Here is a 55,342-nt window from a genome sequence, read left to right as displayed (position 1 = left end):
CGGGCTTGGTGAGACCTTTTCCGTCATCATCCAGGCTCTGTTGCTCGCGCTCGTCATCCGCACGCTGCTCTTCCAGCCTTTCTCCATTCCGTCCGGCTCTATGCGGCCGACGCTGCTCGAAGGCGACTATCTCTTCGTCACCAAATGGGCCTATGGCTATTCGCGTTACTCGTTGCCCTTCGGTCCCGATCTCTTCTCGGGTCGCATCTGGGGTTCCGAGCCCAAGCGCGGCGACGTGGTGGTGTTCAAGTTCCCGCCGGATCCGTCGGTCGACTACATCAAGCGCGTCGTCGGTCTGCCCGGCGACAAGATCCAGGTGAAGGACGGCCAGCTTTTCATCAATGACGTCGGCGTGCCGCGCGTGAAGACCGGCCAGATCGACAACCCCGATGTCACCGAGGAAAACCGGCCGATCGATGTCTACCGCGAAACGCTGCCGAACGGCGTCAGTTACGACACGCTCGACATCAATTCCGATTCGATCGGCGACAACACGCGCGAATTCGTCGTGCCGGCCGGGCACTATTTCATGATGGGCGACAATCGCGACAATTCCTCCGACAGCCGCTTCGCCGTCGGCTTTGTGCCGGCCGAGAACCTTGTCGGCCGCGCCAACCTCATCTTCTTCTCGATCGCCGGCAAGGCGAGCCCGCTCGAGATCTGGAAGTGGCCGTCGCTGATGCGCGCCGGGCGCCTGTTCCATTTCGTCCACTAGAGCGATGGCGGCCAGCAAGCGTTTGACCGCCGATGCCCTCGCCGAAGCGCTTGTCGAGCGCACCGGCCATGTCTTCGCCGACCGCCAGCGCCTGCAGCGGGCGCTGACCCATGCCAGCGCCCGGTCGACCCATGCCGGCGTCGACTATGAGCGTTTCGAATTCCTGGGCGACCGCGTTCTTGGCCTTGTCGTGGCCGACATGCTGCTCGCCTCCTTTCCCGATGCCGCCGAAGGCGAGCTTTCGCTGCGTCTCAACGCGCTGGTCAATGCCGAGGCGCTCTCGGAAATCTCCGAACAGATCGGCCTGCCGGAACTGGTGCGCGCCGGTTCCGATGTGCGTAATCTCGAGGGACGCAAGCGCACCAATCTGCGCGCCGATGCGCTGGAATCGCTGATCGCCGTGCTCTATCTCGACGGCGGGATGGACGCGGCGCGCGCGTTCATCCACCGCTACTGGCAGCCCCGCTCGCAGGCGATGGGCGCCGCCCGCCGTGACGCCAAGACCGAATTGCAGGAATGGGCGCATCAGGCGGCGGCCGGCGCCGTGCCGGCCTACCATATCGACGGCCGTGACGGACCGGACCACGACCCGGTGTTCACGGTCAGCGTAAAAGTCGGCTCTTTCGCGCCCGCCGTCGGCAGCGGCCGCTCCAAGCGCGAGGCCGAGCAGGCCGCGGCGGCTACTCTTTTGCTGCGCGAAGGGGTATGGAGCGCCGCATGACAGAAACGGAAACCACTCACGACCCCGCGACCCGCTCCGGTTTCGTAGCGCTGATCGGCGCGCCCAATGCCGGCAAGTCGACGCTGGTCAACCAGCTTGTCGGCGCCAAGGTGTCGATCGTCACCCACAAGGTGCAGACCACCCGCGCCATCGTGCGCGGCATCGCCACGCATGACAACGCGCAGATCGTCTTCGTCGACACGCCGGGCATCTTCAAGCCGAAGCGGCGGCTGGACACGGCGATGGTGACCACCGCCTGGGGCGGCGCCAAGGATGCCGATATCGTGGTGCTGCTGATCGACGCCGAGCGCGGCATCAGGGGCGATGCCGATGCCATCCTCGACCGGCTGAAGGACGTCAGGCAGCCGATGCTTCTGGTTCTCAACAAGGTCGACCGCGTCAAGCCGGAAACGCTTCTTGCGCTGGCCGCGACCGCGAACGAACGCGTGCCGTTCAAGCGCACCTTCATGGTCTCCGCGCTGACCGGCTCCGGCTGCAAGGACCTGCTCGACTATCTCGCCGAGACGCTTCCCTTGGGCCCCTGGTACTATCCGGAAGACCAGATCTCGGACCTGCCGATGCGCCAGCTCGCGGCCGAGATTACGCGCGAGAAGCTTTATCTCAGGCTCCATCAGGAGCTTCCCTATTCCTCGCATATCGAAACCGAGAAATGGGAAGAGAAGAAGGACGGCTCGGTGCGCATCGAGCAGGTCATCTATGTCGAACGCGACAGCCAGAAGAAGATCGTGCTCGGCCACAAGGGCGAGACGATCCGCGCCATTGGCCAGGCCGCGCGGATGGAAATCGCCGGCATCCTCGAGCAGAAGGTGCATCTCTTCCTGTTCGTGAAGGTGCGCGAGAATTGGGGCGATGACCCCGAGCGCTACCGCGAGATGGGGCTGGAGTTTCCCCATTAATGCTTGTCGCCCAAAAGCGCGAAGCGGCTTTGGGACGACGACATGATGATCCGCAACCGACCATCGATATCGATCTCGTGCGCCGGCTGGTCGATGCGCAGTTTCCGCAATGGCGGAATCTGCCGGTCAGCCCGGTCGCTTTCGGCGGCTGGGACAATCGCACCTTCCATCTCGGCGACGAGATGACGGTCAGGCTGCCGAGCGCGGCACCCTATTCGCTGCAGGTCGAGAAGGAGCATCGCTGGCTGCCGAGGCTCGCGCAGCTCCTGCCGTTGCCCATTCCAACGCCGCTCGCCATGGGCGAGCCGGCGGCGGGATATCCCTGGCATTGGTCCGTCTATCGCTGGATCGAGGGGGAGACGGCGAAGAATGCACGCATAGGCGATCTCGGTGCGTTTGCCGTGGCGCTCGCCGATTTCCTTGTCGCATTGAGGGGCATCGACCCGACGGACGGGCCCGCGCCCGGCCAGCACAATTTCCACCGCGGCGGGCCACTGAGCGTCTATGACGACGAGGCGAGGCAAGCCACCGCTGCGCTCGAAGGCCGGATCGACACCCAAGCCGCAACCGCCGTGTGGGACGCGGCACTCGCCGCCGCCTGGCAGGATCCCCCGGTCTGGTTCCATGGCGACGTCGCCTCGGGCAATCTTCTGGTCCAGGACGGCAGCTTGAGCGCCGTCATCGATTTCGGCACCTCCGGCGTCGGCGACCCGTCCTGCGACTTGGCGATCGCCTGGACGTTCTTCGAAGGCGAAAGCCGCCAGGCGTTCCGCACCCGCATCGACGTCGACGACGCCACTTGGGCGCGCGGCTGCGGCTGGACGCTGTGGAAGGCGCTGATCACCGTTGCTGGCCACGACGCCAACCAGGCCGAGGCCGAAAAATCTTGGCGGGTGATAGACGAAGTGCTCGCCGACCACCGGAAACGGCTCTAGGAACCCTCGGCTTGGCCGGGCGCGTCGTGCCCCTCATCAGGCGGACCGTCCTGGGTAACCCTGGTCTTGCGCCGGCGTTTGGCCGACTTGGTTGACGCGGCGCCGGCCGCCGCGGCGCGCCCGGCTTTCCCTCGGCCAGTTTTTCCCGTTGTCGGCCTTGGTCCGGGACGGCGCGGCTGGGCGCGCGGCGGCGGCGACTTGCCGGGCTTGTCTTCGCCGCCCATGTAGAACTGGACATGAGGGAAGGGGATCTCGATGCCGCGCTCGTCGAAAATCTCCTTGATGACCTCATTGTAGGCGCGACCCAGCGCGAAATGTTTCCCGGGCCTGGTCTTGATGCGGGCCCGAACCACGACGGCGGAGTCGGCGAATTCGGTCACGCCATGCATCTCGAGATTGCCAATGATGTCGCCCGCGAACCCGGCCTCCTTCAATTTCTCGAAGGCGTCCTGCATTGCCTGCTTCACCTCGGGTATGCTCGCGCCATAGTCCACGCCGATCGACGCGACATGATAGCTGAAGTTCTTCACGAAGTTCGTCACCGCCTCGACGGACGAGAACGGAATGAGATGGTAAGCGCCGTCGAGCGAGCGTAGCGACACAGAGCGGATCGTCAGCCGCTCAACGGTGCCGGTGACCCCTCCTGCCGTTACCACATCGCCCTCATTCATCGCGTTCTCGAACTGTATGAAGGCGCCGGTGATGATGTCCTGCACGAGTTTTTGCGCCCCGAAGCCGACAGCAAGGCCGACGACGCCGGCGCCGGCAAGCAATGGACCGATGTTTACGCCGAATTCGGACAGGACCAGCATGACAATGAGGACGCCAAGCGCAACCACGAAGGCGTTGCGGAACAGGGACAGAAGAGTCCGTTCTCGCGGCGACGGGACATGGCCGTAATTCGGATTGAGGCGATATTCCACCCACGACTGGACGGCGAGATAGATCAGGCCGCCAGCCACCAGTATGAGGATCGCGGAAACGATCGACACGGCGAAGCGCTGGCCGACTTCGCTCGACAGCCACCCGACAACGTTTGCCGCCCGCCAGAATTGGGCGATGACCAGCAACACAATCGCGGCAACCAGGACGCGAACCATCCTGAGCACATTGGGAACGAAGGCATTGAGGCGCCGCTCGAGCAACGGAAGCCGCTCGCTGACCTCGGTGGGTAGGCTTATCCCGGCTCCGGCGACCCGCGCGACGAGGGCTGTCAGCAACATACCTATGGCTATAGCGATGAGCGACTGGACGGTGGCCGTGAGGACGAACGGCATCGCCGTTGCAGGAGCCGCGAGCCACAAAACAAAGACGAGGACCAGGTAACCGATCGCCACCACATGCCAGATCCTGGCGAGACCGGCCAGGAACCTGCCCAGAATATCGGTTCGACGGGTCTCGCTGCGGCGCAGCAGCCATCGCCGCGCCGGCTCACGATTCTGCAGGATGACGATCAGTGCCAGCACGAGCGCCGCAAACATCACAACCACGCGGACCGCTTGCGCGGCGTCGTCCGAGACGTTGGCCGCAACGATCGGCGCGAGGAAGAACATCGTATAGCCGACCACGCTGACGAAGCGGCTCAGCCAGAAAAACCAGTATGCCGCCGTTGTATCGCTCAATGTCCAGATGCGCAGCGCCGACCATCTCGGGGCAAACAGCGTACGCCCAACGACCTTGATGAGCTCGATGGCCAGAAAGGCGTTCAGGAACAGCGCACGATTCATCTCCGCCTGGCCTGCCTGGTCGATAACGAATGCGGAGAGCGAGGACACCGAACCGATCGCCCAGGCCGCGAGCACGGTGAGCGCGTCGACCAGCGCGGACAATCCTATGAAGCCGAGCCGCTCGAACCGGCCCCTGCGTGTCGCTGCATTGGCGATAGTGCGCTGGAAGCGTCGAAAGGCAAGCCGTAACGCGAAGTAGACGGCGAAGGTAAGGACCACGACAAGGGCGCTGTTGCGTACAGCGTTCCAAAGGCTCTGCACATCCACCGAGACGCCCCCGGAAAAGACGCCGGCAATTCTCTCGACGAGGGAAGCGGTCGTCTTGATCAGGCCGGAAGCGCTCTCGGCCGCGTCCTTCGTATATGCAGCGACCTCCTGTGCAATCGTCGTCTCAGGCGCGGCCTCGGCGGACGCCTGGTGGTCTTCCGTTGCTGTGGCGCGCAGCTTGTCGATCAGGCGCTGCCGCGCCTGGTCATTTTCCAGGATGGTGATGAGCGCTTGGACATCCGCGCTCGGCTCGCCGGGCTTGGGACTCCCCTGCGCTGCCGGCTGGGCGAAACCTGGTGCCCCGCAGAGCAGCACAAACAGCAATAGACAAATTAGGGTTCGCATTGCTGGCCTTGGCGGATTTCTATCGATCAGGGCGCATGTTGTCGGCGCCGGCTCGGAAATTCTCGCAAAATCGCAGCTAGCCGCGTCTTCGCATCGATGCAGTTCATCTAGCGCGAACCTGCCGATGTGGAAGTCCATACCTTCGGTGTGGCGGAGCTTTCATCTCCTGTAGGGAATGACCCGTCCTCGGTGTCAGCTACGGCACACGCAAATCTTGATTTCGCCGCGCAACGGGTGAATAGCTCCCGCCATGGAATGGCGCGACGAGGGAATTGTTCTCGGCACCCGCAAGCATGGCGAAACCAGCGCCATCCTCGAGGTGATGACGCGTGCCCATGGCCGCCATCTCGGCCTGGTGCGGGGAGGGCGCTCGCGCAAGCAGCAGCCGGTGCTGCAGCCAGGCAACCGCGTCGACCTTCTGTGGCGGGCGCGGCTCGACGAGCATCTGGGCATCTTCCAGGCCGAGGCGATCGAGATGAACGCCGCGCGTTTGATGGACAGTGCGGTCGCCGTTTACGGCCTGCTGACCATGGCCGCGCATCTCAGGCTCCTGCCGGAACGGGACGCCCATGGCGGCCTCTACGAGGCGCTTGCCGTGATGATCTCGCATCTGGGCGATGCCGACGCGGCGGGCGAGCTGGTGGCGCGCTTCGAGCTGCTCATCCTCGATGAATTGGGCTTCGGCCTCGACCTCAGCCAATGCGCGGCGACCGGCACCAGGCAGGATCTCGCCTATGTCTCGCCGAAATCCGGACGCGCCGTGTCGCGCGAGGCCGGCGCGCCTTGGCACGACAAGATGCTGGCGCTGCCGGCCTTCCTGCAGCGCGGCTCCGGCCTGCGTGCCGATGCGGCGGCGCTTGAGGATGCGTTCCGGCTGAGCGGCTTCTTCTTCACCCGTCACGTCTACGAGCCGCGCGGCCTCGAGCCGCCCGACGCTCGCGCCGGCTTCCTGGCCGCGCTGCGCCGGCATCATGCGGCGGTGAAGGCGATTGCGGGCGAAGCAGGATAGCAAGGCACTTAGTCCGCGCCGCGTTTCTCAAAGAAATCGTCGAGCATGGCGCGCTGGCCTTTCAGGATCTTGAGCCCGGCTTCCGGCAATGAAAACCAGCCAGCCCGATCCACTTCCGGGAATTCCTTCATGCGTCCCGATTTTGGCGGCCATTCCATGGTGAACATGTTGCTCCTGACGGCATCCGCATCGATGTCGGCCTCGACGCTCCACGCGATGACGATCTTGCCGCCCGGCTGCTTGTAGCCGCCGAGCGGCTGGAAATCGCCGTCGACGGCGATGCCGAGCTCTTCTTCGGCTTCGCGTTTGGCGGCCTCCAGCTCATCCTCATTGTCGCCGATCAGTCCCTTCGGGATGGACCACGCGCCTTCGTCCTTTCGCGTCCAGAACGGCCCGCCCGGGTGGACGAGCAGGAATTCGAACACGCCGGCAATGCGCCTGTGGATCAGCAGGCCCGCGCTTTTCTGCGGCATCGGTCACCTCGTGGCATCTTCTTCGCCCGCGCGAGAATAGCACGAGTATTTCGCGGCCGAGGTCACCCAACCTCATCGGCAGAAGCGGCGGTGCCGGCGGTCTGACATTGGATAAACCGGCAAGTTGCTGGCAATCGGCGACGAAACATGCTCGATCTTGCCAGTCGGCAAGACGCTGATTTCGACCAGCCGTCTCATTGCCGCATTTGTTGGCCACGACTGGTCTGGTTTTGAGGGAAACCGCCATGTTTTTCAGCCTGATCGCCATTGCAGCCGTCATAGCTCTTTTCGTCATCGTTTCACGCCAGCAGAACCGCATCGCGCTGGTCGAGCGCGAACTCGGCGTCCTGCGCGGCCTGATGCAGTCGGGCGCTTCGCTGTCCGCGCCCAAGGCGGCGGACGCCACGCAGGAGGGTCTTCCCGAGGAGGCCAAGGCAGCCGTGGCGCCTGCCGCGCGGTCGGCGGACGGCGCGGCCGAAGAGATCGCCGCGAAGCCCGAGGCGGCCGAAGAGGAGGCAGCGGCAGGACCCTGGACGAAGGCCCAGGCGGCCGCGGCGCAATCCGCCGGGCCGTCCGAGCCGGCGCAACCTGTCTCCGCCACCGAGGCGCCCGGAGCAGAACCGCCCGCGCCCGCGAAGGCGGCGCGCCAAAGCGATGTCGAGACGGCGCTTGGCACGCGCTGGGCGGTCTGGGTCGGCGGCATCGCGCTGGCGCTGGGCGGCCTGTTCCTGATCCGCTACACCATCGAGGCCGGCATTTTCGGCCCCGGCGTGCGCCTGACCATGGCCGGCGTCCTCGGCCTGGTGCTGATTGGCGGCGCCGAATTCATCCGCCGCACCGGCTTCAAGGTGCCGGTGCAAGGCGCCGCCGGCGCCTATATCCCCGCGATCCTGACCGGGGCGGGCGCCTTCATCCTGTTCGGCACGGTCTACGCCGCGCACGGCATCTATGGCTTCATCGGTCCGGCGACGGCCTTCGTGCTGCTTGGCGCCATCGGCGTCGCGACCATTGGCGCATCGCTCCTGCATGGTCTGGCGCTGGCCGGCATCGGCCTCATCGGCGCCATGGTCACGCCCGCGTTGGTCGCCTCGGAAGCACCCAATCCCTGGGCGCTGTTCGTCTATCTGGCGATCGTGCTCGCCGCCACGGCGGCAATTGCCCGCATCCGCGACTGGAGGGTATTGGTTGCCGCCGCTTTCGCCGGCACCGGCATCTGGACTATTCTTTACATGGTCGACGCGCCGGACGTGAATCTTGCCGCCGTCCTGTTCATCAGCCTAGCTACGCTCGCCGTGCTGGCTTTCGTCTGGCTCGGCCTTTTCTTGGTTACTGGCCCCGACGATGCGGCGCGCGGCTTCGACTGGCCGTCGATCGTGCCCGGCTTCTTCATCGCCTTGAGCGCGCTTGGCCTGTCCGTCGATCCGGCCTTCGCCAGCGCTGGCGATGCCTTGCACGGGGCGATCCTGTTGGCCGCGCTGGTCGCGGTGGCGCTCTACCGGCCGCGCGCGCTGCCGCTGGTCTTCGCCGCCGGCATCGCCACAGTGCTGATTTATCTCGGCATCATCCCGCCCGCCACGATCGGCGCCAATGCGCTCGATGTCGGGCTGGACGCTCAGCCCTTGGCGTCGTCCGACACGCTGACTTTCCGCATCGGCATCGCGCTTGGCCTGATCTTCCTCGCGGCCGGTTTCTGGGCGGCACGCCGCTTTGCCGCCACCGCTTCGCTGCGCGCGGCCTGCTGGGCCGCCTGGGGCGTCATTGCTCCGCTGACGGTGCTCACCGCGCTGTGGCTTACCTTCGGCGATATCGACCGCGACCTCGGCTACGCGTTGCCGGCGTTGTTGCTGATGCTCGCCTTCGCCGCCGGCGGCGAATGGATCGCGCGGGCCGAGGAGCCGCCGTTGGCCGGCGGCCCGGCTGTGTCCTTCGCGCTTGGCGGCGCCGGCGTTGCCGGCCTGCTGATGCTGCACATGGCCTTCGGTTCGGGCTGGACGACGGTGCTGCTCGGCGCCGCCGCTGTCGTGCCGGCGCTGGCCACGCGCCGGCGCTCCTACCCCGTGCTGGGCTGGATCGCGGTCGGCGCGGCGGTCGCCGTCCTCGCCCGTGTCGCCTTCGACCCGACCATCGTCGGCGCGGCGTTTCTGTCCAGGACGCCGGTCTTCAACTGGCTGCTGCCTGGCTATGGCGTGCCGGCGCTCGCCTTCGGCTTCGCCGCCTGGCAGCTGGCCCGCACCACCAACGGCCGGCCGCGCCTTGCCATGGAGGCGGCCTCGGCGCTGTTCGCGCTGCTCACCATCGCCATGCTGGTGCGCCACGCCATGCATGGCGGCGTCATCGACACCGGCACCGTGACCCTTGCCGAACAGGCGATCTACACGCTGATCGCGCTCGGCGCCGGCGCCATGCTGGTCGCCATCGACATGCGCTCGCCAAGCTCGGTCCTGCGCTATGGCTCGATGGCCGCCGGCGTGATCTCGGCAGGCCTGATCGCCGTCCAGCATTTCGTGATGCTGAACCCGCTGCTGACGGACGAGTCGACCGGCACGATTCCGGTCTTCAATCTTCTGTTCCTCGCCTATCTGCTGCCGGCGATCGCTGCCGGCGCGCTGGCGCTCTATGTCCGCGACAAGCGCCCGCGATGGTATGCCGCGATGCTGGCGCTGATCGCCGCGCTGCTTGCCTTCGCCTATGCGACGCTCTCGGTACGCCGCCTGTTCAAGGGCGAGTTCATCGCCTTGTGGAGCGGGCTCGGCCAGCTCGAGACCTACACTTACTCGGCGCTCTGGCTGGTCATTGGCGTTGCGTTGCTCACCGCCGGCGTCTGGCTGAAATCGCAGGTGCTGCGCATCGCGTCGGCGGTGCTGATCGCGGTGGCGGTGGTGAAGGTCTTCCTCTTCGACATGTCGGAGCTGGAAGGCGTGCTGCGCGCGCTGTCCTTCATCGGCCTCGGCGCCGTGCTGATCGGGATAGGGCTGTTCTACCAGCGGCTGTTGACCAGGGCGAGGGACGCGTAGGGCTTCGACTTGTCTGGATATTCAAAATGGAATATATGAATATCCAATAGGAGATATTCATGCCGCTCTACATTCGCGATGACGAGGTCGATGCGCTGGCCGTAAAATTGCAGCGCGAGACCAATGCGACCAGCAAAACCGAGGCCGTGCGGACGGCGCTTTTGCACGAACTGGAACGCCATCGCGCCAGGGTGCCGCTGCGCGATCGAATCGTTAAGCTTCAGGCGGAGGCGAAGAAGATCGGTCTGCCCAATCCCGATTTCGACATGAAGAAATTCACCGATGAGATGTGGGAAGATTGATGTTTGTCGACGCTTCGGTGATCGTCGCCATTCTCAACCAGGAACCGGGCTGGGAAGAATTGTCCAAACAACTTTCCGGAGCTGTCGACTTCTACGTCTCCGCGATGGTCCGTTTTGAAGCGACGCAGGCACTGGCGCGAGCCGGTGCGGGGTCCCGCAAGCCGACCGCTGAAGCCCTCCTGAAGGCCCGCGATCTGGTAGACCAGCTGATTTTGGAAATTGGTGGAGAAAATGTGCCGATCGGCGACGAAATCGGCTCGCGCGCTATCGATGCAAGCGCGCGCTACGGCAAAGCCGTCGGTCATCAGGCCGATCTGAACCTGGGCGACTGTTTTGCCTATGCCTGTGCGAAAACTCTCGGTGTTTCGCTGCTCTATAAGGGTGGCGATTTCCTGCTGACGGATTTGGCATAATCTTAGCTTCGACAATCGGATGGCCGGCGCGTCGCTGTTACCTGCGGACAGTGCCTTGCAGACGGTGTTGTTCTGCTGCTTGCTTGCTTTTCGGCCGGATTCCTCGCCGGCCTTCGCCTGCCGCGTCCAAAGATAATAATATCGGAGCAGGTCGCCCGGCTTGCAGCGGGAATAAACCAGCCTCCGCCATCGTTATTCTCCTGCTTGGGTAACCGCAGCGGTTGGGCCGCTTCGCGCTGACTGCTTGCACCGCGCCGCGAAGGCGCGTTCTATCCGGATGGAAAGCGACCTCGAAACAAGCGGTCATGGACGACAAAAAGGCAGCGATCCTAAGCGAAATACCGCGGTTGCGGCGCTATGCGCGCTCGCTGCTGCGCGACCGCGATTCCGCCGACGACCTCGTCCAGGATTGCCTGGAACGGGCGCTTGTGCGGCTGGACAACTGGCAGACGGGAGAAAGCCCCCGGAGGTGGCTGTTTACGATCATGCATCACTTGTTCATCGACCAGATGCGCAAGGTCAACCGGCGCGGCGAGACGGCGATGCTGCCTCTCGAAGCCGGTGAAGCCCAAGCCGCACCCGCCGATCAGGTCGAGACCATCGCCTCGCGCGAGATCATGGATGCCTTGCAGGCGATCAGCCCCGATCGACGCGCGGCCCTGGTGATGGTCGCCATCGAGGGCTTTTCCTATGCCGAGGCCGCCAACATCCTCGGCGTGCCGGCCGGCACGCTGATGTCGCGCATTGCGCGCGGCCGCGAGGAATTGCGAGGATTGCTCGAGGACACATCGCGCCGCCGCTCGATAAGGATCGTTGAGAAATGACCCGCCACGATTTCTCCGAACGCGATATCCATATGGCCCTCGACGGCGAGCTGCCGGGCGAGGAGCGCATGGCTTATGACGCCTGGCTCGAAGCCAATCCCGAGATGAAGGCGAGGTCCGCACGCTACGTTGCCGACCGCGCCGCCATGCGCGCCGCCTTCGCGGGCGTGATCGACGAGCCGGTCCCGGCAAGGCTGCGGCAGGCATTGCTCGGCCAGGCGCCTGCAAAGGCATCGGCCTGGCGCTCGCGCTGGTGGCTCTCGGCCGCGGCTGCCGTTGTGCTCGCCGTCGGCGGCCTCGGCGGCTATGTCGCCGGCATCGACAGCGTCAGCCGTGGCGGAGACGGCGACGACCAGCTCGCCGAGCAGGCGATCGCCGCCCATGTCCTCTACGCCGCCGAGAAGCGCCATGCCGTCGAGGTCCCGGCGAGCGACAAGGACCATCTCCAGGCCTGGCTGTCGAACCGTGTCGGCCTGAAGCTGGTTGCGCCCGACTTGGCGGCAGAGGGCTTCGAGCTGGTCGGCGGCCGGCTGCTGCCTGCCGGTGGCCAAGGCAAGGCGGCGATGCTGCTCTACGAGGACGCCAAGGGCGAGCGCATCTCGCTCTTCGTCACCGCCGAATCGGCCGAGACGTCGAAGGGCACCTATACGGCCGAGGGGGGCGGACCGGAGGCGGTCTACTGGCTGGACAAGGGCTACGCCTGCGCCGTGGTCGGCTCGTTGCCGCCGGAGCGTTTGTCGGATGTCGCAAAGAGCGCCTACGGCCAGCTTCTGGCCGGCATATCGAGCTGAGCCGGCTGCGTTTTTCGGCGGCCGGCAGCCCTTTGAACGGCAATCCTGTTCAACGCTTTGCCCTTTCCTGCCGGGGCGGAAACTGTCACAATTCGGCCCTAATCAAGGAGCGATAGCGCATTGATCAATGCTGGCGCTTCGGCCAGTGTTCGCGACGCATCCACCGGGGCCGTTTTCTTAAACCCAATCGAGGTTCTCCCAAGCCCGCATGCCTGCCGAGATCCGCAAGGCCCGCGCGTCAGACGTCGATGACCTCGCCGCCATCGAGAAGGCCGTTTTTCCGGGCGACAGGCTCTCGCGCCGCTCTTTCCGCCAGTTCATCGAACGTGAAACCGCCGAGATGCTGGTGGCCGAGAACGAGGGCCGTGTCGCCGGCTATGCCGTGGTGCTGTTTCGCAAGGGCAGCGGCGTGGCGCGGCTCTATTCCATCGCCGTCGGCCCCTTCTTCGGCCGGCTCGGCATCGGTCGCCTTCTGTTGGCGGCCGCCGAGGAAGCGGCCTTCGAGCACGACCGGCTGCTGCTGCGCCTCGAAGTGCGCGAGGACAACGACCGCGCCATCCGTATCTACGAGCAGGCCGGCTATCGAAGACTGGGCCGCGAGCCCGACTATTACGAGGATGGCGCGACCGCGCTGCGCTACGAAAAGACGCTGCGCGGCGACACCCCGACCGCGACCAAGGTGCCGTTCTACCAGCAGACCTGCGAGTTCACCTGCGGCCCGTGCTGTCTGATGATGGCGATGGCCAATTTCGACCGTGGCTTCGTGCCCGACCCGGTCATGGAAATCCGCTTGTGGCGCGAGGCGACCACGGTCTTCATGATGTCAGGCCCTGGCGGCTGCGAGCCTTTCGGCCTGGCGGTCGCCGGCTACGAGAGTGGGCTCGCGGCCGAGATATTCGTCTCCTTCTACGGCGCGTTGTTCCTGCAGTCGGTGAGGAGCGAGGACAAGCGCCGGGTGATGGAGCTTGCCCAGGTCGATTTCCGCCGCCACGCCGAACTCTACGGTATTCCCGTCAATTACCGTCCGTTCGGCATCGGCGACATCCGTGACGCCCTTGCCGAGGGCAAGCTGGTTGTGGTCCTGATCAGCGGCTTCCTGATGTTCGGCAAGAAGGTGCCGCATTGGGTGCTGGCCATCGGCGACGATGGCGACCATATCCTGATCCACGACCCCTGGGTCGAGGATGAAAGGCAGGAAACGATCCTCGATGCCGCGAACATTCCGGTGCCCTACGACATTTTCATGAATATGGCGCAGTTCGGCCGCGACGGCTTGCGCGCAGCCATCACTCTGGGAAAACGCTGAAACAATGACCTGGGTTATCCTCACAGGCAGGCAGAACGACATCGATCAGGTGGCCACACCCCACAAGATCATCACCAACCGCGACTATCTCGCGCATCCGGCGCTGTTCCGCGGCCAGCGGCCGAAGGTGATCAACCTGTCGAACAACTACGGCTACCAGAGCCGCGGCTACTATGCCTCGCTGCTGGCCGGCTCGCGCGGTCACAGGGTGATCCCGACCGTCGAGACCATGATCGACCTCTCGGAGCGCAAGCTCTACGAGCACGCGCTGCCGGAACTCGAGCTTGCCCTGAACAAATGCCGCAAGGATCTCGGCGGGATTTTTCCGGCCAAGGTCGCGATCTTCTTCGGCATCGGTCCGTCGAAAGTGTGGGACCGGTTCGCCAAGCTGTTGTTCGACTGGTTCCGCGCGCCGGCGCTCGAGGTCCACATCAAGGACAGCGCCGAATGGGCCTCGATCCGCAAGATCGGCTTCCTGCCGCTTGCCCGCATGTCCGAGGATGAGGAAGAGTTCTTCCTGCAATGTCTGGACACCTATACCAACCGCGAATGGCGCGACACCAAGGGCCGCACGCCGGCGCGCTACACGTTCGCGACGCTGGTCGACCCGCATGAGGAACTGCCGCCGTCGGAGATTTCCTCGCTGCGCTATTGGGCGAGGATAGCCGAGAAGATGGGCGTCGAGGTCGAGCCGATCACCAGGAAGGATCTCGCCAAGCTCGCCAACTACGACGCGCTGTTCATCCGCGAGACCACGGCGATCTCCAACCACACCTACCGTTTCGCGCGCCGCGCCCAGCAGGAAGGCATGCCGGTGATCGACGATCCGCTGTCGATGATCCGCTGCACCAACAAGGTCTATCTCAACGAGCTGATGACCTACAACAAGGTGCCGGTGCCGCCGACGGTGATGATCGCCGGCACGTCCGATTTCGAGGTGGCGGCGCAGACGCTTGGGTTCCCCCTGGTGCTGAAGATACCGGATTCGTCTTTCTCGCGCGGCGTCAAGAAATGCGAGAACATGGCGGAGCTCACCAAGCTCGCGACGGAATGGCTGGACGATTCCGATCTCTTGATCGCGCAGAAATTCATCCCGACAGAATATGACTGGCGCGTCGGCGTGCTCGGCGGCCAGCCGCTGTTTGCCGTGCATTATCTGATGGCGAAGAAGCACTGGCAGATCGTCAACCACAAGGCCAGCGGCAAGCCCGACCAGGGCGGGATCAAGACGTTCACGCTGAAGCAGACGCCGCCGCATGTCGTCGAGACGGCGGTCAAGGCCGCAAAATGCATCGGCGATGGGCTCTACGGCGTCGACCTCAAGGAGACCAAGGACGGCGTCTTCGTCATAGAGGTCAACGACAATCCCAATCTCGACCATGGTTGGGAGGATTCGGGCGAGAAGGACGAGCTATGGGTGCGGCTGACGCAGTGGTTTCTGGAGCGCCTGGAGAGGCCGGACAAGTAGCGGCCGGAAAGGCGGAATTGGGGAATTGGGGAATTGGGGAATTGGGGAATTGAGGAAATGGGGAATTGAAGAACTGAAGAACTGAAGAATTGAGGAACTGGTAAACTGACGAGCCAGGCTGATGGCTTCTCTAATTTAAATGCTCCAGTTCTTCAGTTCTTCAATTCCCAGTTCCCCAATTCCTCTTCATTCAAACTGAGGGAACAAAATGCTGTTTTTCGTGATCGAGGATTTCCACGGCGCGGACCGCAAGGAGATCTACCGCCGCTTCCGCGACAAGGGCCGGCTGAAGCCTGACGAGCTCGTCGTGCATCACAGCTGGATCGCCGGCGACATGAGCCGCTGCTTCATGCTGGTGGAAGCCGAAGACGTCACGATCCTGCAGCGCTGGGCCATCGAGTGGAACGATCTCGTCGAGTTCGAGATCGTTCCGGTGGCCAGCAGCAAGGACATGGTAGCGGCATTGGCCGAGCATCTCTGAAGGCTGTCATATGCCTGCTTGTAAAAAGTGCACTGTCAACGAATTTGGGCCGCCATCCGAACACCTAGCAGCAAAGACATCCGTTCGATCGTCATTCTAGGGCGGAGCAAGGAGCGCAGCGACGCAGCGCAGACCCTAGAATCCATGCCGTTACGCTAAGGCATTGCTGCGGTTACAGAATTCTGCACCGTTGCGCCCGCGGCAGAGGTCACGGCATGGATACTCGGGTCAAGCCCGAGTATGACGAAGGGATGGGCGATACCGCTAACCTCGTAGGTTGGCGCTAACTCCGCGCCGCCGCTTCCGCGCAAGGAAGGAAGGGTGGCCATGGCAATCCGAAAAGATAAGTCTACCTTATCTATTTGGCAGAAATCCTCGTTTTTCGAAAGGTTTCTTTCTAGGTATCCTGGCCTCATGAACGCAATCGACCACGACGCAGCCATCGACCATCGCTCCGTGATAGCCTCGCTGACGAATGAGGAGCGCAGCCGGCTGACCGGCAAATCGGATGGGCCGGGCCTTGCCCAGTTCGCGCTCCATCTCGGCGCGATCATCCTCCTCGGCGCGCTGATTGCGGCCAAGGTGCCGTTCTGGCCGGTCCTGATGCTGCCGCAGGGCGTCCTGATCGTGTTCCTGTTCACGCTGCTGCATGAAACGGTGCACAGGACGGCGTTCGAAACGCAGTGGCTGAACGATATGGTAGCGCGCTTCTGCAGCCTGGCGATCGCGCTGCCGGCCGACTGGTTCCGCTATTTCCACTTCGCCCATCACCGCTTCACCCAGGACCCCGAGAACGATCCGGAACTGGCCTTTCCGAAGCCCGAGACGATGCGGCAATACATCGTCCACGTCTCCGGCCTTCCGGTATGGTGGGGCCATTTCAAGACGCTCTACACCAATGCGATGGGGCGCTGCCGCGACAGCTACGTGCCGCCAAAGGGCTTGCCGAAGGTGAAGGCCGAGGCGCGGGCGATGATCGCCTTCTATGTCGTCCTGCTGGCGCTTGCGGTCTGGTTCAAGGCATCGGTGCTGCTTTATGTCTGGATCGTGCCGGCGCTGCTCGGACAGCCGTTCCTCAGGCTCTATCTGCTGGCCGAGCACGGCCGCTGTCCCTTCGTCGCCAACATGCTTCAAAACACCCGCACGACGCTGACCAACTGGTTCGTGCGCAAGCTCGCCTGGAACATGCCTTACCATGCCGAGCACCACGCCTATCCCGGCGTGCCGTTCCACCAGCTGCCGCAATTCCACCGGCTGATCGAGCGGCACCTCAAGGTGGTCGAGCCCGGCTATCTGAGCTTCCACGAGAAATACATCGAGACGCTGCGCTAATGCATGTCGCCCAGAAGTGTGCAGCGGTTCTGGGACAACGACATGCAGCAAAACAATGACTTTAAAGCGCGTCGCCTGAGTCCGGTGCAGCGCGACGCGCTTTAGCGAGCGTTGATGTTCAGGTGATGCCGGCCCGACCTGGATCTGAGCTCGCGTCGAAGAAAGGCAGAAATCAGCCCGATTGGCGAAGCAGCGCCTGCGCACGCAGCAGCCGGTTCACCTCGGCGGCCTTGGCCGGCACGCCGATCAGATAGCCTTGCGCCTCGCCGCAGCCGGCCTTGCGAAGCATGTCCAGCTGCGCCTCGGTCTCCACACCTTCGGCGGTGACGGTGATGCCGAGCTCGGCGCCGAGCCCGATCACCGTGCGCACGATAGCCGCCGTGTCACGCTTGTCGAGATCGCTGGTGAAGGAGCGGTCGATCTTGATCTTGTCGACGGGGAAACGCCGGAGGTAGCCGAGCGAGGAATAGCCGGTGCCGAAATCGTCGAGCGCGATGCGCACGCCGAGACCGCGCAACTGGCTTAGCGTCTTCAGCACGGCGTCGCTCTCGTCCATCATCACCGTTTCGGTGATTTCAAGCTCCAGTCGGTTGGCCGGCAGGCCGGAGAAGGCAAGCGCCGCGATCACGCTGCGGGCGAAGCCGCCGCTCTTGATCTGCGCGGCCGAGACGTTGACGGCCATGCGCATGTCCGGCGGCCAGTTCGCCGCCACGTTGCAGGCCTTGCGCAGCGCCCAGTCGCCGAGTTGCACGATCAATCCGGTTTCCTCGGCGACGGCGATGAAGTTCTCCGGCGACACCAGGCCGCGCGACGGTGAGCGCCAGCGCATCAGGGCTTCCGCGCCGACAATCCTGCCGGAGCCGATGTCGAGGATCGGCTGGAAATCAAGCTCGAATTCGCGCCTGGAGAGCGCCGCCTCGAGATCGGCCTCAAGCGCCCGGCGCTCGCGCATCAGGGCATCCATGCCCGGCTCGAAGAAGCGATAGACATTGCGTCCTTCGCTCTTGCCCCGGTAGAGCGCCATGTCGGCGTTGGTGAGCAGCGTGTCGGCGTCGTGCCCGTCGCCGGGATAGAGCGCGATGCCGAGGCTCACGCCCACATGCATTTCGCGCCCCTTGTCGCGATAAGGCTTGCCGACGATTTCGACGATGCGCTTGGCGAGCTGTTCGGCGTCGGCGGCATTCTTGATGCCCGACTGGATGATGGCGAATTCGTCGCCGCCGAAGCGCGCCACCACGTCCTTGCTGCTGCGCACGGCGTGCTGCAGCCGCTTGGCGACGCATTTCAACAGCCAGTCTCCAGCCGGGTGGCCGAACGTGTCGTTGACGGCCTTGAAGCGGTCGAGGTCGAGCGAGAGGATCGCCAGCGGCTTTGCCTCGCCAAGCGCCTGGTCCAGCTTTTCGCGAAACATCGAACGGTTGGGCAGACTGGTCAGCGTGTCGTGATGCGCAAGATGCGTCATGCGTTCTTCGGTGCGCCGGCGCTCGGTGACGTCTTCGAAAGTCGCAACCCAGCCGCCGCCGGCCAGCGGTCGCCGCTGGACGAAGAGCGTTCGGCCGTCGACCAACTCGCGATAGCTGGAGCGCGACTGGCCGGCATCCAGGCTGGCCATCGTCTTCCCGACCTCGACGTCGATTTCGAGCGGCGCGAAGATGCCGAGGCGAATGAGCTTGTCCAGCATCTGGCGATGCGTCATGCCCAGCGTGAAATCCGACGCCTTGGCGTTGCACAGGTCCAGAAAGCGCTGGTTGCGCACGATGAGCCGGCCCGCGGCACTGTACATCAGCAGGCCTTGCGACATGTTGGCCAACGCGGCGTCGAAGCGGCGGTGCTGCTCCCTCAACTCCGCCTCGGCGCGCCGCTCCTCGGTCACATCCTCGTAGATCGACACCCAGCCGCCGACGGCGATCGGCTGGTGCGAAATGACGATGATGCGCCCGTCCGACAAGACTTCCTCATAGGTCGAGGCCTTGGCGCCGTCGATGTAAGGCTTGCGGATGGCATAAAGCTCGCTCGCGCTCTGCGAGGCGATGCCGATGTCGACGCTGTGCTGCAGAATGTCGAAGAAAGGAATGCCGGGCTTCACCACTTTGGCGTCCAGGCTGAAGATGTCGAGGTAGTTGTGGTTGCAGATGATCATCCGCTCGTCGGCGTCGAACATGCACAGGCCATGCGACATGTTCTCGACAGCCGCCGCGAAGCGCTCGTTCTGAGCCCGCAATTCTTCCGCGATCCGCCGTGCCGGACCAATGCCGGCCGTTCTTCGCTTGCCGGCGGTGGAAGCAGTCTTGACATGTGCGCCGGGCATGAGCACGCCTTCGGATCGTGACCGAACGCAATACTGTCGCGGTAGCGGGTTAATTTAGCGTTCTTTTATGGGGTTGTATTCACGGCAAGCGGAGACTGGCGCTTGGCTTCCAGCGTCTTGAAACGCTTGAGAAAAGCAGCTTGCGCCCAGGGCACGGATTTTGGCGTGAAGTCGAAGCGATCGGCGGAGAAGCCGCGCGGCCGGCCGAAATACTCGGTCGCCTCAGCGGTCGAAAAACCGGCCAGCAGCGTCGCTTCGTAATAGGCGGCGATCTGGTCGGCGCGTTTGATGTCGTTGCGCAAGGAGGCGGTGAGCTCCGCCGGCAGCGAGAAACGCAGATGGATGGCGCGCTGCAGGCGCAATTCGCAATCCTTGTAGGAACCACCCATCACCGATTTGAACGGCGAGATCATGTCGCCGATGACGTATTCGGGCGCGTCATGCAGCAGCGCGGCGAGCCGCGCCTCGGCCGTCGCCTTCGGCGCCAACTCGCCATACAGCGCCTCGACCAGCAGCGAATGCTGCGCCACCGAGAAAGCATGGTTGCCACTGGTCTGGCCGTTCCAGCGGGCGACCCGGGCAAGGCCGTGCGCGATGTCGGCGATCTCGATGTCGAGCGGTGAGGGGTCGAGCAGGTCGAGGCGCCGGCCGGATAGCATACGTTGCCAGGCGCGCGGCGGCGCCCCGGCCCGGTCGGCCGCCATCAGGCCTCCTCCGCGCTGACCGCACCTTCAGGGAAGGAGAATTTCGCCCAGGCGGGAATCGCGAGCTTTACCGGAACCTCGCCCGCCATGATCGCCTCGCCGGCGTCGACCGCCGCCTTGACGCGGTCTATGCGGGCAACGGCAAGACCGGTCGGGCCGTCGACAGACCCGAGCGTGCCCACCGGCCGCCCGGCGACCGTGAGCTCGGTCCCGGCAGCGGGCAGGGGACCATCGGCCGACGCGATCAGCACACGGCGCCGCGCGGTGCCGCGATGCTGCATGCGCGAGACCACTTCCTGGCCGACATAGCAGCCCTTCTTGAAACCGACGCCGCCCGTCTCGTCGAGCAGAACGTCATGCGGAAAGGCATCGCCAAGCTGGTAGTCGGTGCCGCTCTCCGCGATGCCGTTGCCGATGCGCAGCATCAGCCAGGCATTTGGGTCGCCGCAGTCCTTTGTCTCGCCTCCGTAAGCGCGCCTCACCGGCACATCGCAGAAGCGCGTGTCGGCAAGCGCCGTTGAATCGGCCCCGATTGAATCAGAAACTGAGGTGGTTGAATCATCGCCCCACGCGACCGTGACAAGCGCCTGATCCTGTTTGGCAATATCGGCCTTCGCCCTTAGCCGGTAAAGCATCAGCCGCCGCACGAAGTCGTCGGCGATGTCGGCCCGGCATTCCAGTTGAAAGCCGTCGTCGCCGGCGCGCGAGATCAGAAAATCGAACAGGATCTTGCCCTGCGGCGAAAGCAGCGCGCCTGGCTTTGCCTGGTCCGGACCGAGTGCGTCGAGATCGGTGGTGAGGATGTTCTGCAGGAAATGCTCGGCATCGGGGCCGGTAACGGAAATGAGCGCGCGGTCTTTGAGCTGGGCAAAGGGCATGAGCGTGAAATCGGCCTGATCTTGCAAAACGTCCGGCCATTACGTAAGCCGGCCACACTCCCCCCGCAAGAGATTGGACCTGCCATGGCAACCACCTTCGACCTCATCCTGACAGGCGGCACGGTGGTCAACCATGACGGCGAGGGCTTGCGCGACATCGGCGTGAAGGCCGGACGCATCGCGCGGATCGGCGATCTCGGCCAGGCTTCGGCCGGCGAAACCATCGACTGCGCGGGCCTGCACATCCTGCCGGGCGTGATCGACAGCCAGGTGCATTTCCGCGAACCGGGGTTGGAGCACAAGGAAGATCTGGAGACCGGCTCCCGCGCCGCGGTGCTGGGCGGCGTCACCGCCGTTTTCGAGATGCCTAACACCAATCCGCTCACCACCAGCGAGGCCGCACTTGCCGATAAGGTGCGCCGCGCCACCGGGCGCATGCATTGCGACTTCGCCTTCTGGGTCGGCGGCACGCGCGACAATGCCGGCGATGTCGGCGAACTGGAACGGCTGCCGGGAGCGGCCGGCATAAAAGTGTTCATGGGTTCGTCCACCGGCGATCTTCTGGTCGAGGACGATGAAGGCGTCGCCTCGATCCTGCGCAACACCCGCCGCCGCTCCGCCTTCCATTCCGAGGACGAGTTCCGCCTGCGCGAGCGGCTCGGCGAGCGCGTCGAGGGCGATCCGTCGTCGCATCCCGTCTGGCGCGACGGGATCGCCGCGCTGCGCTGCACGGAGCGGCTGGTGCGCATCGCCAGGCAGACGCGCGCGCGCATCCATGTGCTTCACATCTCGACGGCCGAGGAGATCATCTTCCTCGAGCAGCACAAGGATGTCGCGACCTGCGAGGCCACGCCCCACCATCTGACGCTGAGCGCCGACGACTATGCCAGGCTTGGCACGCTGATCCAGATGAATCCGCCGGTGCGGGCGGCTCGCCACCGCGACGGCGTCTGGCATGGCATTTCGCAAGGCATCGTCGATGTGCTTGGCTCCGACCACGCGCCGCACACGCTGGCAGAAAAGGCAAAACCCTATCCGGCCTCGCCGTCGGGCATGACCGGCGTGCAGACGCTGGTGCCGATCATGCTCGACCATGTGAATGCCGGCCGGCTCACCTTGCAGCGTTTCGTCGACCTTTCCAGCCACGGCCCGCAGCGCATTTTCGGCATGGCCAGGAAAGGCCGCATCGCCGCCGGCTACGATGCCGATTTCACGGTCGTCGACCTGAAGCGGCGCGAGACCATCACCAACGCGCAAGCTGGCTCCAAGGCCGGCTGGACGCCCTATGACGGCAGAGAAGTCACTGGATGGCCTGTCGGCACGGTCGTGCGCGGCAGGCGCGTCATGTGGGAAGGCGAGATCGCCACGCCCGGCCAGGGCAGGGCGGTGGAGTTTTCCGAGGCGCTGCCGGCCTAATCCCCGGCGACGAAGAACAGCCACTGTCCGGTCGGCGTGATGCCGACGCGGTAGAAGATGTAGGCGCCGAACTGCTTCATGTCGTCATAGTCGCTTGCGGTGACCAGCTTGAACAACTCGACACGCTGCCTGGGATCGAGCTTGTCGAGCGGCAGCGCGAAGAAATACGGCCAGACATAGAGTTCCTGCGGCGTGCCGGTGTCGACATGGACGTAGCCGGCCGAAAGCACCTCTTCGAGGATGGCGAGGATTTCCTGGCCGTCGCCGTCGCCCGAGAGGCTCTTGAGGAAGGTGATCGGGTCGCCGTCGATGTCGCCCAGCGACAATTGCGTCATGGAATCGCCCTTGCCGATCAGCGATCTCAGCTTCTCGATGTCACCGGTCCGGCAGGCTTCGATGATCAGCCCATGCATGCGCTTGACCGGTTCGGGAAGCGTGTTGAGGTCGTAGACGACCGCGGGCGGCGGTGCGTCCGGATCGGCGCGCGGGCTGGTGATGCCGCCGTTGGCGGGCGGCGTCTCCGGCTCCGACTTGTCGGTATCGTCGGCAGGTTGATCCGAGGGCTTGGTGCCGGGCGCCTGCGGTGTCGGCACGATGGCGCCGGGCGCGGCGCTGTCGCCAGTGGCGGGCGGGGTGACCGGGGAAGGCAGGTCCTCGCGCTGGATCTCGCTCAGCGCGTAGGAGGGCGTGCTGGTGAGGCACAGGGGCAGCGCCAGCAGGCAGGAAGCGGCGATCAGGATGCTGAGGGCCAGCCCGCGCGGGCGGCCTGACATCGAAAATCTCACCGCGTGCCTCTCCATGGTTCCCGGGTTCGGCCCCGGCCGGCGCTCTGAGCGTCCAGGCGCATGGGCATGATGCCCAAATGGCGTGTCGCCGTCAAAAACTCGTGGTCAAAAAGTCGCCGTCAAAACAGGTGGCTAGTGCTTCAGCCGTTCCGGCTCGAAGGCGCCGGCGATCACCTTTTCCCGCATGCGGTCGAGGAGCGCGAGCGCAGAGGTCTCGCCATTGGCGCGCAACATCTCGCCGAAAGCGGTCTCCAGCGCTGCCTCGGCGATGATTTCCGGCTCGATGCCGGCCGATAGGCCTTCGGCCCACGCTTCGCTGTGACTCTCCACGGCGGTCAGCCGCTTTTCTTCCCTGACCAACGCGTCGATGTCGCTGACGCCATGTTCCATTGCGATGTCCACCTTCTGCAAGCGTCGATCCGAGGAGGGATCTGCTTGGTCTGTCAGTTCGCAGTCTCAATTAAGTCTTTGTAAATACGACATTTTTACGGTCGAAATCCACATTCCGGGCGAGACTGCCCTCAATCGATGCCAAGCTTAGCCGATTAGACCGGCTTGGGGGATCGAAACCTTCAGTTTGAGTTAATTCCACAATCGCGCGCTAACGTTTCATTAACGCTGTTGCGCAAGTGCAACACATGATTGCACCAGAGCGGGACAGGACACAATAAGGCACGTCACATTGACGCCGATTGCCCGCAAAAATCTGCGCAAGATGAGCGGCGGCCGAGCCGGCCTCAATTCCCGTAGCGGGAAGCGATATCGCGCGACAACGTCTCGCCTTCCTTCATGTAGCGGGCGATGGCCTCGGTCGCCGAAGGCGTGCATTGCGTATAGGTGCCGCTGAAGGAGCGGTAGCCGTGGTTGAACGATGCGATGAAGCGGGCGCGCCGGTCGGGATCGGGATTTTCCGACTCGAGCAGCTTTTCCATCTCGGCCCGCCACTGGTCGCCCTTCTCGCCGCATAGGTTGCGCAGGAAATGCAGCGATCCGAGCACTTCCGCCAGCCGCATCAGGCCGGGCTCGAACGGCGACTCGGTCGCGAGCGCCGAGGGTGCCGCTACAGCGACGCTGACGGCGAGGCACGCGGCGAGAAAAGCGGTAGCGCGGGTCATCAAAGCCTTGCGATGAAAGGGCAGGGCTTTGTGGCGAAACATTCTGTCGCGTGCAAGGCCATTCTGGATGCTCACCGCTTGGCGTCTTGCGCGGGCCCAAGCAATTCCTCGGCGACCGAGAACACGTCGCCCGCCAGCGGCATCGCGGCCATTTCCGCCAGCGTGTAGAACGCCGCCGTCTCGGCATCGTCGCTGGCGACGGGTTCGCCGCCAGCATAGGCCGCGCCAAACACCGTCAGCAGATAGTCGACAGCGTGGTTTTCGCTGCTGCCGTCGATATGGATGTCGCGCAGCGGCCGGTAGCCTGTCGCCTCGAGCCCGGTCTCTTCCTGCAACTCGCGCGCCGCGGCTTGCGCCAGCGTTTCGCCCGGCTCGACCTTGCCGCCGGGATAGGCATAGAGCCCTTGCGACGGCGCCCGCGCGCGCTTGACCAGAAGCACGGTGCCGCCGCGCACGACGGCGACGGAGACGGCCGGTATGATCTTGCGCTCTTCCATCCGTGTCGATCTTTCCGCAGCCTTTTGTGGACCGATTGGGCGAATCCAGCTTTAGCCGTTGCGGCGCGGCGGTTCCATCGCCACTTTCATCGCACGTCAATCGAAGAGCCCAGATCCCATGTGCGGACGCTTTGCCCTGACCGCCACGCCGGACCAGACCGCCGCCTTGCTCGGCCTTGCCGAGCTGGAGGAATTTCCGGCGCGCTACAACATCGCGCCGACGCAGCCGGTGCTTATGGCGCTTGCCGGGCCGCAACGGGAGCCTGGCTCGAACCTGCCGGACCGCCAGGCGATGCTGGTGCGCTGGGGCCTGATTCCTACCTGGGTCGAGGACACCAAGGCGTTTCCGCTGCTGATCAACGCCCGCTCCGAGGGCGTGCTGCAAAAGGCCTCGTTCAAAACCGCCATGCGCCACCGCCGTGCTCTTGTGCCGGCATCGGGGTTCTACGAGTGGCAGCAGTCGGGCAGCGGCAAGGGGCAACCTTACTGGATCCGCCCGCGACGCGGCGGCATGGTCGCCTTTGCCGGCCTGATCGAGACCTATGCCGAGCCAGGCGGCTCGGAGATGGATACCGGCGCTATACTGACGACTGAGGCCAATGCCGGTATTGCCCATATCCACGACCGCATGCCGGTGGTGATCGAGGAACGCGACTTCGCCCGCTGGCTCGATTGCCGCACGCGGGAGCCGCGCGACGTGCTCGATCTGCTGAAGCCCGCGGAACCCGATTTCTTCGAAGCGATTCCGGTTTCAGACCTGGTCAACAAGGTCGCCAACACCGGGCCGGAGATTCAGGAGCGGGGCGTCGTCGGGCCACAGCCCGAGAAGGTCAGGCGCCAGAAGCCCGGCGCGGACGAAAACCAGATGAGCTTGTTTTAAAGCAATTCCAGGAAAAGTGTGGAACGGTTTTCCGTCCGGAATTGCGTCCAACCATTTAGCGAAGGTTATCAGCCTTGCGAGGCTGCTTCCGGAGGCCTTCATCTCCAAGGCGCTCTCTGGCGCCCTCATCGCCGGCGTCCCCATCGTTGGGGACCGTGCCGGTCGTGCCCTTTCAGGCAGCGCGCGGCGAAACGATCTTCTGCGCGGGCTTCTTCTTCTTTGCGGTGTGGAGGAGGGCCGCGACGATTGCCGCCGGGCCGATCGCGCGGTAGTGGCTGGCCAGTGCGGGCTGCGTTTGTCGGTTCTGTTCCTGCTTGTTGCGAGCCATGATTCTCTTCCCTGATAACGGTTTCGTGTTCAGCGTTTGGCGGCCGATTCCGACCAAATCGTGACATCTGGCGGTCTAGCCGGCGAATGTTTCATCACTGTGCCGACATGTTTAATAAAATGTTTCATCCTGTCTTTACCTGTGATCCAACGACATCTTTCCTCAGCGGAGCGACTTGACGGCAACACCCGCCGGCGCGATAAAGCCGCCCATGAAAACGTCTTTCGCCATTTGTGGCATTTGCATTATTGGCTAGCCTCGCGCTGGTCCGGACGTTTTCGCCTCATCTTTCCCCAGATCGGAAAAACGCCCCGGCCAGCAGGCTGGAGCCCGATTTGCGCCTTCGGCGCGAAGCTGGTTCCGGCAAACACAAATTAAGGACCGGGACCGCATGTCTGACGCATCGAAGGGCCTCAGCCTCTACAACACGCTAACGCGGACCAAGGGACCTTTCGTCCCGATCGATCCGCACAATGTGCGCATGTATGTGTGCGGCCCGACCGTCTACGACTTTGCCCATATCGGCAATGCGCGTCCCGCGATCGTCTTCGACGTGCTTTTCCGTCTGTTGCGCCAAGTCTATGGCGAAACGCATGTCACGTATGTGCGCAACATCACGGATGTCGACGATAAGATAAACGCTCGCGCGCTGCGCGACTTCGGCGACGACATCGCGGCCGGAAAGCTCTCGCTGAACGATGCGATCCGCAAGGTCACCGAAAAGACCGCCGACCAGTATCACAAGGATGTCGCCGCACTCGGCTGCCTGCAGCCGACCTACGAGCCGCGAGCGACCGAATTCGTCGCGCCCCGGGCCGACGGCAAGGCCGACATGCTGTCGCTGATCCGGCAGCTGATCGAGCGCGGCCACGCCTATGTCGCCGGCGGCGAGGTGCTGTTCGACACCGCCTCGATGCCGGACTATGGCGAGTTGTCGAAGCGCAATCTCGACGAGCAGCAGGCGGGCGCGCGCATCGCCGTCGACGCGCACAAGAAGAACCCCGGCGATTTCGTGCTGTGGAAGCTGTCTTCGCCTGAGGAACCCGGCTGGGAGAGCCCATGGGGCAGGGGCCGGCCCGGCTGGCACATCGAATGCTCGGCGATGTCGGCCGCCTATCTCGGCGAGGTCTTCGACATCCATGGCGGCGGGCTGGACCTGATCTTCCCGCATCACGAGAACGAGATCGCCCAGTCGCGCTGCGCTCACGGAACCAAGGTCATGGCGAATGTCTGGATGCATAACGGCTTCCTGCAGGTCGAAGGCCAGAAGATGTCGAAGAGCCTCGGCAATTTCTTCTCGATCCATGAGCTGCTGGAGACCGACACTTTCGGCGGCCGCGCCTGGCCTGGCGAGGTGCTCAGGCTGGCGATGCTGATGACGCATTATCGCGAGCCGATCGATTTCTCCGTGCGCAAGCTTGAGGAGGCGGAAAACACGCTGCGCAAATGGAAGCGCGCCGCCGATCTCGCGCCGGCGGCGGCAAAGGACCTGCCGGCCGAGGTGGTGGAAGCGCTGTGCGACGACCTCGCCACCTATACGGCCTTCCAGCGGCTGACGCAGCTCGCCGGCGAGGCGGGCGAGTACACCGGTGCCGATGAGAATGCTGCCGCCGCTTCGTTGAAGACTGCGCTGGCCTTCCTCGGCTTCGATGTCGGCTCGGCCGAGGTGGACGAGGAAGCGATCGCCAAGGCAATTGCCGATCGGCTGAAGTTCATCGCTGCCAAGAACTGGGCCGAGGGTGATCGCATCCGCGACGAGCTCCTGGCGCAGGGCGTGCAATTGAAAGACGGCAAGGACCCCGCCACCGGCGAGCGCGTGACGACGTGGGAGATCAAGCGGTGAGGGTGGATGCTCTCATAGTGGAGAGGTTTGAGCGAGGCCCCCCTCTCTGTCCTGCCGGACATCTCCCCCTCAAGGGGGGAGATTGGACGTCGGCTTGGCTTTCGCCAATCGCCGACGTGGCAAATGAGATGCCGTCGGCGAAGCTGCTGATCTCCCCCCTTGAGGGGGAGATGCCCGGCAGGGCAGAGAGGGGGGCCTCGCGATGACCCATCATCGGGCATCTCCCGCCGATCGCGGCAATGCGCGCAAGATGCGCAAGGCGATGACCGATGCCGAGCTGAAGCTTTGGAATGAGGTGCGTGCTGATAGGCTGATGGGAATGGCGTTCAGGCGTCAGATGCCGATAGCTGGCTACATCGTTGATTTTGCCTGCCCCAACAAGAAGCTGATCGTCGAGCTGGACGGATCGCAACATGCTTCGCCGGAGATATCTGCTTCCGACGCCGCGCGAACCGCGAAGCTTGAAGCCCTGGGCTGGACCATCCTGCGCTTCTGGAACGACGACGTGATCCGCGATATCGACAATGTCTGCCAGCACATCGTCATTGTGGCCGGCCTGGCCGTCGCGCCCGCGCCACCAACGGAGGAGCTCGTCCTGTGATCGACCATCTTGGCATCAACGTATCCGATTTCGACGCATCCAAGACCTTCTACGACAAGGCGATGGCGCCGCTGGGGGCGTCGCTGCTCTACATGGTGCCGCAGGAATATACCGGCGGCGCCAAGGTTGGCGGTTATGGCCGCGACCGGCCGGTGTTCTGGTTGAGCGACAGCACGGACAAGCCCGGATCCACCCAGCATGTCGCCTTCACCGCGCGCAGCCGCGCCGAGGTTGACGCCTTCCATGCGGCAGCGCTTGGTGCAGGCGGCAAGGACAATGGCGGGCCGGGTCTGCGGCCGCACTACCACCCCAATTATTACGGCGCCTTCGTCTTCGATCCCGACGGCAATAATGTCGAGGCGGTCTGCCATGACGCGGAGTGAGCCCCTAAAGGAGCCCATGACCAGGAGTGAGCGATGAGCCTCGACAACCGGCCGGTCTATACAGGCGGCTGCCAGTGCGGGGCGGTGCGCTTCCGCGTCGAGGGCGCCCTGGGCGACGCCTCGGTCTGCCACTGCCGCATGTGCCAGAAGGCGAGCGGCAATTTCTATCTGCCGCTGGTCTCGGTGCGCGGCGCCACGCTCGACTGGACGCGCGGCGAGCCGAAACGCTTCCGCTCGTCCGACGCCGCCCGGCGCGGCTTCTGCGCCGAATGTGGCACGCCGCTGACCTTCGAGGCCCCCGACGGCGTGGCGCTTGCGATCGCTGCCTTCGACGACCCGACCGGCATCGCGCCAACCATCCAGTGGGGCGTCGAAGCAAAGCTTCCCTATGTCGACGGCATCCCGAAGCTGCCGTCCGAGGAGACGATGGGCGATGTCACGTCGGCGCCTTACCTCGCCGAGCTCGTCTCCTACCAGCATCCCGATCACGACACCGACCAATGGCCGCCGGAGGAAAAACCATGACCGACCAAGTTCGAACCGGAGGCTGCCAGTGCGGCGCCGTGCGCTTCCGCATCAAGGGCAAGCTCGGGCGCCCGTCCATCTGCCATTGCCGCATGTGCCAGAAACAATTCGGCAATTTCTTCGGCGCGCTGGTGACGGTGCCGAAGGACGGCGTCGAATGGACCCATGAGGAGCCGAGCTATTTCCAGTCCTCGGTCAACATCGATCGCGGTTTCTGCGCCCGCTGCGGCACGCCGCTGACCTACCGCCAGCCTGGCGCGCTGGAGATCGCCATCGGCGCCTTCGACGACCGCTCCGATCTCGCGCCGCAGATCCAGGTCAACTACGCGGTTCGGCTGCCCTGGGTGGAGAAGATCTTCGAGGCGCCGATCCTCGACGACCCCGACTTCTATCGGCGGCAGGAGCAGATCATCTCCTTCCAGCATCCCGACCACGAGACGGCCAACTGGCCGCAGCAGGGCTTGAAACTATGACGATCCACGGCAGTTCGTTGCGTACGCTCTATCCGGAGATCGAGCCGTTCGAGTCAGGCATGCTCGATGTCGGCGATGGCCACACAGTCTATTGGGAGCGGTGCGGCACCAAGGGCGCCAAGCCCGCCGTGTTCCTGCATGGTGGCCCGGGCGGCACGATTTCGCCAAAGCACCGGCGCCTGTTCGACCCGAAGCTCTACGACGTTATCCTGTTCGACCAGCGCGGCTGCGGCAAGTCGACGCCCAACGCCTCGCTGGAGGCCAACACCACCTGGCATCTCGTCGCTGATATCGAGCGCCTGCGCGAGATGGCTGGCTTCGACAAATGGCTTGTCTTCGGCGGCTCCTGGGGCTCGACGCTGGCGCTCGCTTACGCCGAGGCGCGTCCGCAGCGCGTCAGCGAATTGGTCGTACGCGGCATCTATACCCTGACCCGCGCCGAGCTCGAATGGTATTATCAGTTCGGCGTCTCGCAAATGTTCCCCGACAAATGGGAGCGTTTTCTGGCGCCGATCCCCGAGGCCGAGCGCGGTGACATGATGGCCGCCTATCGCAAGCGGCTGATCGGATCCGACCGCGAGGCTCAAGTTCAGGCAGCCCTTGCCTGGAGCCTCTGGGAAGGCGAGACGATCACGCTGCTGCCAGAGCCGGAAACCAGCACGCCGTTCGGCCAGGACGACTACGCGGTGGCCTTCGCCCGTATCGAAAACCACTATTTTGTCCATGCCGGCTGGCTGGAGGAGGGGCAGCTGCTGCGCGACGCCTGGAAGCTTAAGGACATCCCCGGCACCATCGTCCACGGCCGCTACGACATGCCGTGTCCGGCAAAATATGCCTGGGCGCTGCACAAGGCCTGGCCGAAGGCGGATTTCCACCTCATCGAAGGGGCGGGGCACGCTTATTCGGAGCCCGGGATTCTGGATCGGCTGATCCGGGCGACTGATAAGTTCGCAGGGAAATAACCATGCAGGTTCGTGCTCTACGGCGCCCCCCTCTGTCCTGCCGGACATCTCCCCCACAAGGAGGGAGATTGGCAGCTTCGGCCCTGCCGCTCCTCCAGCAACGCTGGAAATTGGCGAAAGCGGAAGCGCGGTCTGATCTCCCCCCTTGTGGGGGAGATGTCCGGCAGGACAGAGGGGGGCGCGAAGGATCGCAGCCTTTCGAGCTACTGCCATGACAAAGCAACGCCTTTATCTCTTCGACACCACCCTCCGCGACGGCCAGCAGACGCCGGGCATCGACTTTTCCGTCGAGGACAAGATCGCCATCGCCAAACTGCTGGACGATTTCGGCATCGACTATGTCGAGGGCGGCTATCCGGGCGCCAACCCGACCGATACCGCCTTCTTCCAGAAGAAGCGGACTGAGAGCGCGAAATTCGTCGCCTTCGGCATGACCAAGCGGGCAGGGGTCTCGGCTTCCAACGACCCTGGGCTGGCGGCGCTGGTGCAGTCGAAGTCCGACGCCATCTGCTTCGTCGCCAAGAGCTGGGACTATCACGTGCGCGTCGCGCTCGGCTGCACCAACCAGGAGAATCTGGACTCGATCAAGACCTCGGTGGAAACGGCGGTCGCGGCCGGCAAGGAAGCGATGGTCGACTGCGAGCATTTCTTCGACGGCTTCAAGGCCAATCCGGATTACGCGCTGGCCTGCGCCAGGACTGCCTATGATGCCGGCGCGCGCTGGGTTGTGCTGTGCGACACCAATGGCGGCACACAGCCTTCCGAAGTGCGCGAAATCGTCGGCAAGGTGATCGCGCACGGCATCCCGGGCGATCGTCTCGGCATCCACGCCCATGACGACACTGGACAGGCGGTAGCGAATTCCCTTGCCGCGGTCGAGGCCGGCGTGCGCCAGATCCAGGGCACGCTGAACGGCATCGGCGAGCGCTGCGGCAACGCCAACCTCATCTCCATCATCCCGACGCTTTCGCTGAAGCCCGCCTTCGCCGATCGTTTCGAGACCGGCATTTCGGCCGAGGCGCTGACCGGAATATCGAGGCTCTCCCGCGCCTTCGACGAATTGCTCAACCGCGCGCCGGAAGCGCAGGCGCCCTATGTCGGTTCGTCCGCCTTCGCCACCAAGGCCGGCATCCATGCCTCGGCTCTGGCCAAGGAGCCGGCGACCTATGAGCATGTCCCGCCGGAAGCCGTCGGCAACCGCCGCCGCGTCATGGTCTCCGACCAGGGCGGCAAGGCGAATTTCCTCGCCGAGTTGAAGCGGCGCGGCATCGACGTGCCCAAGGACGATCACCAGCTCGATGCGCTGATCGCCGTGGTCAAGGAGCGCGAGGCCGAAGGCTATGCCTATGAAGGCGCCGACGCCTCGTTCGAGCTGCTCGCGCGAAAAATGCTGCATGGCCTGCCGGAGTTCTTCAACGTCACCTCCTTCCGATGCATGGTCGAGCGCCGCTTCGATGCCAACGGCCAGTTGAAGACGGTCTCGGAAGCGATCGTGAAAGTGCTGGTCGACGGCGAGGAGAAGATGTCGGTGGCGGAGGGCCACGGCCCGGTCAACGCGCTCGACATCGCGCTGCGCAAGGATTTAGGCAAATACCAGAGCGAGATCGTCGACCTCGAGCTTGCCGACTTCAAGGTGCGTATCCTCAACGGCGGCACCGAGGCCATCACCCGCGTTCTGATCGAATCGCACGATTCCACCGGAGCCCGCTGGTGGACGGTCGGCGTGTCGGAAAACATCATCGACGCCTCCTTCCAGGCGCTGATGGATTCGATCGTCTACAAGCTGATGAAGAACCGCGAGATGGCCGGGCTGGTGGCGGCGGAGTAGGTTGAACCATCAGCAAAAGTCCATTGATCCATCATAAATTTATGATGGTCTTGGGCGATCCGCTGGGCCATAGCGTTAGGCCATGGTCACCGCTACAGCCGATCTCGATCAGGATGCCAAGGCCCGCCGCGGCTTCCTCTTGGCGCTCGGCGCCTATTTCCTCTGGGGGCTCTTACCCTTCTACATGAAGGCGGTGGCGCATCTGCCGCTTGCCGAGGTGATCGCCAACCGCGTCGTCTGGTCGGTGCCGATCGCCGCCGCCGTGCTGATCTGGGCCGGGCGCACCGCCGACTTCAGGGCGGCGATCCGATCGCCGAAAAGCCTTGCCATGGCGGCGCTGACGGCGGTGCTGATCTCGATCAATTGGGGCATCTATGTCTGGGCGATAGCGGTCGACCGCACCGTCGAGACCGCGCTCGGCTATTACATCAACCCGCTGGTCAGCGTCGTCGTCGGCGCCGTGCTGCTCGGCGAGCGGCTCGACCGGCTGCAGATCGCCGCTGTCGCGCTGGCCGCCATCGCGGTAACGGTGCTCACAATCGAGGCCGGCAAATTGCCCTGGGTGTCGCTGGCGCTCGCCTTTTCCTTCGCTGCCTACGGCTTCTTCCGCAAGACGCTGCCGATCGGCCCGAGCCAGGGTTTCCTGCTCGAAGTGCTGCTGCTGTCGGTGCCGGCGCTCTGCTACATCGTCTTCCTGATCGCCACCGGCCAGGATCATCTGATTTCCAGCACCGGTTCCGACACCGCATTGCTGATCGGCTGCGGTCCGGTCATCGCGGTGCCGTTGCTGCTGTTTGCCTTCGGCGCTAGGCTGCTGCGCCTGTCCACCATCGGCATCATGCAATATATCGCGCCGACCATGGTGTTCCTGATCGCCGTGTTGATCTTCGACGAGCCGTTCGGCGGCACCCAGGCTGTCGCCTTTGCGCTGATCTGGGCAGCTCTGGCCATGTATAGCTGGTCGATGTTCAGGGGGCGCGAGGTCCGCCAGGCGACGCCCGCGACGAGGTAGGGGCATTCGCCTCAGACGCGCCCCAGTCGCCGCACGATCATATAGATGATGCCGGCGATGACGACCGAGATCGCCGTCACCACCCAGAAACCCAGCGGCGTGTCGACCAGCGGCAGCCCGCCGACATTCATGCCGAACAGGCCGGAGATGATGGTCATCGGCAAGAGCACCGCCGTCATGACGGACAGGACATAGAGCAGCTGGTTCGACTGCTCGGTCAGCTTGGCCATCAGCTCGTCCTGCAACAGGCGCGTGCGCGCCTGCAATTGCTCGCCGTCGTGATGCAGCGTGTGCGCCCGGTGCGATAGCCGCGTCGCCATGTCGTTGATCGGGTCCGGCAGCTCGTTGCGATGTGAGTGGTCGAGGTGGCGGAAGAGATTGGTGAGCGTCGCCATCTGCCGGTGGATCAGCACCAGCTGCCGGCGCGCATCGACCAGCGCCTGGCGCTCGCTGTGCCATGCATCGACGACGATCCGGTCCTCGATGCCGTCCAGCGTATCGCCCATCTTGTCGAGCTCGGCCGCCATGCCGTCGAGCGACTGGCCCATCACCGCCTCGATCAGCTCGGCCGGCGTGCGGAATTTTCGCGTGCCGCTCTCCACCAGCTTGCGGACCTTGTCGACCGATTCCAGCGGCTGCTTGCGGGCGCCGACCAGCATCCTGTCATTGAAGGCGAAGCGGAAATGGGTGAGCCCGCGCGCCTCGGCAAAATCGTGCCTGAGGTCGGGCAGGTCGCCATAGAGGAAATCGCCCTCGAAATCGATCTGGCAGCCATGGCTGGGCGACAGGAAGGCATCGCGCACCGGCGCCGGCAGGGCCTGCTCGGCGCCTATCTCCTGGCGGGCGCGTATGTCCGTGATCTGGTAGCTGCGCCAGCTCCAATGCGCCTCGGCGGGATCCTTGGCGCGGGAACCGTCGGCCTTGAAATGATAGACGAAGAACAGCCCGTGCTCATCCGGCAGGTAGGGCGAGAGGTCGGTGCCTTCGGCGGGGAGGGCGACGTTCATGGCGGCTTCGCCGGCTCTTGATGCGGTCGGGGTCGCGGGGGGCGGCCAGGCAGCGTTTCTAGCATGCACCACCCGTTTGGGTGTGACAGTTCGATGACGGCCGGCGCTCAGGCGGCATCGTCCTGATTCCGCGCTTTTCCAAAAAATTCTTCCGTGCCCCGGGAATAAAGCCCGGGCCTTCCGGGTCTTGGCTGTAGCGAGGCCATCCTCCCCAGGCACGCATCAACCAACCCGGAAGGAATACGCAAATGAACAGAACCGTCTTCACCGCAGTCGCCATCCTGGTTGCCACCGGCAGCGCCTTTGCCGGCAGCGACCGCTTCCCCTGGACGAATGGCGGCCAGCAGGCCGCCGCCGTCGACATCATCACCACCGCTTCCATCGCGAAGCCCGACATGGACCGCCACGACATGAAGCCGGCGGCCAGGATTGCTGCGGAAGAGCCCGGCCAGGGCATTTGGGGTCGCTGAGCCGGCGGGATCGAAAGGATCCTCGCCCCGGAGTCAGAACCGCAGGTTCTGATCCCCGGCGGGACCGAGAGGTCCTCGCCCAGGAGCTCGGGGCGAAGGGTTCTGATAGCGGCGGGAAGGCACGCCTTGCCGGGTCGGAAACCAGACGTCCCGATCTCCCCGGCGCCGGCCGGTCTTCAGTCGGACCGGCCGGCTCCGGTTTCCACAGCCGGCGGAGGGTCGCACCGGGCCCTCCGCCATTCCCTGCATGTCGCCCAAAAGTGCACAGCGGTTTTGGGACAACGACAAGCGGCAAAACAATGGACTACCGCCTGAAACCTGAAGCAAACGCCCAAGCCACAAGAGGAGATTTCTGATGTTCAACATGACACGCCGCATGGTGCTCGGTTCCGCCGCCGCCGCGGCCGCCTTCGGCATTGCCGGCAAGCTGGAATTCGCGCCCGCGGCTTACGCCGAAACCCCGGTCGAGCCGCTGGTCGGCTTCTACAAATACAAGGTCGGCTCGCTCGAGGTCACCGCCGTCTATGATGGCATCTGGCGCAAGCCGCACGACCCGGCCTTCATCAAGGACGTGTCGGTCGACGACACCAAGGCGGCACTCGCCAAGGCCGGACTGACCACCGAATTCATGCCGATCCCGCTCACCGTCGTGGTGCTTCAGATGAACGGCCGCATCATCATGATGGACGCCGGCTCCGGCGTCGGCCAGTGGCAGGCCAACGCCACGCATCTGCCGGCCAACATGAAGGCCGCCGGCATCGACTACAAGGCGATCGACACCATTCTGATCTCCCATTTCCATCCCGACCATGTCTGGGGCCTGATGGAGAAAGGCACCAACAATCCGGTGTTCCCGAATGCCGAGCTGATCGTCAACGCCACCGAATACAATTGGTGGACGGATCCGAGCCGCCTCGCCAAGCTGCCCGAGGGTCGCAAGCCGGCGGGCAAGCGCATCGCCGAGAACTTTCCGAAATGGAAGAACTGGAAGCTGGTCGACGACGGCACGGAAGTGGTGCCCGGCATCCGCCTCATGGCGGCGCCCGGCCACACGCCCGGCCATTCCGTCCATCATGTCGATGCCGGCTCCGAGCAGTTCCTCGTCTCGGCCGACACCATGTACGTGCCGGCGCTGCTTGCCCCGCATCCCGAATGGCAGGGCGCTTATGACCAGGACGGGCCGATGGCGATCACCACGCGCCACCGGATTATCGACCAGGTGATCGCCGACAATGTCCGCATCTGCGGTTCGCACTTCCCGTTCCCCGGCACAGGCAGCTTCGTCAAGGACGGCAACGCCTACGCCTTCACCCCAACCCAGATCTGATCTCAAATCGAATCCTGAACAGAAAGCGACAACTCAAATGAAACACGCACTTTTCGCGGTGCTCGGCGCCATTGCGGTCTTGACCGCGGCCCCGATCGCCATCGCCGTTCCGGCCTATGCCGTGGACGACATCGAAGGCGCCGACGCGCCGGACCTGACGGCCGTGAAGGCCAAGATCGAGGCCAAGGATTACAAGGGCGCGCTGGCCGACCTGCGCGACCTCGCGCAGGACAACCAGCAGGCCGACGTCTACAATCTGCTCGGCTTCACGCTGCGCAAGACCGGCGACTACCAGACCTCGCTCACCTACTACACCAAGGCGCTGGAGCTTAAGCCCGATCACAAGGCCGCGCATGAATATCTGGGCGAACTCTATGTCGAGACCGGCGACATGGCCAAGGCCAACGAGCAGCTCGCCTCGCTGCAAAAACTCTGCCCGGCCGGCTGCGAGGAGCTTGCCGACCTCAAGCAGGCCATCGACACGAAGGTGACGAAGTAAGGCGTCTATTTCCTCGCCCCGCAAAGCGGGGAGAGGTGGCCGCGAAGCGGCCGGAGAGGGGCCAGACCTTGGCTCGATCAATACCACTTTTTGGGCGCCACGGCGGTAGCGCCCGAAAACCGGAGCCGGCGTTCCTCTCCCTCGCGCCGGCTCCGACCTTTCAACCTCGGGCGCGCCTTCACGTGGACGCGGGCGACCGCCCATTTTCCAAGATGCCTATTTCCAAAGATTGGAGCCGACCATGACACCGATCGAACTTACCGAAAAACTTTACGCCAGGGACGTGGTCCTGCTTGCCGGCCGACTGCTGCTGTCGCTGATCTTCGTGCATGAGGGCCTGGGGCTGGCGACGCATTTCGAAGGCGCTGAGAAGGCGATGGCCGCGCTCGGCGTCGGCACGCCGCTGCTTGTCGCCACCATCGCGCTGCAGCTCGGCGCGGGCCTGTCGGTGGCGCTCGGCATCCTGGCGCGGCTGGGCGCGATCGGGCTCGGCCTGTTTTGCCTGATGACGGCCGGCCTCTTCCACACCAACTTCGCCAGCCAGAACGAATTGCTGCATTTCGAGAAGGACCTGGCAATCGCCGGCGGCATGTTCATCCTGGCGCTCAGTGGCGCGGGTAGGCTGTCGGTGGACAGGGTGCTGATCGCGACGATGAACGGCAAGGTGAGCTCGAAGGTGAAAGCCGAAACGGCGCCGAGCGAACCGCATCTGTCGGCGGGCGCGACCAGCCTGCCGGTGTGACGCGACCTACTGCTGTACCGGCCCTTTAGCCTTGGCCGGCCAGCGCCGAGAGGCTGCCCAGCAGCTTCGTCCGGTCCTTGCCGATCATCAGCACGCTGCTGTCGGGCGCAAGCAATGCGGAGAAAGGCAGCATCGCCGCGCCGATCGGCGAGGCCTCGGGACCGAACTTTCCGGCCACGATTTCCGGCGCGACGATGCCGATGGCGCTGACCCTGTTGAACTGGTTCTGCACCCTCGCCAGCAGCTCGAGATGGATCGAGCGCGGCAGGATCGAGTCCAGCACGACCGCCTCGATGTCGATGACCGATGTGATGGCGATGATCGCTTCGACCAGCGCGCTGGCGCAGTCCTCGATCCATTCGAACAGCGGCTCGCGCGCGCCGGGCGGCATGGGATCGAGCTCGCGCACCCGGACGATCTCGACGCCGCGCGATTTCAGGTGATTGACGAGCACATAGATCGAGGCGCGGTGCAGCAGGCTCTGGTAGCGCGCTGGCTTCGCCGCGACCGAATCGAGACTTGACGGCGAGACCGGCAGCGGGCCGAGCGCGGCGCTGTTGCCATGCGGGCCGGTATGCACCTTGCCGCTCTGCACCAGGCCGCCGCCGACGAAGGTGTCGATGGAGATATGCATGAAGTCGTGGAAGCGCGCGCCGGCGCCTTGCACGAGCTCGGCCAAGGCCGCCGAGGTGGCGTCGTTCTCGATGAACACCGGCGCCTTCGGCGGGGTTGCGAAGAAGGTCATGAGGTCGATTGCTTCCCAGCGATCGCCAAGGTCGTCGGGAAAACCCAGCTCCTCGCTCCAGCCGCCGAGGAAATAGGGGGAGGCGATGCCGACGCCGACGATCGAGGCATCGTCGAGGCCATCGACCAGCGCCTCGAAATTGGCGAGCGAGGTGTTGCCGGCCTTGCGCACCGGATCCGGGTCCGGATAGCGGTATTCGTGCGACGCGCGCGCCCGCACCTCGCCGGCGAAATCGACAAGCACCGCTTCCAGTGCGCGCCGGCCGATCTTGATGCCGACGCTGTAGATGCGCTCCGGCGCCAGTCGGTAGAGGATGGAGGGCGATCCGCGCTGCCCGAACCTTTTTCCCACTTGCTTTACGAAACCGGCCGACTCCAGCCCGTCGACGATATCGGCGACGGCGGCAGGGGTGAGGTGGGCGGCACGCGCCAGATCGGACTTGGACGCCTCCTTCAGGCGGCGGATGGCGTCGAGCACGAAACGTTCGTTGTAGTGCCGAACCTTGACCGAATTGCTGCCTTTTCCGGACAAAACGCCATCTCCCAGGTCTTGCCGCCGATGCGGCCGGCTCTATTTGCAATCGCGGCCGTGAAGCCGCCGGATCACGGCTGAGCGCGACGCGACACTGCGCGTTGCACATCAGGAAGTCAATTTTCGGTTGCGGGTTCCGCATATTTAATATAGCAAATTGAAAAAATAACTACGACCCAGGGAGGAAACGTGCTGCAGCAAGGCGCGCTTGGCGAAGCCGTAGCGACGGTGGCAGGGGCAATTGCTCCTGTGGCGCTGGTCGGCGCCACCAAGGCCTTTGGCGGCACCGTCGCGCTGAATGACGTTTCCTTCGAATTGCGTTCAGGCGAGGTGCTCGCGCTGCTTGGCGAGAACGGCGCCGGCAAGAGCACCTGCGTCAAGCTGCTTGCCGGCGTGCATGCGCCGACGGACGGCCATGTCGAGGTCGATGGCAAGCCCGCCGCTTTCCGTTCCCCGCACGATGCTCAGGCCGCCGGCATCGCGGTCATGCACCAGCATCCGGGCCTCTTTCCCGACCTGTCGGTGGCCGAGAACATCTATCTCGGACATATGCCGCGCGGCTTCGGCGGCATCGACAACGCCGCCATGCTTGCCGGCGCCAAGAAGGTGCTGGGGACCGTCGGCCTTGCCGTGCCGGCCGACACCCGGCTCGGCGCCCTGCGCACCTCCGAGCAGCAACTGGTCGAGATCGCCCGCGCGCTTTCGCTCGATGCGCGCGTGCTGATCATGGACGAGCCGACCGCCGCGCTCTCGCAGCGCGAGGTCGAGCGGCTTTTCGCCGTCGTCGCCGATCTCAAGTCGCATGGCGTGGCGATGATGTTCGTGGGTCATCGCATGGACGAGATCTTCCGCATCGCCGACCGCATCGCCGTGCTGCGCGACGGCCGCCTGGTCGGCGTCAAGCCGAAGGCCGAGCTCGGCCGCACTGCTGCGATCTCCATGATGGTCGGCCGCGAGGTCAGCGATCTCTATCCGGACCGCCGCGAAAAACCCGGTGCGCTGGTGCTGGAGGCAAGCGGACTGTCGCGTGCCGGCGCCTTCGCCGATATCGACCTTAAGCTCCATGCCGGCGAAGTGGTGGGCTTAGGCGGCCTAGTCGGCAGCGGCCGCACCGAGATCGCGCGCGTGCTGTTCGGCATCGACCAGCCTGACGGCGGCGAGATCGTCATCGACGGCAAGCCGGTGCGCTTCACGTCCGCGCGCGACGCCATGGACGCGCGCATCGCCTATGTCTCGGAAGACCGCATGGGCCAGAGCCTGGTGATGGATTTCGGCGTTCTCGACAACGCCGTGCTGCCGGTGCTCGACAAGGCATCTCGCTTCGGCCTCTACGGCACCGACCGCGCCATCGGCCTCGTCGCCGACTGGCTGAAGCGCATGAAGCTGCGCTTCGCCGGCTACGGTCAACCGGTGAAGGAGCTTTCCGGCGGCAACCAGCAGAAGGTGGTGCTGGCCAAATGGCTGCGCACCGAGCCGCGGGTCTTGATCCTCGACGAGCCGACGCAAGGCATCGACGTCGGCACGAAGGCCGAGGTGCATGCCATGATCGCCGACCTTGCCGCCCAGGGCATGGCGATCCTGCTGATCTCGTCCGAAATGCCAGAGCTCATCGGCATGTGCGACCGCATCGTCGTGCTGCGCGAGGGCCATCGCACGGCCGAGTTCGCGAGCGGCGAAGCCACGCAGGAAAAGGTGCTCGAGGCCGCGACCCGCGCCTTCGAGAAACCCGGTGCGGTGACCGAGGCCGCGCAAGCCGCTCTGGAAGAAGCAAGCAAGGGTCCGGCAAATCTCCTCAAGCGCCGCGAATTCGGCCTGCTTGCCGCCATGCTGGCGGTCGCCATTCCGGTCACCATCATCAATCCGCGCATGGTCAGCGCCGCCAATCTGACGGCGGTCTCGATGGACGCGGCGCTGCTGGTGGTAGCGGCCCTTGCCCAGATGCTGATGCTGATCACCCGCAATATCGATCTCTCCATCGCTTCGGTGATCGGCTTGTCGGCCTATATGGCGGCCAGCATGGTGCAGGCCTATCCCGGCCTCGATATCGCCATTGGCCTGGCGACCGCCTGCGCCGTCGGCACCGTCTGCGGGCTCATCAACGGCCTCGTCGTCACCCGGGGAAAAATCCCGGCGATCGTCGTCACCCTTGCCTCGATGTCGATCTTCCGCGGCTTCAACTCGATCTGGGCCGCCGGCAACCAGGTCAGCGCCGACGAGGTGACGCAGAGATGGCTCGACATGACCGGGCTGAAACTTGCCGGCGTGCCGCTGATCGTCGCCATCGCGATCCTCATCCTCAGCGCCGGCTATGTGCTGCTCTACCGCACGGCGATCGGCCGCGAGCTGTTCGCCACCGGCTCCAATCCCGACGGCGCGCGGCTCATCGGCATTCCCGTCGACCGGCGCATCCTGATGGCCTTCGGACTGGCGGGACTGCTCGGCGGCTTGTGCGGCGCGCTGTGGGCCTCGCGCTACGCCACCATCGACGCCCGCGTCGCGCTCGGTTTCGAGCTGACGGTCATTGCGTCCGCCGTGGTCGGCGGCGTCGCCATCCGCGGCGGCTCCGGTACGCTGCTCGGCATCGTGCTCGGGTCGCTGACGCTCTTGGTCATCAAGAACGGGCTGACGCTGGTGCGGGTCGATCCGCTGTGGCTGCAGGGCGTCTACGGCCTGGTGATCCTCGTCGCCATCGGCATCGACACCTTCATCATGCGCCGCGCCGAGCAGGCAAGACAGGCGAGGATGAGATGACCAAGCTCCTCCGCTCGATCGACTTCTGGGACCTGCTGCTGGCAGCCGCCTGCCTGGCCGTCTTCCTCTACGCCGCGGTTTTCGTGCCGAACTTCGTCTCCGGCTTCAACCTCTCGCAGCTTGCCGCCAGCGCTTCGGAAAAGGCGCTGCTGATCCTGCCGATGACGCTGCTGATCATCGCCCGCGAGATCGACCTCTCGATCGCCTCGGTGCTGGCGCTGGCCTCGGTGATCTTCGGCCTAATGGTCCAGGCCGGCATGCCGACATTCGCCGCGATCCCGCTGACGCTGCTCTTTGGCGCGCTGCTTGGCGCCTTCAACGGCTTTCTGGTTTCCGCGCTCGGCCTGCAGTCGCTGGTGGTGACTCTGGGCACCATGGCGCTCTATAGGGGCATCGGCTACATCCTGCTCGGCACCGGCTCGGTCAACATCCTGCCACCTGAGATCGTCGATTTCGGCATCGACAACCTGCCGGGCACGCAGATCCCCTGGACCATCGTGCCCTTCCTGGCGCTGGCGCCGGCCTTCGCGGTCGTGCTGCAGAAGACAGCGACCGGCAAGCGGCTCTACGCGCTCGGCGGCAGTCCGGAAGTCGCCCGCTACTCCGGCATCGGCACGCACCGCATGGTGCTTTCGCTCTTCGTCGTGTCGGGCGTCGTCGCGGCGATCGCCGGCATCGTCTACACCGCGCGCCTTTCCAACGCGCGCGCCAACAACGCGCTCGGCATGGAGCTCGACGTCATCACCATCGTGCTGCTCGGCGGCGTCAGCGTCTTCGGCGGCAAGGGCCGCCTGACCGGGGTGATGCTGGCGCTGGTGCTGATAGCCATCATCCGCAACGTGCTCGCCCTCAACCAGATCGGCGGCGACGCTCAAGGGATGATCATCGGCCTGCTTCTGATCGGCTCGCTGCTCATCGGCAACTACTGGCGCTCCCTGGAGGAGCGCCTCTCAAGATCGCGCGCCTTGCGCGAAACCAAGGGGTGATCTCGGGCCCCTTTCCTGCAAGCCCGAATTCTTAACGGAGGAGTGTACAATGAAAGCGTTTCGACTAGCCCTGCTTGCAACCTCGGTCCTGCTTGCGCCTGCTTCGCTGGCCTTCGCCGACGAATGCGCCAAGGAGCCGGTGACCGTCGGCTTCCTGCCCAAGCTCGACACCGATCCCTATTTCAAGGTCGCCCAGCAGGGCGCGGAAGAGGCCGCCAAGGAGATCGGCGGCAAGGCGATCCAGGTCGCGCCCTCGCAGGCGACTGCCGAGGCGCAGATCGATTTCATCAACAGCCTGGTCACGCAGAAGGTCGGCGTCATCGCCATCTCGGCCAACGATGCCAACGCCGTCGCGCCGGCGCTGAAGCGCGCCGCGCAGCAGGGCGTGAAGGTCGTGTCCTACGACTCCGACGTCGCCGGCGAGGCCCGCGCGGTCTTCGCCAACCAGGCCAAGGGCGACAGCCTTGCCGAGATGATGCTGGAAAGCGCCTACAATCTGATGGGCGGCGAGGGCGACTTCGCCATCCTGTCGTCGACGCCGACGGCCACCAACCAGAACGCCTGGATCGACTTCATGAAGAAGAAGATGGCGGCCGAGCCGAAATTCGCCAAGATGAAGCTGGTGCAGGTCGCCTATGGCGAAGAGAGCGAGCAGGTCAACCAGCAGCAGGCGCTGGCGCTGGTCCAGGCATTCCCCGATCTGAAGGCGATCATCGTGCCGGCCGGCATCGGCCTGCCTGCTGCCGCGCGCGCCCTCGAGGAAGCCGGCCTGATGGGCAAGGTGAAGCTGACGGGCCTGGCGCCGGCGACGTTGATCTCGAAATACATCAAGGACGGCTCCGCCCAGGACATCTGGTGGAACGTCTCCGATCTCGGCTACTTGACCTATCAGGCCGCACAGGCCCTGGCGCAGTGCAAGATCACCGGCAAGGAAGGCGAAAAATTCAAGGCCGGCCGCCTGGGCGAATACACGATCGGCGCCGGCGGCGAGCTGGTGCTCGGCCCGGCCAAGATCGTGACGCCGGAGAACCTGGCCGAGTTCAAGTTCTGATTCTTTCGAACCCGGCGGGCGTCAGCGCGCCCGCCGCTTCTTTCCCGAGCGACCGGACGGTTAGGCCATGAAGATCCTGCTTGCGGGCGAAACCTTTTCGGCCACGACATCGGTGGCATCCGGCACCGAGGTGCTGACCAGCGCTGCCTATATCAACGGCGCCGCCGCCTTCAACGCCGCTCTGGCCGCCGAAGGCATCTCGGTCACCCAGATCGGCGGCGAACGCTGCCCGGCCGAGTTCCCTTACGATCTCGCAGCGCTTGCTCCCTATGGCGCGGTGGTGATCTCCGATGTCGGCGCGCTGAGCCTGCTGGTGACGCCCGAAGCCCGCGCCGGCCGCGTCGGCGTCAACCGCCTCGATGTGCTGAAAGCCTATGTCGAGGGCGGCGGCGGCCTGATGCTGGCCGGCGGCTATATGGGCTTCCAGGGCATGTTCGGCACCGCGCGCTTCCACGACACGCCGGTGGAGGATGTGCTGCCGGTACGCTGCCTGCCGTTCAGCGACGGGCTGGAAGTGCCGCAGGGGCTGCAGCCCTCCATCCTTCAGGCGTCGCATCCGATCCTTGCCGGCATCGAGGGGCCGCTGCCTCCGGTCCTCGGCATGAACAAGACCGATTTCCGCCGCGACGGCACTTCCCGGCTACTCGCCTCCTGCCACTATCGCGGCGCGGACTGGCCGTTGCTTTCGGTGCGTGAGCTTGGCAAGGGCCGGACCGCCGCCTGGACGACAGACATCGGGCCGCACTGGCTGTCGCAGGATTTCCTGGCATGGCCGCTCTACGGCCGGCTGATGGCCAACATCATCCGCTGGATATCGGGCGCCTGACCCTTTGACCAGTGCCGCCGCCCGGCACTCCCTCCGGGCCTCGCCAAGTTGACCGCCTTGATCTTGTGCTGGAGTACGGCATGCCCGTGGATGTGACGTGGGTGTCGGGGTTAGGGCGGCCTCTACAACACGCTCGTGATCCCGCCATCCACCAGCAGCGTCTGTCCCGTCACGAAGCTTGCTGCGTCCGACGCCAGGAACACCGCCGCGCCCGCCAGTTCCTCTACATCGCCCCAGCGCCGCATCGGCGTGCGCCCGGTGAGCCAGCTGGAGAATTTCTCGTCGGCGACCAAAGCTGCGTTCAGCTCGGTCTTGAAATAGCCCGGCGCGATGGCGTTGACGCGCACGCCGTGCTGGCCCCATTCGCCAGCCATCGACTTGGTCAGCATGGTGATCGCCCCCTTGCTTGCCGCGTAAGGCGCGATCGAGGGGCGGGCGAGCGCGCTCTGCACCGACGACACGTTGATGATCACGCCCTTGCGGCGCGCAATCATCCCTTTGACCGTCGCCCGGCTCACCTTGAAGACGCCGTCGAGGTTGGTCGCCATCAGCGCGTCCCAGTCGGCATCGGAAAAGGTCTCGAGCGGCGCCCGGCGCTGGATGCCGGCATTGTTGACCAGGATGTCGATCGGGCCGGTGCCGGCCTCCGAAGCCGCGATTGTCGCGTCGACCGACTGCGTGTCGGTCACGTCGATCACCGCCTCAGCCACCACGTAGCCCTCGGCGCGCAAACGGTCGCCGGCGGCCTTCAACTCGTCGGCCTTGCGGCCGCCTATGGTGACGCGTGCGCCCGCGCCGGCCAACGCCTCGGCGAAGGCGAGGCCCAGCCCGCGGCTGGCGCCGGTGATGAAGGCATGCCTGCCTTCGAGGCCGAAGAGACGGCCGAGATAATCAGTCGAGCGCAATTTGCACCTTTTTCGATTGCGATTTGTCGCTGGCCAGGTTGAAAGCCTTGCGGGCCTTGGCCAGCGGCAAAGTGTTGCTGAGCAGGGGCGCCGGAATTCTTCCTCCCACAGCTAGCAGCAAAGCCCGGCTCCACTCAACCGATTCATCTGATAAATCGGACTAACAAGCGGGCTGTGCCGCATTGGTAATTAGTCGGTGCGGTATCGATCCCGCACGTGTAACACTCAGCGGCAGACTCCAACGGGCCGGGACAAATGGCAGGCAACCAGACCTCATCGGTGACGGATGACATAACCAATAGGCTCGGCCGCTAGATTCTCGGCGGGCTGTTTCCGCCCGGCGCGACTTTGCTTGGCGAGGAAGAGATATGCGCCCGCTTCGGCGCCAGCCGCAGTGCCGCGCGCGAAGCGGTGAAGATCCTGTCGGCCAAGGGCCTGTTGCTCACCCGCCCACGGCGCGGCTCGCGCATCCGCCCGCTGAAGGACTGGAATTTCTTGGACCCTTCGGTGCTGGGCTGGTTGCGCGCCAGCGCCACCCCGCGCCACTTCATCATCGAGCTTCTGGAAGTGCGGTTGGGCTTCGAATGCGAGGCCGCGGCCCTTGCCGCGAGCCGCAACAACGCGCACGAGATCGCTGCCATTCGCGAGGCCTTCGAAGCGATGCGCGCGGCATCGTCCGGCCAGGGCGATCCGGTCTTGTCGGACGCCGCCTTTCACGAGGCGGTGCTTGCCGCCACCGGCAACCGCTTCTTCCTGCCGCTCTCGGCGCTGATTCATACCGCTCTGCAATACAGCGTGCCGACCACCAACGCGCTGTTCGGCCACCCAGTGGGCGACCTCGACGCGCATGGCAAGGTGCTGAAGGCGATCGAGGCCGGCGACGCCGCCAGAGCGCGCAAGGCTATGCACGACATGCTGAGCGAGGTGCTCGCCCGCGTGCGCACCGCCGTCGAGCTCACCGGTGCCAACTGAACCGGCGATGGCGTCATCGTCATCCCCCGCGCTCTCGGCAAGCATTGGCGCGTTCAGGCGGCCGCGGGCCGCCTTGGCTTTCGCAAAGTCTTGACGCCGGCCATCTCGACGAAGTTGGTCGCCGACTCCCACAGATAATCGCCATAGAGGAATGGGGCGAAGTCGCTGGCGCCTGTGATCGGCAGCGGTGCGATCTCGGCGTCGACGCGCGGCTCGTAGAAGAAGGGGATGGAATAGCGCGCCGTCTTCGGCGCGATCACCCGGTGGCGCGTCGCCTGCACCACGCCGCCCGTCCAGCGCTCCAGCAACTGGCCGAAATTCACCGCCAGAGTGCCGTCGGCGGGCGGCACGTCGATCCACTCGCCGGCATGGTCCTTGGCCTGCAGGCCTTCGACGCCGTCCTGCGCCAGCAGCGTGACGAAGCCGGAATCGGCGTGCTCGCGGCCGATGACCAGCCGACGCTCGCCCTTATGCATGACCGAATATTCAGGCTTCGACAGGTCGACCGCGCCGTCCTCGCTGCGCAGCGGATAGCGGATCAGCCTGAGTGTCGAGATGCCGCCCTGGAAATGGCCGTCGAAAATGTCGTCCTCGAGCCTGAGGCTGCGCGCGATCGAGGCCATCAGCGCCGCGCCGACCTTCTCCATCGAGCGGTAGTAATGCGCTGCCGCCGCCTTCCATCCTGGAACATCGGCCTCGGCGGGAAGTGGCGTGCGCTCCAGGAGAGGATCATCGGCGGCGAACCCGGCATCGGCATGGGCGATGTCCGGCCCCATGTCGATGCCTTCCTTGTAGGACACCGCGGTCGGCTGCAGCGGGAACCAGCCGCGATAGTAGTTCGATTTCGACGGGTCGAAATTCCAGCGCAGCAGCTTTCGCTTTTCCGCATCCGGCAGCTCGAAGATCTTCAACAGCTCGCCGCGCCGCTCGCGCGTCAGAAGCTCCGCGCCCGGAAAGCCGCGCGCGGTCATGAAGCCGATGCCGGAGGCAGCAGTGAAGATCTGGCGGTCTGCCTCGTCGCGGGCAGGCGACGGCGGACCGAACAGCGGCGCGATGTCGATGGCGGGGATGCCCCCGGTGGTGTCGTCACTCATCTCATGATCCTTGCGATGCTTCGAACCGGCGTGCCGCAATCGTGAAGAAGCGCACGCGCGATGACAAGCCACGGCAGAGTTGGCGCAATACAGAAAAGGTGTGAGCGGTCGGGCTCCGCGACCGGCTCAGCGCGCCGAGGCCGTCGCCGCGGACGGCGCCGGCGGGGTGATGGGCAATCGCTGCTTGGGCCCTCCGGCTACTTCCCCACAATGCGCCGATGCACCCGCTCCAGGCTTTCCGCGAAGGCCTCGAATGTGCCGCGCTCGGTCAGCTCGCGCAGCACCTGCTCGTTGATGCCGCCGCGCGTCACATAGTCCTGCGCAAGATGCATGAAATCTTCGTCCGGCGCCGTATCCGGCGCATTGGCCAGCGCCTTGAAGATGCTGGTGATGTAGTCGCGTGCCTTGTCGCCCGAAACACCCTGGCTGCGCACCCAGGCGTGGATCGTGTCGAGATATTTGAAATAGCTGGCATAGGTCGCGGTGACGACGCTGAGAGCGTCGAACTCGCTCTGGTCTTCGACCTCGATCACACCGCCCAGTCTGCCGAAGAACGCCGCCATGATCGGGTCCGGCGGACAGATGATCGTCGCGCCCTGCAAGCGGGCGATCATAGGCATCGGCAGGGCCTTGCCGACATGCGTCGCCGGCGCCACGAGGCCGGCTATCTCCTCGCGCGATATCGTCGCGATCAGGCTGACGACATGGTGGTCCGGCCGGAACCGCAGCTCTTGAAGCACCTCGCGCGCGATCTGCGGCCGCACCGTGAGCATGACGGTGTCGCACTGGTCGAGCACGGCTTGGTTGTCGGCGGCGATGCGCACATCCGGAAAGCGCTGGGCAAGCTCCGCGGCGATCGCCTCGTTGCGCGGCGAGACCACCACCGGCGTCGTCTCGCCCGGCAGCGATTTCAGCCCGGTGACGATGGCCGAGCTCAACGCGCCCGTGCCGACAAAGCCAAGTCTCATGGAAGTTTCGCCCTGTTTCGGATTGCCGCCGACAATAGCGACGGTTCCGTTGCCGGCAAGGGTAGGCCCGGCCCGACCGCGCTGGCAAGGATTCCAACTGTTACGCGCAATTAAGGCCCGACTGATACATTCCGCTGCGTTCGATCGGGAGTGTGGCCATGAGCCAGCGCGCGTTCATCACTCTGCTCATCCTGATGGCGGTGCTCGTGGCACTGTCGGCGACATCGTTCCTGGGCGCCATGATCGGTTTCCTGTTCGGCATTGCCATTGCCTTCCTCGTCGCCGGGCCGGTCATGCTGATCGGCAAGGTGCTCGATAATAACGGCATAGCCATATCCGGTCAGACGGCCCTGTGGGTGCTCGCCGGCTTTTATGCGCTGCTCATTCTCGCCGCGGCATTCCAGATCTGGCGCCGGCTTCAGCGTCAGGAACCCGATCAGGCGCGATCCGCGGGGATGCGGCTGGCGCTGCTCCTTGCGCTGCCCGCGATGGCGTGGCTGTCGCTGAATGCGATGCAGGACGCTTGGCCGTGAAGGCGCCGCATGTGCGGCCACCTCGTGGATAAAGTCCTGCTTCACCGCTTCGGTCCAAAGCCCGGATAGGGGTTGAGCGGGACGATCGCCGCGATGTCCATCATCCCGGCCTCGATCAGCGGCAGCGTGGCAAGGTGGCCGCGCACTTCCTTCTCGTCCGCCGCCTCGAACATTATGCCAGTGCCGGGAATGTCGCCGCGGTTCCAGATCTGGCGCACTGCGCCTTGCGCGTAGAGCGTCTTGCGCTGCTCGGATTCAGGCGGCAGCAGCGGCGCGAAATCGGCGTCGCCGAACTTCTGGGTGTTGCGAGCGAGAAGGGCAAAGAACTGCATGGCGGTCTCCTTTGTGGCTGGTTGATGCCGGAGGTATCGCGTCATCTGATTAGACTGTCCAAGACTGATTAGGCTATGGTTGAGACCATTTCAGACTGAGCATGGAGGCGAAGATGCTCGACCTGCGCCAGATCAGATATTTCGTCGCTGTCGCCGAGGCCGGCAATGTCGGCCGCGCCGCCACGCAATTGCACATTTCCCAGTCACCCTTGAGCCGGCAGATCATCCAGCTCGAGGAGCAACTCGGTGTCGCCTTGTTCGAGCGGGCGAAGCAGCGGGTCCATCTCAACGCCGAAGGCAAGGCCTTCCTTGCCGAGGCCCGCGCCTTGCTTGCCAATGCGGCGCGGCTGGAAGAACTCGGCCGCAACCTCGCCAGTGGCGCCGCCGGCAGCCTCGCCATCGGCTATGTCGAGGGCGCCGTGCATTCCGGACTGGTCGCCGCGATGTTGAAGGATTTCCGCCGCGCGCGGCCGGATTTCCACCTGCAATTGCGCAGCCGGCGGACAGCGGCGCAGCTCGAGGATCTGCGGCAGCGCGCGCTCGACCTCGGCTTCGTCTATTCGCCGGCGCCGGAAGGCGACCCCGACCTTGAAAGCATGCTGGTGCGGCGCGAGCCGCTGGTGCTCGCAATGCCGCAGCGTGATCCGCTCGCCGATGTCGCCGACATCCAACCTAGCCAGCTCGACGGCCGCGTCTGGATCACTGTCGTGCGCCAGCCCGGCGACACCAACCGCGCGCAGTTCCTGGCAGCCTGTGCCGAATCCGGCTTCATGCCCGATATCGCCTATGAGACGGCCGATCCCTTGACCTCGCTCGGCCTGGTCAGCGCTGGACTGGGCCTGGCGACGGTACAGAAAAGCCTGCGCTCGACCGCGCCGCCCGGCATCGTTTTCCGGGACCTGCTCTGGTTCAAGCGCAGCGTTGAGATCCACCTAGCGTGGCGGCGGAATGATCGGAGGGCGGCGATTGGGGATTTGAGGGAGGCGGTAAGTAGGGGAGTAGGGGAGTAGGGGAGTAGGTTCCGGGGTGCCGTTTGCGGCATCCTAAACATACTTCCTTATTCCCTTACTCCCCTAGATCTACATTTTGTCGATCAACGACCGCACACCCTCCGTCGGCGCGTCGACCGACGATCCGGCCACCATGATGGCGGCGACGATCGCCTCCGGGTCGTCAACGACCAGCGGTTTCACCCGCTGCGCGGTGTGGATGAAGCCTTCGGCCGACATGTGCTCGATCAGCGCCAGCATCGGGTCCCAGAAACCCTTTATGTTGGCGAAGACGATCGGCTTGCGATGATGGCCGAGTTGCGCCCAGGTCATGATCTCGACGATCTCCTCCACCGTGCCTATGCCACCGGGCAGTGCCACAAAGGCGTCGGATTTCTCGAACATGCTGTGCTTGCGCTCGTGCATGTTGTCGGTGATCAAGAGTTCGTCGAGCTTGTCGAGCGCGGTCTCGGTCGCTTCCTTGTTGATCAGGAAGCGCGGGATGATGCCGGTGACCTTGCCGCCGGCCTTGAGCGCGCCATCGGCGACGGCGCCCATGATGCCCTTGGTGCCGCCGCCATAGATCAGGCGCAACCCGGACTTGGCAAGCGAGCGGCCGAGCGTGTGGCCGGCCTTGATATAGGCCTCGTCGCGGCCCGGAGACGAGCCGCAATAGACGCAGACGGATCGAATCGTGTTCATGGCGATGATTGGTGATGGGGACGGTTGGCGCGGTCAAGCCCGCGGGCGGGCTTTTTCTTGTGAGCATGGAGAAAACACGCTAGACCGGGCGTTAGGTGGCTAAGGGGGCAATAAAGAGTTATGGCTGTCAATCCATTGAAGGCGTTTCTGTTCGCGGCAGGCGGCTCGGTAGCCGTGGCCGGGACCGCCTATGTATCGGGCGCGCTCGATCCGTATCTGAACCAGAAGCCGGCGCAGATCGCAGCGCTGCCGCAGACCGACGCGAAACCGGCTGAATCCTCGAGCACGAGCACAGAGGCGCGCGTGCCCCAGGCTCCTTCAAACACAAAGGCTCCGGCGAACACGATGGCGCCAGCCAATACCATGGCGCCCGCCAATAAGATGGCGCCGGCCAATACAATGGCATCGGCCAACAATGCTACCGCCCCGGCCGCCCAGGCGCCCGCCGCCGCGGCCGGTCCGACACTGCCGACCTTCGATGTCGTGCGCGTCGAGGGCAATGGCTCGATCGTCGTCGCCGGCAGCGCCGCGCCCAACGCCAAGGTCGAGATCCTGAATGGCGGCACCGTGCTCGGCTCGACCGATTCCGGTCCCGACGGGGCCTTCGCCATCGTGCTCGACGATCCGCTGAAGCCCGGCGACTATACGATCACTCTGCGCCAGACGGTTGGCGGCACGACCGTCGCCTCGGCCCAGACCGCCGTCGTCTCGGTGCCGCAGAGCCCGACCGGCCAGGTGCTGGCCATGGTCGAGGAGCCGGGCAAGGCCTCGCAGCTGATCACCGTTCCTGAGGCCGAGACCAAGCCGGGCGCGACCGACCAGGCCGCCGCACCCGCGGCCCAAGCTCCGGCTACGACTGCGCCGGCCGCGTCCAGCACGGCGCCGGCCGCGGCCGCGCCCGCCGCCACCGACCAAGCGTCTGCTCCGGCGGACGCGCCGGCCGCGGCTGCTGCTTCGGAACCCAAGATCGCCGTCGAAGCGGTCGAGATCGACGGCAGCAAGATCTTCGTCGCCGGCACCGCCGATCCCGGCCGCAAGGTGCGCGCCTATGCCGACGCCATCCTGCTCGGCGATGCAAAAACCGCGCCCGACGGCCATTTCCTGATCGAGGCGACACGCGACATTCCGGTCGGCAACTACACCATCCATGTCGATGGCCTGGACGATGACGGCGTCAAGGTCGTCGCGCGCGCCGCCGTGCCGTTCGAGCGCGAGCCCGGCGAGTCGATCGCCGCCGTCGCCCCGACCGAAACAAAGACCGGCGAGGCCAAGCCGGCCGAGACCAAGCTTGCACAGGTCCAGGGCGCCGGGTCTCAGGCCGCGGAAGCCAAGCCGGCAACGGCCGCCGAGGCGCCCGCGACCGCCGAAACCAAGCCAGCCGCGACGACAGCAACGGCAACGGCCGAAGCGACCGCTCCCAGCACCACGCCGGCACCGGCCGCCGAGGCCCCCGCCAAGGTCGCGGAGGCGGCGCCTTCGACCGACGTGCCCGAGACGGTCGCGCCGAAGCTCGAACATGCCGACGGCGCCGTCATCATCCGCCGCAACGACACGCTCTGGCGCATCTCGCGCCGCGTCTACGGCCATGGCGTGCGCTATTCCACCATCTATCTCGCCAACCAGGACCAGATCCGCGATCCCGACCATATCTGGCCGGGCCAGGTGTTCAAGGTGCCTTCCAGGTCGAAGGAAGGCGAGGATGCCGACATGAAGGCCATGGGCGAGCAGGCGACGACTGCGCCGACGAAGACGGAGTAGAGGTTGGCGAATAGCCAATCTCCCCCCTAGTGGGGGAGATGCCCGGCAGGGCAGAGGGGGGCGCTGTCCCGCCGACTTGTCAGTCTTGCTGCTTCCCGCAAATCGCCGACGCCAGCGATGTACCACCTTATTTTGAGTGGTCGCGTTCCTTCGCGCCCCCCTCTGGCCTGCCGGGCATCTCCCCCACGAGGGGGGAGATTAGCTCTCTACCCATCCGCCTAGCTTGCCCTCTCACCGTCCATCGTCTATCGCCGATGAACGATGTCCGAATCCCCCGAAGCCCGCTGCAGCGACAGCCACGCCATGGCGCTCCGCCTGGCGGCGCTGTCGCATCCGGCACGCATCGAGATCCTGAAGCGCCTCTCGGCCAGCCACTGCTGCTCGTGCCGCGAGGTGGTCGACCATCTCGACCTCGCCCAGTCGACCGTCTCGCAGCACTTGAAAGTGCTGGTCGAGGCGGGGCTGGTCCGCTTCGAGGCCGACCGGCAGCGCTCGCGCTATGCCGTGGACCACGCCGCGCTCGCCGGCGTCTCCGCTTCGCTCACCCAGCTCGTTGATTCCTGCTGCCCCAGCTTCTCACCCAAAAGGCAAGACTAGTGGCCGAAAAGACCGTATCCGCCGAAGCCGGCACCCTCACCACGCTGCGTAACCTGTGGCCCTATATGTGGCCGGCCGAGCGCGCCGATCTCAGGGCCCGCGTCACCTGGGCGACGCTGCTTCTGGTCGTCGCCAAGCTGACACTGGTCGCCGGCCCCTATTTCTTCAAATGGGCGACCGACGCGCTGGCCCACGCCTCGAAGACGCCGCCGCCGCTTCCGACCTTCCTGCTGGCGCCTGTAGCGCTGGTCATTGCCTACAACGTGCTGCGCCTGATCCAGCTCGGCTTCAACCAGCTGCGCGACGCGCTGTTTGCCCGTGTCGGCCAGTATGCGGTGCGCCAGCTCGCCTTCCGCACCTTCGTCCACATGCACCAGCTGTCGCTGCGCTTCCATCTCGAGCGCCGCACCGGCGGCCTGTCGCGCATCATCGAGCGCGGCACCAAGGGCATCGAGACGATCGTGCGCTTCATCATGCTGAACACGGCGCCGACCATCCTCGAATTCGCGCTGACGGCCGGCATATTTGCCTTCACTTATGGCTGGAAATACGTCGCCGTGGTCGCCGTCACCGTCAGCCTCTATGTCTGGTTCACCGTCAGGGCGAGCGACTGGCGCATCTCGATCCGCCGCGACATGAACGACAGCGACACCGACGCCAACACCAAGGCGATCGACTCGCTGCTCAACTTCGAGACGGTCAAGTATTTTACCAACGAGGCCATGGAGGCCGAGCGTTTCGACCGCTCGATGGCGCGCTACGAGATCGCCGCGACGAAAACCTGGACCTCGCTCGGCTGGCTGAACTTCGGCCAGGGCCTCATCTTCGGTCTGGGCACCGTCATCGTCATGTGCATGTCGGCGCTGGAGGTGCAGGCCGGCAGGCAGACGGTCGGCGATTTCGTCTTCATCAACGCCATGCTGATCCAGCTTTCGGTGCCGCTCAACTTCATCGGCTTCATCTACCGCGAAATAAGGCAAGGGTTGACCGACATCGAGCATATGTTCGACCTGCTCGACGTGCCCCAGGAGATCGTCGACAAGCCGGACGCGAAGCCTTTGAAGGTCGGGCCCGGCAAGGTCGAGTTCCGCGACGTGCATTTCTCCTATGATCCCAACCGCAAGATCCTGAAGGGCGTCTCCTTCGACGTGCCGGCCGGCAAGACGGTGGCGATCGTCGGCCCGTCCGGCGCCGGCAAGTCGACCATCTCCAGGCTGCTGTTCCGTTTCTACGACGTGCAGGGAGGCAAGGTGCTGATCGACGGCCAGGACATCCGCGACGTCACGCAGGAGAGCCTGCGGGCGGTGCTCGGCATGGTCCCGCAGGACACCGTGCTCTTCAACGACACCATCGCCTACAACATCCGCTATGGTCGCGTCGGCGCCAGCGAGGAGGAGGTGCGCAAGGCGGCCGAGCTCGCCCAGATCGGCCCGTTCATCCAGAAGCTGCCCGAGGGCTACCGTTCGATGGTCGGTGAGCGCGGGCTGAAACTCTCAGGCGGCGAGAAACAGCGCGTGGCGATCGCCCGCACCATCCTGAAGGCGCCGCCGATCCTGATGCTGGACGAGGCGACTTCGGCGCTGGACACCCAGACCGAGCAGGAGATCCAGGCCGCGCTCGACCTGGTCAGCAAGGGCCGCACCACCATCGTCATCGCGCACCGGCTGTCGACAGTGATTTCGGCCGACGAGATCATCGTGCTGAAGGACGGCCAGATCGCCGAGCGCGGCACCCATGCGGCGCTGCTTGCCAAGCACGGCCTCTACGCTTCGATGTGGGACCGCCAGCGCGAAGCGACCGAAGCCGAGGAGCGCCTGCGCATCGCGCGCGAGGGCGACGAGCTTGGGGTGATTGTGAGAAGAAGGACGTCGGAGGTAAGCTAGCGCCTCTTCCTTCTCCCCCTGTGAGGGCTTTGCACGGAACCGGGTTGGTGATTCCGTAGGTCAGGAATGAAGGGGGATGATTCGGATGGTCGATCG

Annotated in this window: 55 protein-coding genes (1 of these 55 cut by a window edge); 38 read left to right on the top strand and 17 right to left on the bottom strand. The window is 64.8% G+C overall.

Annotated elements, in window-relative coordinates; all coding sequences use genetic code 11:
* The 4 genes in view from lepB to FJ956_RS24755 are tightly spaced (at most 4 nt apart) and all read left to right on the top strand, a layout consistent with a single transcriptional unit that may run on beyond the window.
* Positions 1 to 715 carry the 3' portion of a signal peptidase I gene (gene lepB / locus FJ956_RS24770; RefSeq protein WP_140683026.1) on the top strand. 35 nt of this gene lie to the left of the window's left edge, so the window shows 715 of its 750 coding nt (coding positions 36-750); its start codon lies off the left edge, out of view; its stop codon occupies positions 713 to 715.
* Positions 716 to 719: 4 nt separating this feature from the next.
* Positions 720 to 1,436: a ribonuclease III gene (gene rnc / locus FJ956_RS24765; protein ID WP_095766935.1), complete on the top strand. Its 717-nt coding sequence runs from the start codon at positions 720 to 722 to the stop codon at positions 1,434 to 1,436.
* Positions 1,421 to 2,353, top strand: a complete 933-nt coding sequence (era, locus tag FJ956_RS24760; protein WP_140683023.1) for a GTPase Era — start codon at positions 1,421 to 1,423, stop codon at positions 2,351 to 2,353. The genes rnc and era overlap by 16 nt, the downstream gene beginning before the upstream one ends.
* Entirely contained in the window at positions 2,353 to 3,288 is a 936-nt protein-coding gene (locus FJ956_RS24755; RefSeq protein WP_140683020.1) for an aminoglycoside phosphotransferase family protein, read from the top strand. The genes era and FJ956_RS24755 overlap by 1 nt, the downstream gene beginning before the upstream one ends.
* Here FJ956_RS24755 and FJ956_RS24750 read toward each other — a convergent pair.
* On the bottom strand, positions 3,285 to 5,597 hold the full coding sequence (locus tag FJ956_RS24750; protein WP_246672207.1) for a mechanosensitive ion channel domain-containing protein: 2,313 nt from the start codon (positions 5,595 to 5,597) through the stop codon (positions 3,285 to 3,287). The two genes, FJ956_RS24755 and FJ956_RS24750, sit on opposite strands and share 4 nt — an antisense overlap.
* Positions 5,598 to 5,877: 280 nt before the next feature.
* Between FJ956_RS24750 and recO the strand changes: the two genes are divergently transcribed.
* Positions 5,878 to 6,636, top strand: coding sequence for a DNA repair protein RecO (gene recO / locus FJ956_RS24745; protein WP_140683014.1), 759 nt, complete (start codon positions 5,878 to 5,880; stop codon positions 6,634 to 6,636).
* 8 nt (positions 6,637 to 6,644) lie between these two features.
* Here recO and FJ956_RS24740 read toward each other — a convergent pair whose 3' ends face one another.
* Positions 6,645 to 7,109 (bottom strand): NUDIX domain-containing protein, encoded by a 465-nt coding sequence (locus FJ956_RS24740; RefSeq protein ID WP_140683011.1) that lies wholly within the window; start codon positions 7,107 to 7,109, stop codon positions 6,645 to 6,647.
* Positions 7,110 to 7,354: 245 nt separating this feature from the next.
* Between FJ956_RS24740 and FJ956_RS24735 the strand changes: the two genes are divergently transcribed.
* The 9 genes from FJ956_RS24735 (at position 7,355) to FJ956_RS24695 (ending at position 17,040) form a co-directional block, all read left to right on the top strand.
* Positions 7,355 to 10,123: a DUF2339 domain-containing protein gene (locus tag FJ956_RS24735; protein ID WP_140683008.1), complete on the top strand. Its 2,769-nt coding sequence runs from the start codon at positions 7,355 to 7,357 to the stop codon at positions 10,121 to 10,123.
* A gap of 59 nt (positions 10,124 to 10,182) precedes the next feature.
* Complete coding sequence (locus FJ956_RS24730; protein ID WP_140683005.1) at positions 10,183 to 10,425, top strand: type II toxin-antitoxin system VapB family antitoxin; 243 nt, start codon at positions 10,183 to 10,185, stop codon at positions 10,423 to 10,425.
* Positions 10,425 to 10,838, top strand: a complete 414-nt coding sequence (locus FJ956_RS24725) for a type II toxin-antitoxin system VapC family toxin (protein WP_140683002.1) — start codon at positions 10,425 to 10,427, stop codon at positions 10,836 to 10,838. The genes FJ956_RS24730 and FJ956_RS24725 overlap by 1 nt, the downstream gene beginning before the upstream one ends.
* Positions 10,839 to 11,143: 305 nt before the next feature.
* Complete coding sequence (locus FJ956_RS24720; RefSeq protein WP_140682999.1) at positions 11,144 to 11,662, top strand: RNA polymerase sigma factor; 519 nt, start codon at positions 11,144 to 11,146, stop codon at positions 11,660 to 11,662.
* On the top strand, positions 11,659 to 12,453 hold the full coding sequence (locus FJ956_RS24715) for an anti-sigma factor (RefSeq protein ID WP_140682996.1): 795 nt from the start codon (positions 11,659 to 11,661) through the stop codon (positions 12,451 to 12,453). The genes FJ956_RS24720 and FJ956_RS24715 overlap by 4 nt, the downstream gene beginning before the upstream one ends.
* Positions 12,454 to 12,661: 208 nt before the next feature.
* On the top strand, positions 12,662 to 13,759 hold the full coding sequence (locus tag FJ956_RS24710) for a GNAT family N-acetyltransferase/peptidase C39 family protein (RefSeq protein WP_140682993.1): 1,098 nt from the start codon (positions 12,662 to 12,664) through the stop codon (positions 13,757 to 13,759).
* A 4-nt stretch (positions 13,760 to 13,763) separates the two neighbouring features.
* On the top strand, positions 13,764 to 15,227 hold the full coding sequence (locus FJ956_RS24705; RefSeq protein ID WP_140682990.1) for a RimK family protein: 1,464 nt from the start codon (positions 13,764 to 13,766) through the stop codon (positions 15,225 to 15,227).
* A gap of 208 nt (positions 15,228 to 15,435) precedes the next feature.
* Entirely contained in the window at positions 15,436 to 15,708 is a 273-nt protein-coding gene (locus FJ956_RS24700; protein WP_140682988.1) for a DUF3303 family protein, read from the top strand.
* Positions 15,709 to 16,149: 441 nt separating this feature from the next.
* Positions 16,150 to 17,040, top strand: a complete 891-nt coding sequence (locus FJ956_RS24695) for a fatty acid desaturase family protein (protein WP_140683079.1) — start codon at positions 16,150 to 16,152, stop codon at positions 17,038 to 17,040.
* A 172-nt stretch (positions 17,041 to 17,212) separates the two neighbouring features.
* On the opposite strand, the gene FJ956_RS24690 is transcribed toward FJ956_RS24695, so the two are convergent.
* The 3 genes from FJ956_RS24690 to FJ956_RS24680 all read right to left on the bottom strand — a co-directional run bounded on the left by FJ956_RS24690 (position 17,213) and on the right by FJ956_RS24680 (position 20,930).
* Positions 17,213 to 19,348, bottom strand: coding sequence for an EAL domain-containing protein (locus FJ956_RS24690; RefSeq protein ID WP_140682985.1), 2,136 nt, complete (start codon positions 19,346 to 19,348; stop codon positions 17,213 to 17,215).
* Between the two features lie 65 nt (positions 19,349 to 19,413).
* Positions 19,414 to 20,052 (bottom strand): HD family hydrolase, encoded by a 639-nt coding sequence (locus FJ956_RS24685; protein ID WP_140682982.1) that lies wholly within the window; start codon positions 20,050 to 20,052, stop codon positions 19,414 to 19,416.
* Positions 20,052 to 20,930, bottom strand: a complete 879-nt coding sequence (locus FJ956_RS24680; RefSeq protein WP_140682979.1) for a folate-binding protein YgfZ — start codon at positions 20,928 to 20,930, stop codon at positions 20,052 to 20,054. The genes FJ956_RS24685 and FJ956_RS24680 overlap by 1 nt, the downstream gene beginning before the upstream one ends.
* A gap of 84 nt (positions 20,931 to 21,014) precedes the next feature.
* On the opposite strand from FJ956_RS24680, the gene FJ956_RS24675 reads away from it, so the two are divergent.
* Entirely contained in the window at positions 21,015 to 22,346 is a 1,332-nt protein-coding gene (locus FJ956_RS24675; RefSeq protein ID WP_140682976.1) for a dihydroorotase, read from the top strand.
* Here the strand turns inward: FJ956_RS24675 and FJ956_RS24670 are convergent.
* The 4 genes from FJ956_RS24670 to FJ956_RS24655 form a co-directional block, all read right to left on the bottom strand.
* Positions 22,343 to 23,131: a hypothetical protein gene (locus FJ956_RS24670; RefSeq protein WP_181170354.1), complete on the bottom strand. Its 789-nt coding sequence runs from the start codon at positions 23,129 to 23,131 to the stop codon at positions 22,343 to 22,345. The genes FJ956_RS24675 and FJ956_RS24670 overlap by 4 nt on opposite strands.
* A 132-nt stretch (positions 23,132 to 23,263) precedes the next feature.
* Positions 23,264 to 23,521, bottom strand: coding sequence for a hypothetical protein (locus tag FJ956_RS24665; RefSeq protein ID WP_040984202.1), 258 nt, complete (start codon positions 23,519 to 23,521; stop codon positions 23,264 to 23,266).
* 347 nt (positions 23,522 to 23,868) lie between these two features.
* On the bottom strand, positions 23,869 to 24,246 hold the full coding sequence (locus FJ956_RS24660; protein WP_140682970.1) for a TIGR02301 family protein: 378 nt from the start codon (positions 24,244 to 24,246) through the stop codon (positions 23,869 to 23,871).
* A 71-nt stretch (positions 24,247 to 24,317) separates the two neighbouring features.
* The gene (locus FJ956_RS24655) at positions 24,318 to 24,743 is read right to left on the bottom strand and encodes an NUDIX hydrolase (RefSeq protein ID WP_140682968.1); all 426 of its coding nucleotides are present in this window, start codon (positions 24,741 to 24,743) and stop codon (positions 24,318 to 24,320) included.
* Positions 24,744 to 24,861: 118 nt separating this feature from the next.
* Between FJ956_RS24655 and FJ956_RS24650 the strand changes: the two genes are divergently transcribed.
* The gene (locus FJ956_RS24650; protein ID WP_140682965.1) at positions 24,862 to 25,623 is read left to right on the top strand and encodes an SOS response-associated peptidase; all 762 of its coding nucleotides are present in this window, start codon (positions 24,862 to 24,864) and stop codon (positions 25,621 to 25,623) included.
* A gap of 172 nt (positions 25,624 to 25,795) precedes the next feature.
* Here the strand turns inward: FJ956_RS24650 and FJ956_RS24645 are convergent, their stop codons facing one another.
* Entirely contained in the window at positions 25,796 to 25,951 is a 156-nt protein-coding gene (locus FJ956_RS24645; protein WP_112095803.1) for a hypothetical protein, read from the bottom strand.
* Between the two features lie 391 nt (positions 25,952 to 26,342).
* Between FJ956_RS24645 and cysS the strand changes: the two genes are divergently transcribed.
* From cysS to rarD, 8 genes are all read left to right on the top strand, one after another.
* Positions 26,343 to 27,794: a cysteine--tRNA ligase gene (cysS, locus tag FJ956_RS24640; protein WP_140682962.1), complete on the top strand. Its 1,452-nt coding sequence runs from the start codon at positions 26,343 to 26,345 to the stop codon at positions 27,792 to 27,794.
* 250 nt (positions 27,795 to 28,044) lie between these two features.
* Positions 28,045 to 28,395 carry an endonuclease domain-containing protein gene (locus FJ956_RS24630; RefSeq protein ID WP_140682959.1) on the top strand — a complete coding sequence of 117 codons (351 nt, stop codon included), beginning with the start codon at positions 28,045 to 28,047 and terminating at the stop codon, positions 28,393 to 28,395.
* Entirely contained in the window at positions 28,392 to 28,778 is a 387-nt protein-coding gene (locus tag FJ956_RS24625; protein WP_140682956.1) for a VOC family protein, read from the top strand. The genes FJ956_RS24630 and FJ956_RS24625 overlap by 4 nt, the downstream gene beginning before the upstream one ends.
* A 33-nt stretch (positions 28,779 to 28,811) precedes the next feature.
* Positions 28,812 to 29,303, top strand: coding sequence for a GFA family protein (locus tag FJ956_RS24620; protein ID WP_140682953.1), 492 nt, complete (start codon positions 28,812 to 28,814; stop codon positions 29,301 to 29,303).
* A complete protein-coding gene (locus FJ956_RS24615; protein ID WP_140682950.1) occupies positions 29,300 to 29,776 on the top strand; it encodes a GFA family protein in 477 nt (158 codons plus the stop codon). Before FJ956_RS24620 ends, FJ956_RS24615 begins: the two co-directional genes overlap by 4 nt.
* The gene (gene pip / locus FJ956_RS24610) at positions 29,773 to 30,738 is read left to right on the top strand and encodes a prolyl aminopeptidase (protein ID WP_140682947.1); all 966 of its coding nucleotides are present in this window, start codon (positions 29,773 to 29,775) and stop codon (positions 30,736 to 30,738) included. Before FJ956_RS24615 ends, pip begins: the two co-directional genes overlap by 4 nt.
* 211 nt (positions 30,739 to 30,949) lie before the next feature.
* Complete coding sequence (gene cimA / locus FJ956_RS24600) at positions 30,950 to 32,566, top strand: citramalate synthase (RefSeq protein ID WP_140684613.1); 1,617 nt, start codon at positions 30,950 to 30,952, stop codon at positions 32,564 to 32,566.
* 82 nt (positions 32,567 to 32,648) lie between these two features.
* Positions 32,649 to 33,578, top strand: coding sequence for an EamA family transporter RarD (gene rarD / locus FJ956_RS24595; protein WP_140684612.1), 930 nt, complete (start codon positions 32,649 to 32,651; stop codon positions 33,576 to 33,578).
* 11 nt (positions 33,579 to 33,589) lie between these two features.
* On the opposite strand, the gene FJ956_RS24590 is transcribed toward rarD, so the two are convergent.
* Positions 33,590 to 34,585: a transporter gene (locus FJ956_RS24590; protein ID WP_140684611.1), complete on the bottom strand. Its 996-nt coding sequence runs from the start codon at positions 34,583 to 34,585 to the stop codon at positions 33,590 to 33,592.
* A gap of 248 nt (positions 34,586 to 34,833) precedes the next feature.
* On the opposite strand from FJ956_RS24590, the gene FJ956_RS24585 reads away from it, so the two are divergent.
* The 4 genes from FJ956_RS24585 (at position 34,834) to FJ956_RS24570 (ending at position 37,623) form a co-directional block, all read left to right on the top strand.
* Positions 34,834 to 35,055 carry a DUF680 domain-containing protein gene (locus FJ956_RS24585; protein ID WP_140684610.1) on the top strand — a complete coding sequence of 74 codons (222 nt, stop codon included), beginning with the start codon at positions 34,834 to 34,836 and terminating at the stop codon, positions 35,053 to 35,055.
* A gap of 355 nt (positions 35,056 to 35,410) precedes the next feature.
* Positions 35,411 to 36,382, top strand: a complete 972-nt coding sequence (locus tag FJ956_RS24580) for an MBL fold metallo-hydrolase (RefSeq protein ID WP_140684609.1) — start codon at positions 35,411 to 35,413, stop codon at positions 36,380 to 36,382.
* Between the two features lie 37 nt (positions 36,383 to 36,419).
* The gene (locus tag FJ956_RS24575; RefSeq protein WP_140684608.1) at positions 36,420 to 36,881 is read left to right on the top strand and encodes a tetratricopeptide repeat protein; all 462 of its coding nucleotides are present in this window, start codon (positions 36,420 to 36,422) and stop codon (positions 36,879 to 36,881) included.
* 241 nt (positions 36,882 to 37,122) lie between these two features.
* Positions 37,123 to 37,623 (top strand): DoxX family protein, encoded by a 501-nt coding sequence (locus FJ956_RS24570; protein ID WP_140684607.1) that lies wholly within the window; start codon positions 37,123 to 37,125, stop codon positions 37,621 to 37,623.
* A 25-nt stretch (positions 37,624 to 37,648) separates the two neighbouring features.
* On the opposite strand, the gene FJ956_RS24565 is transcribed toward FJ956_RS24570, so the two are convergent.
* Positions 37,649 to 38,899 carry an ROK family transcriptional regulator gene (locus tag FJ956_RS24565; RefSeq protein WP_140684606.1) on the bottom strand — a complete coding sequence of 417 codons (1,251 nt, stop codon included), beginning with the start codon at positions 38,897 to 38,899 and terminating at the stop codon, positions 37,649 to 37,651.
* 189 nt (positions 38,900 to 39,088) lie between these two features.
* Here FJ956_RS24565 and FJ956_RS24560 point away from each other — a divergent pair, with 189 nt between their 5' ends.
* From FJ956_RS24560 to FJ956_RS24545, 4 genes are all read left to right on the top strand, one after another.
* A complete protein-coding gene (locus tag FJ956_RS24560) occupies positions 39,089 to 41,650 on the top strand; it encodes an ATP-binding cassette domain-containing protein (protein ID WP_140684605.1) in 2,562 nt (853 codons plus the stop codon).
* Positions 41,647 to 42,636: an ABC transporter permease gene (locus FJ956_RS24555; protein ID WP_140684604.1), complete on the top strand. Its 990-nt coding sequence runs from the start codon at positions 41,647 to 41,649 to the stop codon at positions 42,634 to 42,636. The genes FJ956_RS24560 and FJ956_RS24555 overlap by 4 nt, the downstream gene beginning before the upstream one ends.
* 49 nt (positions 42,637 to 42,685) lie before the next feature.
* Positions 42,686 to 43,687, top strand: coding sequence for a rhamnose ABC transporter substrate-binding protein (locus FJ956_RS24550; RefSeq protein ID WP_140684603.1), 1,002 nt, complete (start codon positions 42,686 to 42,688; stop codon positions 43,685 to 43,687).
* Between the two features lie 67 nt (positions 43,688 to 43,754).
* Positions 43,755 to 44,513: a glutamine amidotransferase gene (locus tag FJ956_RS24545; protein ID WP_140684602.1), complete on the top strand. Its 759-nt coding sequence runs from the start codon at positions 43,755 to 43,757 to the stop codon at positions 44,511 to 44,513.
* A 122-nt stretch (positions 44,514 to 44,635) separates the two neighbouring features.
* Here the strand turns inward: FJ956_RS24545 and FJ956_RS24540 are convergent, their stop codons facing one another.
* Positions 44,636 to 45,418: a glucose 1-dehydrogenase gene (locus FJ956_RS24540; RefSeq protein ID WP_140684601.1), complete on the bottom strand. Its 783-nt coding sequence runs from the start codon at positions 45,416 to 45,418 to the stop codon at positions 44,636 to 44,638.
* A 315-nt stretch (positions 45,419 to 45,733) separates the two neighbouring features.
* Here FJ956_RS24540 and FJ956_RS24535 point away from each other — a divergent pair, with 315 nt between their 5' ends.
* Positions 45,734 to 46,390, top strand: a complete 657-nt coding sequence (locus FJ956_RS24535; RefSeq protein WP_348641119.1) for a FadR/GntR family transcriptional regulator — start codon at positions 45,734 to 45,736, stop codon at positions 46,388 to 46,390.
* 53 nt (positions 46,391 to 46,443) lie between these two features.
* Here FJ956_RS24535 and FJ956_RS24530 read toward each other — a convergent pair whose 3' ends face one another.
* Together FJ956_RS24530 and FJ956_RS24525 are read right to left on the bottom strand one after the other, a co-directional pair.
* Positions 46,444 to 47,484, bottom strand: coding sequence for a 2OG-Fe(II) oxygenase family protein (locus FJ956_RS24530; protein WP_140684599.1), 1,041 nt, complete (start codon positions 47,482 to 47,484; stop codon positions 46,444 to 46,446).
* Between the two features lie 197 nt (positions 47,485 to 47,681).
* Positions 47,682 to 48,452: a pyrroline-5-carboxylate reductase gene (locus FJ956_RS24525; RefSeq protein WP_140684598.1), complete on the bottom strand. Its 771-nt coding sequence runs from the start codon at positions 48,450 to 48,452 to the stop codon at positions 47,682 to 47,684.
* A gap of 158 nt (positions 48,453 to 48,610) precedes the next feature.
* On the opposite strand from FJ956_RS24525, the gene FJ956_RS24520 reads away from it, so the two are divergent.
* The gene (locus FJ956_RS24520; RefSeq protein WP_140684597.1) at positions 48,611 to 48,985 is read left to right on the top strand and encodes a hypothetical protein; all 375 of its coding nucleotides are present in this window, start codon (positions 48,611 to 48,613) and stop codon (positions 48,983 to 48,985) included.
* 41 nt (positions 48,986 to 49,026) lie between these two features.
* On the opposite strand, the gene FJ956_RS24515 is transcribed toward FJ956_RS24520, so the two are convergent.
* Positions 49,027 to 49,317 carry a muconolactone Delta-isomerase family protein gene (locus FJ956_RS24515; RefSeq protein WP_140684596.1) on the bottom strand — a complete coding sequence of 97 codons (291 nt, stop codon included), beginning with the start codon at positions 49,315 to 49,317 and terminating at the stop codon, positions 49,027 to 49,029.
* A 113-nt stretch (positions 49,318 to 49,430) separates the two neighbouring features.
* Between FJ956_RS24515 and FJ956_RS24510 the strand changes: the two genes are divergently transcribed.
* Positions 49,431 to 50,327: a LysR family transcriptional regulator gene (locus tag FJ956_RS24510; RefSeq protein ID WP_140684595.1), complete on the top strand. Its 897-nt coding sequence runs from the start codon at positions 49,431 to 49,433 to the stop codon at positions 50,325 to 50,327.
* Positions 50,328 to 50,396: 69 nt separating this feature from the next.
* On the opposite strand, the gene FJ956_RS24505 is transcribed toward FJ956_RS24510, so the two are convergent.
* Positions 50,397 to 51,008, bottom strand: coding sequence for a TIGR00730 family Rossman fold protein (locus FJ956_RS24505; protein ID WP_140684594.1), 612 nt, complete (start codon positions 51,006 to 51,008; stop codon positions 50,397 to 50,399).
* Between the two features lie 120 nt (positions 51,009 to 51,128).
* Here FJ956_RS24505 and FJ956_RS24500 point away from each other — a divergent pair, with 120 nt between their 5' ends.
* The 3 genes from FJ956_RS24500 to FJ956_RS24485 all read left to right on the top strand — a co-directional run bounded on the left by FJ956_RS24500 (position 51,129) and on the right by FJ956_RS24485 (position 55,246).
* Complete coding sequence (locus tag FJ956_RS24500; protein WP_140684593.1) at positions 51,129 to 52,766, top strand: LysM peptidoglycan-binding domain-containing protein; 1,638 nt, start codon at positions 51,129 to 51,131, stop codon at positions 52,764 to 52,766.
* Positions 52,767 to 53,027: 261 nt separating this feature from the next.
* A complete protein-coding gene (locus tag FJ956_RS24490) occupies positions 53,028 to 53,363 on the top strand; it encodes a metalloregulator ArsR/SmtB family transcription factor (protein WP_140684592.1) in 336 nt (111 codons plus the stop codon).
* Positions 53,363 to 55,246, top strand: a complete 1,884-nt coding sequence (locus FJ956_RS24485) for an ABC transporter ATP-binding protein/permease (RefSeq protein ID WP_140684591.1) — start codon at positions 53,363 to 53,365, stop codon at positions 55,244 to 55,246. Before FJ956_RS24490 ends, FJ956_RS24485 begins: the two co-directional genes overlap by 1 nt.
* Positions 55,247 to 55,342 lie beyond the last annotated feature (96 nt).

The sequence above is a fragment of the Mesorhizobium sp. B2-4-3 genome (assembly GCF_006442815.1).
In the GTDB taxonomy this organism is placed as follows: Bacteria; Pseudomonadota; Alphaproteobacteria; order Rhizobiales; family Rhizobiaceae; genus Mesorhizobium.
The sequence above is the reverse complement of the archived record's forward strand: the minus strand, read 5'-3'. Positions and strand labels throughout refer to the sequence as shown.

Excerpts from the sequence above, each read along its gene's own strand:
- rnc (WP_095766935.1), top strand. The coding sequence starts at position 720 with ATGGCGGCCAGCAAGCGTTTGACCGCCGATGCCCTCGCCGAAGCGCTT.
- era (WP_140683023.1), top strand. The coding sequence starts at position 1,421 with ATGGAGCGCCGCATGACAGAAACGGAAACCACTCACGACCCCGCGACC.
- FJ956_RS24755 (WP_140683020.1), top strand. The coding sequence starts at position 2,353 with ATGCTTGTCGCCCAAAAGCGCGAAGCGGCTTTGGGACGACGACATGAT.
- recO (WP_140683014.1), top strand. The coding sequence starts at position 5,878 with ATGGAATGGCGCGACGAGGGAATTGTTCTCGGCACCCGCAAGCATGGC.
- FJ956_RS24740 (WP_140683011.1), bottom strand. The coding sequence starts at position 7,109 with ATGCCGCAGAAAAGCGCGGGCCTGCTGATCCACAGGCGCATTGCCGGC.
- FJ956_RS24735 (WP_140683008.1), top strand. The coding sequence starts at position 7,355 with ATGTTTTTCAGCCTGATCGCCATTGCAGCCGTCATAGCTCTTTTCGTC.
- FJ956_RS24730 (WP_140683005.1), top strand. The coding sequence starts at position 10,183 with ATGCCGCTCTACATTCGCGATGACGAGGTCGATGCGCTGGCCGTAAAA.
- FJ956_RS24725 (WP_140683002.1), top strand. The coding sequence starts at position 10,425 with ATGTTTGTCGACGCTTCGGTGATCGTCGCCATTCTCAACCAGGAACCG.
- FJ956_RS24720 (WP_140682999.1), top strand. The coding sequence starts at position 11,144 with ATGGACGACAAAAAGGCAGCGATCCTAAGCGAAATACCGCGGTTGCGG.
- FJ956_RS24715 (WP_140682996.1), top strand. The coding sequence starts at position 11,659 with ATGACCCGCCACGATTTCTCCGAACGCGATATCCATATGGCCCTCGAC.
- FJ956_RS24710 (WP_140682993.1), top strand. The coding sequence starts at position 12,662 with ATGCCTGCCGAGATCCGCAAGGCCCGCGCGTCAGACGTCGATGACCTC.
- FJ956_RS24705 (WP_140682990.1), top strand. The coding sequence starts at position 13,764 with ATGACCTGGGTTATCCTCACAGGCAGGCAGAACGACATCGATCAGGTG.
- FJ956_RS24700 (WP_140682988.1), top strand. The coding sequence starts at position 15,436 with ATGCTGTTTTTCGTGATCGAGGATTTCCACGGCGCGGACCGCAAGGAG.
- FJ956_RS24690 (WP_140682985.1), bottom strand. The coding sequence starts at position 19,348 with ATGCCCGGCGCACATGTCAAGACTGCTTCCACCGCCGGCAAGCGAAGA.
- FJ956_RS24685 (WP_140682982.1), bottom strand. The coding sequence starts at position 20,052 with ATGGCGGCCGACCGGGCCGGGGCGCCGCCGCGCGCCTGGCAACGTATG.
- FJ956_RS24680 (WP_140682979.1), bottom strand. The coding sequence starts at position 20,930 with ATGCCCTTTGCCCAGCTCAAAGACCGCGCGCTCATTTCCGTTACCGGC.
- FJ956_RS24675 (WP_140682976.1), top strand. The coding sequence starts at position 21,015 with ATGGCAACCACCTTCGACCTCATCCTGACAGGCGGCACGGTGGTCAAC.
- FJ956_RS24665 (WP_040984202.1), bottom strand. The coding sequence starts at position 23,521 with ATGGAACATGGCGTCAGCGACATCGACGCGTTGGTCAGGGAAGAAAAG.
- FJ956_RS24660 (WP_140682970.1), bottom strand. The coding sequence starts at position 24,246 with ATGACCCGCGCTACCGCTTTTCTCGCCGCGTGCCTCGCCGTCAGCGTC.
- FJ956_RS24655 (WP_140682968.1), bottom strand. The coding sequence starts at position 24,743 with ATGGAAGAGCGCAAGATCATACCGGCCGTCTCCGTCGCCGTCGTGCGC.
- FJ956_RS24650 (WP_140682965.1), top strand. The coding sequence starts at position 24,862 with ATGTGCGGACGCTTTGCCCTGACCGCCACGCCGGACCAGACCGCCGCC.
- FJ956_RS24645 (WP_112095803.1), bottom strand. The coding sequence starts at position 25,951 with ATGGCTCGCAACAAGCAGGAACAGAACCGACAAACGCAGCCCGCACTG.
- cysS (WP_140682962.1), top strand. The coding sequence starts at position 26,343 with ATGTCTGACGCATCGAAGGGCCTCAGCCTCTACAACACGCTAACGCGG.
- FJ956_RS24630 (WP_140682959.1), top strand. The coding sequence starts at position 28,045 with ATGCGCAAGGCGATGACCGATGCCGAGCTGAAGCTTTGGAATGAGGTG.
- FJ956_RS24620 (WP_140682953.1), top strand. The coding sequence starts at position 28,812 with ATGAGCCTCGACAACCGGCCGGTCTATACAGGCGGCTGCCAGTGCGGG.
- FJ956_RS24615 (WP_140682950.1), top strand. The coding sequence starts at position 29,300 with ATGACCGACCAAGTTCGAACCGGAGGCTGCCAGTGCGGCGCCGTGCGC.
- pip (WP_140682947.1), top strand. The coding sequence starts at position 29,773 with ATGACGATCCACGGCAGTTCGTTGCGTACGCTCTATCCGGAGATCGAG.
- cimA (WP_140684613.1), top strand. The coding sequence starts at position 30,950 with ATGACAAAGCAACGCCTTTATCTCTTCGACACCACCCTCCGCGACGGC.
- rarD (WP_140684612.1), top strand. The coding sequence starts at position 32,649 with ATGGTCACCGCTACAGCCGATCTCGATCAGGATGCCAAGGCCCGCCGC.
- FJ956_RS24590 (WP_140684611.1), bottom strand. The coding sequence starts at position 34,585 with ATGAACGTCGCCCTCCCCGCCGAAGGCACCGACCTCTCGCCCTACCTG.
- FJ956_RS24585 (WP_140684610.1), top strand. The coding sequence starts at position 34,834 with ATGAACAGAACCGTCTTCACCGCAGTCGCCATCCTGGTTGCCACCGGC.
- FJ956_RS24580 (WP_140684609.1), top strand. The coding sequence starts at position 35,411 with ATGTTCAACATGACACGCCGCATGGTGCTCGGTTCCGCCGCCGCCGCG.
- FJ956_RS24575 (WP_140684608.1), top strand. The coding sequence starts at position 36,420 with ATGAAACACGCACTTTTCGCGGTGCTCGGCGCCATTGCGGTCTTGACC.
- FJ956_RS24570 (WP_140684607.1), top strand. The coding sequence starts at position 37,123 with ATGACACCGATCGAACTTACCGAAAAACTTTACGCCAGGGACGTGGTC.
- FJ956_RS24555 (WP_140684604.1), top strand. The coding sequence starts at position 41,647 with ATGACCAAGCTCCTCCGCTCGATCGACTTCTGGGACCTGCTGCTGGCA.
- FJ956_RS24550 (WP_140684603.1), top strand. The coding sequence starts at position 42,686 with ATGAAAGCGTTTCGACTAGCCCTGCTTGCAACCTCGGTCCTGCTTGCG.
- FJ956_RS24545 (WP_140684602.1), top strand. The coding sequence starts at position 43,755 with ATGAAGATCCTGCTTGCGGGCGAAACCTTTTCGGCCACGACATCGGTG.
- FJ956_RS24530 (WP_140684599.1), bottom strand. The coding sequence starts at position 47,484 with ATGAGTGACGACACCACCGGGGGCATCCCCGCCATCGACATCGCGCCG.
- FJ956_RS24525 (WP_140684598.1), bottom strand. The coding sequence starts at position 48,452 with ATGAGACTTGGCTTTGTCGGCACGGGCGCGTTGAGCTCGGCCATCGTC.
- FJ956_RS24520 (WP_140684597.1), top strand. The coding sequence starts at position 48,611 with ATGAGCCAGCGCGCGTTCATCACTCTGCTCATCCTGATGGCGGTGCTC.
- FJ956_RS24515 (WP_140684596.1), bottom strand. The coding sequence starts at position 49,317 with ATGCAGTTCTTTGCCCTTCTCGCTCGCAACACCCAGAAGTTCGGCGAC.
- FJ956_RS24510 (WP_140684595.1), top strand. The coding sequence starts at position 49,431 with ATGCTCGACCTGCGCCAGATCAGATATTTCGTCGCTGTCGCCGAGGCC.
- FJ956_RS24505 (WP_140684594.1), bottom strand. The coding sequence starts at position 51,008 with ATGAACACGATTCGATCCGTCTGCGTCTATTGCGGCTCGTCTCCGGGC.
- FJ956_RS24500 (WP_140684593.1), top strand. The coding sequence starts at position 51,129 with ATGGCTGTCAATCCATTGAAGGCGTTTCTGTTCGCGGCAGGCGGCTCG.
- FJ956_RS24490 (WP_140684592.1), top strand. The coding sequence starts at position 53,028 with ATGTCCGAATCCCCCGAAGCCCGCTGCAGCGACAGCCACGCCATGGCG.